Here is a 54,279-nt window from a genome sequence, read left to right as displayed (position 1 = left end):
GCAGGGCCTCGGGCCGCTGGTCGTCGCCGTCGTAGCCGGGCAGCACCGGAACGCCGGCCGCGGCCATGCGCTGCCGTGCGCGGGACTTGTCCGCCATCGCGCGCATCGCCGCGGGCGGCGGACCGACCCAGACCAGGCCGGCGTCGATCACGGCCTGGGCGAAGTCGGCGTTCTCGGACAGGAAGCCGTAGCCGGGGTGGACGGCTTCGGCGCCGCTCGCGCGCGCGGCGGCGAGCAGCCTGTCGATGCGCAGGTAGGAATCGGCGGGCCGTTCGCCGCGGATGTTCATCACCACGTCGCAGCCCTGGGTGTGCGGCGCGTGCCGGTCCGCCGCGGAGGCGACCGCGATCGTCTTCAGGCCCATCGCGCGTGCGGTCCGGGCGACTCGCGTGACGATCTCGCCGCGGTTGGCGATCAGCAGCGAATCGAAACGCGTCATCGGTTCCCCTCGTCCGGCGTCACGACCCACGCCGCAGGGCGCTTGACGGTCAGGGCCGCGAGGCCTTCGGCAGCGGTACCGCTGCGCAGCGCGTGCGCGAAGGCTCGAGCGGCGTGATCCAGCGTGACCGCCAGCGGTTCGCTGCGACGGCGCTGCAGGATCGCCTTCGTCGCGCGCAGGGCGGCGGGTTCGGCGCGCCCGAGTTCGGTGAGCAACGCGACGAGCCGCGCGTCGAGCGCGGCACCTTCATGCACTTCATCGGCGAGGCCGCAGGCCAGTGCCTGCGGCGCCGACAGGCGTCGGCCGGTGAGCAGCAGACGCAGCGCGGCATGGTGGCCGAGACGTGCGGCGATGAACGGCGCGATCTGCGCCGGCGGCAGGCCCAATGTGACCTCGGGCGTGCCGAACTGTGCGGTGGCGCTGGCGAGCACGACGTCGCAGGTCGCTGCCAGCCCGGCGCCGCCACCCATGGCCGCGCCCTCGACGACCGCGATCGTCGCGACCGGACTGGACTGCAAGCGTTCGAGCAGCGCGCCGAAGCTGCGGTTGAAGCCGACGATCGGATCGACGCCGTCACCGGGAATCGGCTGCGCCATCAGCGCGCGGAAGCCGCTGAAATCACCGCCGGCGCAGAACGTGCCGCCGGCGCCGCGGATCACCAGCGCGCGGGTGTCCGCGTGCGACTCGGCCAGCGCGAGCGCGTCGCCGAGGCCCGCGACCATCGCGTCGTTCAACGCGTTGCGCGTGGCCGGCGCGTCGAGCGTCGCGAACACGAACGCACCGCGTTGCTCGATCCGCAGCATGTCTATCGCTTCCCTGGGAGCGTGTGCATGAACTTGCTGATGATCCCGAGCATCACCTCGTCGGCGCCGCCGGCGATCGACGCGAGGCGGCCGTCGCGGTACATGCGCGAGACCCGGTTGTCCCAGGTGTAGCCCATGCCGCCCCAGTACTGCATGCAGCTGTCGGGCACGGTGCGCAGCAGGCGGCTGGACTTGAGCTTGGCCATCGACGCCCACTCGGTCACGTCCTTGCCGGCGATGTACTGCTCGGTGGCCATGTAGACCAGGCCGCGCAGGGATTCGATCTCGGTCTTGAGCTCGGCCAGCTTGTAGTGCACGACCTGGTTGTCGAGCACGCTCTTGCCGAAGATCTGGCGCTCGCGGGTGTACTCGATCGTCTCGTCGATGCAGTTGGTCAGGCCCTGGATCGCGTTCGCGGCGGCCCACAGGCGCTCTTCCTGGAACTGCATCATCTGGTAGGTGAAGCCCATGCCCTCCTGGCCGATGAGGTTGCGCTGCGGCACGCGCACGCCGTCGAAGTGGATCAGCCCGGTGTCGCTGGACATCATGCCGATCTTGCGGATCTTCTTCGCGCGCTCGACGCCGGGCGCGTTCATCGGCACCATGATCAGGCTCTTGTTCTTGTGCGCCGCGCCCTCCGACGTGTTCGCCAGCACGCACATCCAGTCGGCCTGCAGCGAGTTGGTGATCCACATCTTGCCGCCGTTGATCACGTAGTCGCCGCCGTCCTTCTTCGCGGTGGTCTTGATGCTCGCCACGTCGGAGCCGGCCCCGGGCTCGGACACGCCGATGCAGCCGACCGCCTCGCCGCTGATCGCCGGCGCGAGGAACTCGCGGCGCAGTTCGTCGGAGCCGAAGCGGGCGAGGGCGGGCGTGGCCATGTCGGTCTGCACGCCGACCGCCATCGGGATGCCGCCGCAGTCGCAATACCCGAGCGCCTCGGCCATCACGACCGAGTACGAGTAGTCGAGCCCCATGCCGCCGTAGTCGGTGGGCTTGGTCAGGCCGAGCAGGCCGAGGTCGCCGAGCTTCTTGAACACCTCGTGCGCGGGGAAGGCCTCGGCCGCCTCCCATTCGTCGACGTGCGGGTTGATCTCGTCCTCGATGAAGCGCTTCAGCGTGCGGCGGATCTCTTCGTGCTCGTGGGTCAGTTGCATGGGGGTCTCCTGGATGTTCAGGCGCGCGCGACGCCGAATTGCATCGGGTTCAGTGTGCGTCGTTGGGCCTCGTCGCACAGCGCCAGCGTCAAGGCGAGTACGCGGCGGGTGTCGCGGGGGTCGATGAGGCCGTCGTCGAGCAGCAGCCCCGAGGTGTAGAACGCGTGCATCTGGCGCTCGAAGGTCTCGACGATCTTCGCGCTCATCGCGGCGAGCTTTCCTTCGTCGACTGGCGCGCCCTTGCGGGCCGCGCCCTCGCGCATCACGATCTCCATCGTGCCGGCGGCCTGTTGCGGGCCCATCACGGCCGTGCGCGCGGTCGGCCAGCTGAAGACGAAGCGCGGGTGGAAGCCGCGGCCGCACATGCCGTAGTTGCCGGCGCCGAACGACGCGCCGCAGTGGATCGTGATCTGCGGCACCGTCGCGTTGGACAGCGCCTGGATCTGCTTGCTGCCGTGCTTGATCATGCCGGCGCGCTCGGCCTCGGTGCCGACGATGAAGCCGGTCGTGTTCTGCAGGTAGACGATCGCGGTGCCGGTCTGGCAGCAGCTCTGGATGAAGTGCGTGATCTTGGTGCTGCCGGCCGGGTCGAGCGGGCCGTTGTTGGTGACGATGCCGACGCGCGTGCCGGCGATGGCGGCGTAGCCGCAGACCGTCGCCGGCCCGTAGTCGGGCTTGAACTCGAGGAAGTCGGAGCCGTCGACGATGCGCGCGATCACGTGCCGCATCTCGACCGGCTTCTTCATGTCCGCCGCGAACAGGCCGAGCAGGTCGTCGGCATCGAATTTCGGCGGCGGACCGTCGGGCCACATCGCCTGCGGCTGCCAGCCCAGCGCGCCGACGAGTTCGCGCGCGAGGCCGAGCGCGTGCGCGTCGTCGTCGGCCACGTACTCGGCCAGGCCGGAGACGGTCGAGTGCATGTCGGCGCCGCCGAGCGCCTCGTCGGTCGCGATCTCGCCGGTCGCGGCCTTGAGCAGCGGCGGGCCGGCCAGGAAGGCGCGGGCGCGGCCGCGCACCATGATCACGTGGTCGGACAGGCCGGTCATGTACGCGCCGCCGGCGGTCGATGACCCATGCACGACCGCGATCACCGGCAAGCCGGCCGCCGACAGCCGCGCCAGCATGTAGAACGCGCTGCCGCCGTGGATAAACTGCTCGACCCGGTAGTTCATCAGGTTCGCGCCGGCCGATTCGACCAGGTGCACGAACGGCAGGCGGTTCTCGAGCGCGATCGCCTGCGCACGTTGCAGCTTCTCGAGTCCGCGCGGCTGGAGTGCGCCGGCATCGATGCCGGCGTCGTCGGCGACGAGCATCACGCGCGTTCCGCTGATCACGCCGATGCCGCAGACCGTGCCGCCGCCGGGGATCGACTTCTCGGGGTCGGGCACGTCTTGCAGCCAGCCGGCGAGCGTGGACAGCTCGAGGAACGGCACGCCCGGGTCGAGCAGGCGCGCAACCCGCTCGCGCGGCAGCAACTGGCCGCGCTTGTCGAACAGCGGTTGCGCGCGTGCGCTGGCCGCGCGGGTGCGGGCTTCGAGCGCGCGCCACTGTTCGATCAGGCCGAGCGCGTGGGCGCGGTTGGCGGCGAAGGCTTCGCTGCCGGTGTCGAGGCGAAGATCGAGCGTCGGCATGCTCAGCCTTGAAGAACCTTCGGCGTCGTCGCGAGGTGGAAACCGTCGAACGGCTCGGTGCTGCCGCCGGTGCCGACTTCGGGCCAGATGCGCTTGGCGTTCGGCGCGGCGCCGTCGACGCGCAGGCACGCGCCAGAGATGAACGACGCCGCCGGCGAGAGCAGGAACACGATCGCCGCCGACACCTCGCTCTCGGTGCCCAGGCGCTGCAGCGGCACGAGCTTCTTCATGCCGCGGATCGTGTCGCGCATCGCGGGCGGGTACTGGTCCATGCCGCTCGACGCGATCCAGCCGGGGGCCACGGCATTGACGCGGATCGGCGCCCATTCGAGCGCGGCCGTCTCGGTGAAGTTGAGCATGCCGGCGCGCGCTGCGCCGGAGTGACCCATGCCGGGCATACCGCCCCAGATGTCGGCGATGATGTTGACAATCGCGCCGCGGGCCGCGTCGCCCATCCATTGCGTCACGCACTCGCGCGCCATCAGGAAGCCGCCGGTCAGGTTGTTGCGCACGACCGCGTCCCAGCCCTTCGCGCTGATCGCCGCGAGCGGCGAGGGGAACTGGCCGCCGGCGTTGTTGACGAGCCCGTCGATGCGGCCGTGATGCGCGAGCACGTGCGTGACCGTGGCGCGCACGGCGTCTTCTTCGCGGATGTCGCAGACGTGCGTCGAGCACACGCCGCCCGCGGCCTCGATCTCGGCGCGTACTGCGTCGAGCTTCTCGGCCTTGCGCCCGACGATCGCGACCGCCGCGCCGAGCGCGGCGAGTTCGTGCGCGGTGCAGCGGCCGATGCCCGAGCCGCCGCCTGTCACGATCACGACGTTCCCGGCAAACAGGCCGGGCTGAAAAACCGATCGATAGGAACCCATCCGCGGCCTCGAAAACAATTCAACCAAGCACTTGCTTGGTAAGTTGCTGGGGAGTTTGCCTCTGGCCATAATGGACTGTCAATGGCCGCCGCCGGGCCGCCCCAACGCGGCCGCGCCTCCTCGGGGGGGCCGACGCCCAAGGCGTCAACGGGGCCAACACTGGAGACCTCACCATGCCAAACGCGATGATCTTCGACGCCGTGCGCACGCCGCGCGGCAAGGGCAAGAAAGACGGCAGCCTGCACGAGGTCAAGCCGGTCGACCTGCTTGCCGGCCTGCTGACCAAGCTTCAGAAGCGCCTGGACTTCGACCCGGCGCAGCTCGACGACGTGGTGATGGGAGTGGTCTCGCCGGTCGGCGAACAGGGCTCGGTGATCGCCAAGACGGCCGCGCTGAAGGCAGGCTGGGACTTCAAGGTCGCCGGCATGCAGATCAACCGCTTCTGCGCATCGGGGCTGGAGGCGGTGAACCTCGCGGCGCAGAAGGTCGCGAGCGGCTGGGAGGACATGGTCGTGGCCGGCGGCGTTGAGAGCATGTCGCGCGTGCCGATCGGCGCCGACGGCGGCGCCTGGGCGCAGGACCCGGCCACGAATTTCGCGACCGGCTTCGTGCCGCAGGGCATCGGCGCGGACCTGATCGCGACGCTCGCGGGCTGGGAGCGGGATGATGTCGACCGCTATGCGCTGACCTCGCAGCAGCGCGCCGCCGCGGCGCAGGCGGCCGGGCATTTCGACCGCTCGGTGCTGAGCGTCGACGACGAGATCGGCCTGGCGGTGCTGGAGCGCGACGAGTTCATCAAGCCGCGCACCACGCTGGAGGGCCTGGGGTCGCTGAAGCTCGCGTTCGATGCGCTCGGCGCGATGGGTTTCGACGCCGTTGCGCTGGCGCGCTACCCGCAGGTCGAGCGCATCCGCCACGTGCACACGGCCGGCAACTCGTCCGGCATCGTCGACGGCGCGGCCGCGGTGCTGATCGGCAGCGAGGCGAAGGGCCGCGAGATGGGCCTGACCCCGCGCGGGCGCATCGTCGCGACCGCGCTGTCCGGCGCCGACCCGACCATCATGCTGACCGGCCCGATGCCGGCCACCCGGAAGGCGCTCGAGAAGGCGGGGCTCACCATCGACGACATCGATTTGTTCGAGGTCAACGAGGCGTTCGCGGCCGTGCCGATGCGCTTCATGCTCGAGATGGGCGTGCCGCACGAGAAGGTCAACGTCAACGGCGGCGCGATCGCGCTGGGCCATCCGCTTGGCGCGACCGGCGCGATGCTGGTGGGCACGCTGCTCGACGAGCTGGAGCGGCGCCAGCTGAAGCGCGGCCTGGTCACGCTTTGCGTGGGCGGCGGCATGGGCATCGCGACCATCGTCGAGCGGGTGTGACCATGGAAACCTTGCGCTACGAACTGGCCGACGACGGCATCGCGACCCTCACCTTCGACGAGCTGGGCTCGCCGGTCAACACGATGAAGCTGCAGTGGCAGCACGATCTCGCAGAAGCGACCGACTGCCTGGTGCGCGACAAGGAGAAGGTCAGGGGCGTGTTGCTCGAGTCGGCCAAGAGCACGTTCTTCGCCGGCGCCGAGTTGAAAGGCGTGTTGAAGCTCAAGGCCGAGGACGCAGCCGGCGGATTTGCGCAGATCGAGGCCTTGAAGCGCAGCTTTCGCCGGATCGAGACGCTCGGTCGGCCGGTCGTCGCGCTGTTGAACGGCGCCGCGCTCGGCGGCGGCTGGGAGGTCGCGCTGGTCGCTCACGCACGTTTCGCGCTCGACGACCGCAAGATCCAGTTCGGCATGCCGGAGGTGTCGCTCGGCCTGATCCCGGGCGCGACCGGCATCACCAAGACCGTGCGCCTGCTCGGCCTGCAGGCCGCGAACCCGCTGCTGCTCGAGGGCAGGCTGTTCGGTCCGCGCGAGGCGCTCGAAATGGGCCTGGTCGACGGCCTCGGCGACAGCATCGAGAGCCTGCGCGCGCAGGCGCTCGCGTGGATCGCCGATCACCCGGACGCGACCCAACCCTGGGACCGCAAGGACTACAAGATGCCCGGCGGCACACCGAGCAACCCGAAGATCGCCGCCGGCCTGGTGGTGGCGCCGGCCATGCTGGCGCAGAAGACGCGCGGGCTGTATCCCGCGGCGCAGGCGATCCTGGAGGCGATGGTCGAGGGGGCGATGGTCGACTACGACACCGCCACCCGGATCGAGAGCCGCAAGCTCGCGAAGACGATGGTCACGCAGACCACGAAGAACATGGTGACCGCGTTCTTCTTCGACATGAACGCGGTGCGCTCGGGCAAGTCGCGCCCCAGGGACGTGCCGAAGTGGAAGCCGTCGAAGATCGGCGTGCTCGGCGCCGGCATGATGGGCGCGGGCATCGCGCACGCGGCGGCGTCGCGCGGCATCGCCTGTGTGCTGAAGGACGTGGACGCCGACAAGGCACGCGCCGGATACGAGGCGGTGCGCAAGGTGACCGCGCCGGCGGTCGCGAAAGGGCGGATGACCGAGGTGCAGCGGGCGCACCTGCTGAACCTGATCACGCCGACCGGTGATGCGGCGGACCTGGCGGGGTGCGACCTGATCATCGAGGCGGTGTTCGAGCAGCGCGCCCTGAAGGCCGCCGTGACGCGCGAGGCCGAGCCGATGCTCGCCCCGGACGGGGTGTTCGCGTCGAACACATCGACGCTGCCGATCTCCGGCCTGGCCACCGCGAGCGCGCGGCCGGACAAGTTCGTCGGGCTGCATTTCTTTTCGCCGGTGCACAAGATGAAGCTGGTCGAGATCATCCGCGGCGCGCAGACCGACGACGAGACCGTGGCGCGGGCGTTCGACGTCGTCACCGCCCTCGGCAAGCTGCCGATCGTGGTCAACGACTCGCGCGGCTTCTTCACCAGCCGGGTGTTCGGCACCTTCGTGATGGAGGGGGCCACGATGCTCGCGGAGGGCGTGCCGGCGCCGCTGATCGAGCACGCGGCGCTGGCGGCGGGGATGCCGGTCGGCCCGCTTGCGGTGCTGGACGAGACCTCGCTGGCGTTGTCGGTCCACGTGCTCGAGCAGACCCGCGCCGATCTGGCCGCCGAGGGAAAGCCGTACGAGGCCGGGGCCGGCGAACTGCTGGTAGAGCGCATGGTCAAGGAACTGAAGCGCCCCGGCCGTGCCGGGGGCGGCGGCTTCTACGACTACCCGAGCGGGTCGGCGAAGCGGCTGTGGCCGGAACTGCGCGCGCTGTTCGAGAGGCCGCAGGCCGTGCCGCCGTCGATCGACCAACTCCGCCAGCGCCTGCTCTATCGCCAGTCGATCGAGACGGCGCGCTGCCTCGTCGAGGGCGTGCTGACCAGCAGCTTCGAAGCCAACATCGGGTCGATCTTCGGCATCGGTTTCCCGGCCTGGACGGGCGGTGCGATGCAGTTCATCGTGTCCGAAGGGCGCGAGACCTTCATCGCCAATGCCGCTGCGCTGGCGGCGCAGCACGGCGCGCGGTTCGCGCTGTCGCCCGACGTGGTCGAGCGGATCCGGCAACTGCCCTGAGCGCATGAAAAAGGCCCCGCGTGCGGGGCCTTCTCGTGCAGCGCGCGGGGCGCTTACTTGAGCGTCAGGATCCAGCCGACCAGCTGCTTGGCTTCGGCTTCGCTGACCTGCGGGTTCGCCGGCATCGGGATGTTGCCCCAGACGCCGGTGCCACCCTTCATGACCTTGGCGGCCAGCTTGTCGGCGGCGTCCTTCTGACCGGCGTACTTCGCGGCCACGTCCTTGTAGGCCGGCCCCAGCACCTTCTTGTCGACCGCATGGCAGGCCATGCAGTTCTTCTTCTGGGCCAGATCGGCCTGGGCAAACACGGGTGCCGCGACGGCGGCGAGCAACAGAACTGCGAGTGATTTCATGTCTTGTTCCACCCCTGCGGGCGCCTCAATTGCACTACATTGCGCTCAACGCATTGTAGCGGTCGACGGTTGACGCACGGGCTGTGGCCGGTTGCCCTCGACGCGAAAGGATCGAGATGTTTTTTGTCGTTCTGGGATGTTTGCTGCTGGGCATGAAGTACTTCGAGCTCGGGCCCGTCACCGCTTGGCCGTGGTGGCTGGTGCTGGCCCCGTTCGGGCTGGCGGTGCTGTGGTGGTGGTACGCCGACGCGTCGGGTTACACCAAGCGCCGCGAGATGGACCGCATGGAGGATCGCAAGGCCGAGCGCCGGCGTACCTCGATGGAGCGGCTGGGCCTCAAGTACCGCAGCGCGGACAAGACCGACCGCCGGGCGCAAAAGGCGCTCGAAGCGCGCCGGCGCGAGATCGAGAAGATCGAAGGCAAGCGCACCGCCAAGCGGATGAAGGACCGTGACTCGATCCTCGGCAGCCGCTTCGACAGCCAGCAGGACGCCAGCCGTCCCGGCAAGACCGACTGAGCGCCGGGCCGCCGGGTCCGGGGATCAGCCGTCGCCGTCGAGCACCGCGCCGGTGCTGGCGCTCGATGCATTGCGCGCGAACTTCGCCAGAACGCCGCGGGTGTAGCGCGGCGCCGGCGCCTTCCAGGACTGGCGGCGCCTTGCGAGCTCGGCGTCGTCGACATTCAGCTGCAGCGTCAGCGTGTGGGCGTCGATCGTGATCGAGTCACCCTCGACGATCAACGCGATGTTGCCGCCCGCATAGGCCTCCGGCGCCACATGACCGACGACCATGCCCCAGGTGCCGCCCGAGAACCGCCCGTCGGTGATCAGCCCGACCGACTCGCCCAGCCCCTGGCCGATCAGCGCGCCCGTCGGCGCGAGCATCTCCGGCATGCCGGGCGCGCCCTTCGGGCCGAGGTAGCGCAGCACCATCACGTCGCCGGCGACGATCTTCTTCGCCATGATCGCGGCCAGCGCCGACTGCTCGTCGTCGAACACGCGCGCCGGGCCGGTGATCACCGGGTTCTTCAGGCCGGTGATCTTGGCCACGCAGCCTTCGGGCGACAGGTTGCCCTTCAGGATCGCGAGGTGGCCGTGTTCGTACATCGGCTTGTCGATGGTGCGGATCACGTCCTGGTCGGCACGCGGCACGTCGGGGATCGCGGCGAGGTTCTCGGCCACGGTCTTGCCGGTGATCGTGATGCAGTCGCCGTGCAGCAGGCCGGCCGCCAGCAGCGTCTTCATCACCTGCGGGATGCCGCCGGCGCGGTGCAGGTCGACCGCGAGGTACTGGCCCGACGGCTTCAGGTCGCACAGCACGGGCACCTTCTGGCGCACGCGCTCGAAGTCGTCGATGGTCCACTCGACGCCGGCCGCGTGCGCGATCGCCAGGAAGTGCAGCACCGCGTTGGTCGAGCCGCCGGTGGCCATGATCACCGCCACCGCGTTCTCGAGGCTCTTGCGGGTGACGATGTCGCGCGGCTTCAGGTTCTTCTTGACCGCCTCGACCAGCACCCGCGCGGCCTCGGTCGTGTGGGCGACGATCTCGTCGTGCACGTTGGCCATCGTGCTCGAGAACGGCAGGCTCATGCCGAGCGCCTCGAACGCCGAGCTCATCGTGTTGGCGGTGTACATGCCGCCGCAGGAGCCGGTGCCGGGGATCGCGCGGCGCTCGATCTGGCAGAAGTCCTCCTCGCTCATGTTGCCGGCGCTGAACTGGCCGACGGCCTCGAACACGCTGACGATGTTCAGGTCCTTGCCCTGGTAGCGGCCCGGCAGGATCGTGCCGCCGTAGACGTAGATCGCCGGCACGTTGGCGCGCAGCATCCCCATCATGCCGCCGGGCATGTTCTTGTCGCAGCCGCCGACGACGAGTACGCCGTCCATCCACTGGCCGCCCACGCAGGTCTCGATGCAGTCGGCGATCACCTCACGCGAGACCAGGCTGTACTTCATGCCCTCGGTGCCCATCGCCATGCCGTCGCTGATCGTCGGCGTGCCGAAGATCTGCGCGTTGCCGCCCGCGGCCTCGATGCCGGCCACGGCGGCGTCGGCGAGCTTCTGCAGCCCGGCGTTGCACGGCGTGATGGTCGAGTGGCCGTTGGCGACGCCGATCATCGGCTTCTTGAAGTCGCCTTCCTCGTAGCCCATCGCGTAGAACATCGAGCGATTCGGCGCGCGCGCGACGCCCTCGGTGATGTTGGCGGAACGGCGGTTGATCTTCTTGTCGGCGGCGTCGGTCATGGCGGGGTCTCCTTCGGAGTCGCAGAGTATCCGGCCCGGCCGGATCACTGTCCAATAGATATCAAAGGTTTTGTTGATATGCTGCGCGGATGACCGAACCGGAACCGACGATCGAGTTGCGCGTCTGGCGCCAGTTCCTCACGTTGGCGCAGACGCTGCACTTCGGCCGCGCGGCGCTGCAGCTGCACATCACCCAGCCGCCGCTGACGCAGGCCATCCAGCAACTCGAGCAGCGCCTGGGCGCGCTGCTGTTCGAGCGCACCCGGCGCAGCGTCGCGCTGACGCCGGCCGGGGCGGCCCTGGTCGACCCGGTGCGCCAACTGCTGCTGCAGGCGGCGGCGCTGCAGGCGCGGGCGCGCGACGCGGCCGCCGGCGACATCGGGCTGGTGCGGCTGGGGTTCATCTCGACCGTCGGCTTCGGCCCGTTGCCGCTGTGGCTGCGGGCCTTCCGCGCGCAGTGTCCGGGCATCGCGGTCGAACTGATCGAAGCCACCAGCGACGTGCAGGCGCGGGCCTTCGAACGCGGCGAGATCGATGCCGGGTTCATGCTGCACGCGCCGGGGCAATCGCCTGAACTGCCGTCGACGCCGGCACGCGCGCAGCGGCTTTCGCTCGGCGTGGAGACGCTGGTGCTCGCGCTGCCCGAGGGCGCGACCTGGGCAACCGGCCAACGCCTGCGGCCGCGCGACGTGCTCGACCAGCCGCTGGTGATCTTCCCGCGCAGCGCCACGCCGTCGCTCTACGACGCGGTGCTCGCGTTTTACCAGCGCCACGGCGTCACGCCGGCGATCGCGCAGCAGGCCACGCAGATGCAGACGATCGTCAACTTGGTGTCCGCCGGCCTGGGCATCGCGCTGGTCCCGCAGGCGGTGACGCAGTTGCAGCGCCCCGGCGTCGTGTACCGGCCGCTGCCGGCGTCGCTCGCCGCCGACGCGCCGCGTGCCGAGACCACGATGTTCTGGGCCGCGCAGCCGGCCCCGGCGGTCGAGCGCTTCGTGGCGTTCGTGCGCGACGTGCTGGCGCAGCCGCTGGGTTATCGTTCGCGCTGATTTCGCTGAACGACTTCTTCGATGCTTCATTACCCCCAGTTCAATCCGGTCGCGTTGCAGATCGGCCCGGTGGCGATCCACTGGTACGGCCTGACCTACCTGGTCGCGTTCGGCCTGTTCGCCTACCTCGGCGTGCAACGGGTCAAGCTCGCGCAGTTCGCGAGCCGGCACTGGTCGCGGCGCGACATCGAGGACCTGCTGTTCTTCGGCGTCCTGGGCGTCGTGCTCGGCGGGCGCCTGGGGTACGTGCTGTTCTACAAGCCGGGGTACTACGCGGCGCACCCGCTCGAGATCTTCATGGTGTGGAAGGGCGGCATGTCGTTCCACGGCGGCATGCTCGGCGTGCTGGCGGCGATGGCGTTGTTCGCGCGCACTCGCGGGCGCCAGTTCCTCGACGCCACGGACCTGATCGCGCCGTGCGTGCCGCTCGGGCTGGCGTCAGGGAGGATCGGCAATTTCATCAACGGCGAATTGCCGGGCCGGGTCGCCGACCCGAGCCTGCCGTGGGCGATGGTCTATCCGAACGCCGGTCCGCTGCCGCGCCACCCGTCGTCGCTCTACCAGTTCGCACTCGAAGGGGTGCTGCTGTTCGTCGTGCTCTGGTTCTATGCGCGGCAGCCGCGCGGCCTGGGCCAGGTCTCGGGGGCGTTCCTGTTCGGCTACGGGGTGCTGCGCTTCATCGCGGAATACTTCCGCGAGCCGGACGACTTTCTGGGCCTGCTCGCGCTGAACCTGAGCATGGGCCAGTGGTTGTGCGTGCCGATGATTCTGGCCGGCATCGCGATGTGGGTCTGGGGCCGCGGCCGCTAGCCGCGCTGAAGTGACGGGCTCCTAGAATCCATCGATGCGCCAGATCTTCCTCGACACCGAAACCACCGGCCTGAATCCCGAATCCGGCGACCGCATCATCGAGATCGGCTGCGTCGAGATGCTGAACCGGCGCCTGTCCGGCCGCAATCTGCACTTCTATGTCAACCCCGAGCGCCCGAACCACGAGGACGCGGTCAAGGTCCACGGCCTGACGGATGACTTCCTCGCCGACAAGCCGCGCTTCGCGGCGGTCGTCGACGAGTTCCTCGAGTACGTGGACGGCGCCGAGATCGTGATCCACAACGCCGCGTTCGACGTGGGCTTCCTGAACGAGGAGTTGCGGCGCCTGGGCCGGCCGAAGTTCCCGGGCTTCGTGCGCCAGGTCACCGACAGCCTGACGATGGCGCGCGAGTTGTTCCCGGGCAAGGCGAATTCGCTCGACGCGCTGTGCCGCCGGCTCGAAGTCGACAACTCCAACCGCTCGCTGCACGGCGCGCTGATCGACGCGGCGCTGCTCGCCGAGGTCTACATCCGCATGACGCGCGGGCAGAACTCGCTGGTGATCGACACCGGCGAGGGCAGGGCGAGCGGAAGCGTCATCGAGGCGATCGACTTCAGTGCGTTCGTGCTGCCGGTGCTCCTGGCCAGCGAGGTCGAACTCGAGGCACATGCCGCGGTGCTGGGCGAGCTCGACAAGGCCAGCGGGGGCAAGACGGTCTGGCGGCGCCTCGAAGCCGCTGTGGCATAATCCGAGGCTGTTCGGCGCGTGCCCCACACCACGCCGAACGCGCGATATCTTCGCGAACAGGGCGGTTAGCTCAGGGGTAGAGCACAACATTCACACTGTTGGGGTCGGGGGTTCGAAACCCTCACCGCCCACCAATCACAGACCGATCGTCAGCGCCTGAACGGCGCCACCAACTGCCGCCACATCGACGGCGGCGTCGGGCTGTCGATGCCGTAAGCCGCGGGCCACTCGCGTGGCAGGTGTAGCGTACCGAACAGCCGGTCGATCCACGGAAACATCGTCGCGTAGTTGCGGTCGATCGGGCCGTGGCGGGTGTGGTGCCAGTGATGGAAGGCCGGCGTCGTCACCAGGTGTTCCAGCACGCCGAAGCGCCAGCGCAGGTTGGCGTGGATCAGGAAGCCCCAGACGGTCGTCGCCAACGCGAACGCGATCGATTGCGCGTGGCCGTCCTGCACCTGCAGCAGGCCCGATGCATAGACCGGCACCAGCCCGCACAGGCGGACGAACACCATGTCGACCGGATGAGCGCGGGTGTTGCAGAGCCAATCCAGGTGTTCCGGTGCGTGGTGCGTGGCATGGAAGCGCCAGAGCAGCGGCCACGCGTGGCTCCAGCGGTGGCCCCAGTACATGCCGACCTCGGCGAGCACCAGCGCCAGCGTCCAGCGCGCGGGCGCGGGCAGGGCCGCAGCCCAGGTCGGCCAGGCCGCCGGCATCGCGTGGTGGAGGGCGGTGGCGAGCAGCGCCATCGGCGGCGCAATCAGCGCGGCCGGCAGCAGACTCGAAAGAAAGTAGTAGCCGATGTGTGTCGGCGTTTCCACGCGCCACCACCGTGCCGGCCGAACGGCGAACAGCCGCTCGAGCGGAATGAACACGGCGCACAGCAGCGCCAGCCAGACGCCGAGTCGGGCCACGTCGACGAGAAGGTGTTGGAGCGTTTGCATCGAGCAGGGCGGAAACGGGAACGCCGGGCGGCGCGCTGGCGCGGCCCGGCGTGAGCGTCGGAACTGGTCCGACGGGGTGGGGACTCAGTTGTTGCGCTTGCGGAGCATGAAGCCCATCGCGCCGACGCCGGCCAGCAGCATCGCCCACGACGACGGTTCCGGCACGGCCGGGACGGTGCTGTCGACCAGGGACACGCCGTCCAGCAGCGAGACCGGCGGCAGGCCTGTCGGCGTGCCGACGGCCAGGAACGACAGGATCTGGCTCGTGCTGCTCGCGGTGAAGGTCATCGACTGGCTGATCCAGTCGGTGAAGCCGTGCGTGGTGTTGGTGATGATCGTGGAATCCTGGGTCTGGTTGCCGAAGGTGACGCGCCAGCTGTCGGTCGTGTTGCCGAACTTGTCGTCTTCCTGCGCACCGGCCATCAGGAACGACAGCGTGTAGGTGTGGCCGATGGTCAGGCCGCTGATGGTCTGGCTCAGCACGGCGCTGAAGGTCGGGTCACCGTCGATGGCAATGAAGTGGCCGCCGTCGCTGCTGTCCTTGGCGTTGAGCGATGCCATGACCCAGTACGGGTCGGTGTCGTCGGTGCCGGTCGCGCCGAGCGTGCTGGCCTGCGCGGCCGAGTAGTAGACGGCCGCGAACTTGTAGGCGTGGCCATCGAGGTTGCCGGTGTAGTCGATCGACCAGCCCGGCAGGACGGTGTTGTTGATGACGGACGACGCGGTGATGCCGCTCGTGGTCTCGAAGCTGCCGTTGGTGACCAGATTCTGGGCCGAAGCGGACAGGCTGGTGATCAGCAGACCGGCGGCGATGCCGACGGCGGAAAGGACTTTGCTCATGGTTTCTCGGTTCAGGTGAAGTTGCAGTCGACCCGCAAGGCTGCTGCGGGACGTGACGGTTTGTAACTTAGGGGGGTCGGCCTGTCGCACGCGAATGTCCGTTCTGGGACAGTCCATGGATGAGTCGGTTTTGATGCGCAACTTCGTGGGGCCGCCGTCTCGGCGCAGAGACACAGCCCTGGGTTGGGGGGTTGCACGGGTCAGCCCACGTGTGCGACAGCGGTAATCTGTCGCTCGTCGGTAACACGTCAACGCATAGTCGTGATGTCCTACATGCAACTAGCGCTTGATTGGGCGATATTTCCCACAGTTCGCGTGCAGGGCAACGCGTCACCTTCAGGGATAAAGATGATGAACAACAGCTCGTTCCGCGCCTTGGCGCTCGTGCCGTTTCTGGGCTTGGCGGCGTGCGGTGGTGGAGGCGGTGGCGGAGGCTCGGGCATTGCCGACACCACGCCGATCGCGAACTTCGCACTGGCGTGCAGCGACCTCACCTGCACCTTCACCGACACCAGCTCCGATGCCGACGTCGGCGATGGCGTCGCTTCGTACAGCTGGGATTTCGGCGATGGCTCTGCCGCATCCGCCGTCGCCAGTCCGGTTCATGCTTACGCCGCAGCGAATACGTACAGCGTCTCGCTGACTGTCACCGACAAGTTCGGCCTGAAGTCGACGCTCACCCGGTCCGTCACCGTCACGGCAGCGCCCGCGCCGGCTGCGCCGCATGCCAACTTCACCGTCAGCTGCACGGCGCTCACCTGCGTGTTCAACGACACGAGCACGTTCGACGCCGGCAGCGTCTTCCAGTCCCGCAGCTGGGACTTCGGCGACAGCACCGCCACCGCGTCCGCGGCCACCACCACCCACGCTTACGTGACGACCGAACTGAAGACGTACACCGTGCGGCTGACGGTCACCGATGCGGCCGGCAAGGTCAGCACCAACACGCAGAGCATCCCGGTCTCGCCGCCCGCCACCTCGTTGAACTGCACCGGCGGGAATTGCTCGCTGTTGCTGGCGCAGGCCTCGAAGGTGACGGCGACCCTCGTCAGCTCATCCTGCTCGGCCCACGGCAACGTCGTGAACCTGACCGCGCCGGTGCAGCAGGCTCTGTTCAACGACGGCTGCTTCAACACGATCGGGACCGTCGTGGCCTTGAACGGCGGCGCCACCTTGCCGATCAACACCGAACTCCAGTTCGCGGTGCTGTCCGGCTTGTCCGGCACGTCCAAGCTGGCATATCCGCCGACGATCCGCGTCGCCGGCGACTTCGCCAGCGGCTGGACGCTGACCTTCGACGACGGCTTCGGCGGTCCCGGCGAACCCGACTTCAACGACGTGGTCGTGCTGATCAAGGCTACGCCCTGATCGACTCGGCGCGGCGGCACGCCGCGTAGACTTCGGTGCATGTTCATCAGGCCGGCCACGGCGGAAGGGAATGACCATGCACCAGGTCGCCGTCATCGTCGGGAGCCTGCGCCGGGAATCGATCAACCTGCGGCTCGCCCACGCCCTCGCCGGGCTGGCCGGCCCCGCGCTGCAGCTGAACCTGCTCGACCTGTCGGACCTGCCGCTCTACAACGACGACCTCTGGCAGGCGCCTCCCGACAGCGTGCTGCGCCTCAAGCGCGAACTCGGCGCTGCCGACGGCGTGCTGTTCGTGACGCCCGAGTACAACCGCGGCGTCCCGGCGGTCACCAAGAACGTGGTCGACTGGGGCTCGCGGCCGATGGGGCAAAGCGTCTGGCCCGGCAAGCCCACGGCCATCGTCGGCACCAGCCCGGGCGCGATCGGCACGGCGGTCGCGCAGTCGCAGCTGCGCGGGGTGCTGGCCAGCTGCGGCGTGCGGCTGCTCGGCCAGGCCGAGGTCTATCTCCAGAACAAGCCCGGCCTGATCGCCGACGATTTCAGCGTGACGGACGAGAAGACGCGCGGTTTCCTGCAGGGTTTTCTCGGCAAGTTCGCCGCGCACCTCGAGCCTGGCGCGGCGCGCTGATGGACCGCGTCGACGCGGTCGTCATCGGTGCGGGCGTGGTCGGGCTGGCGATCGGGCGGGCCCTGGCCCGGCGCGGGTTGGAGACGATCGTGCTCGAACGCGCCAACGCGATCGGCACCGGCACGAGCTCGCGCAACAGCGAGGTCATCCACGCCGGCATCTACTACCCGGCCGGCTCGCTGAAGGCGCGCCTGTGCGTCGGCGGTCGCGAGGCGCTGTACGGCTATTGCGAAACGCATGGCGTCGAACACCGGCGTTGCGGCAAGCTGCTGGTCGCGACGAACGAGGCGCAGCGCGGCAAGCTCGAGCAGATCCGGACGCAGGCCGCCGTCAATGGCGTGCACGACTTGCGTCCGCTGGACGCTTCGCAGGTGCGCGCGCTCGAGCCCGAACTGGCGGCGATCGCGGCACTGCACTCGCCGTCGACCGGCATCGTCGACAGCCACGGCCTGATGCTGGCGCTGCAAGGCGACCTGGAAGCCGCCGGTGGCGCGCTCGCGCTGCTGTCGCCCTTCGTTGCGCTGGAGCGCGACAGTGACGCGCACGTGGTCACGATCGGTGGCGACACGCCGATGCAACTGGCCGCGCGCTGCGTCGTCAATGCCGCGGGGTTGTGGGCGCCGGCGGTGGCCGCCCGCGTCGCCGGCCTCGCGCCGGCCCAGGTGCCGCTGGCGCGCTACGCGAAGGGCAACTACTTTTCGCTGGCCGGGCGGGCGCCGTTCACGCACCTGATCTACCCGATTCCCGAGGCCGCCGGCCTGGGCGTGCACCTGACGCTCGACCTGGCCGGACAGGCGCGCTTCGGCCCCGACGTGGAATGGATCGCGCCCGCGACGCCAGACGACATCGACTACCGCGTCGACCCGGACCGCGCGACAGGTTTCGAGGCCGCGATCCGCGCGTACTGGCCCGGCCTGCCGGGCGGCGCGCTGCAGCCGGCCTACAGCGGCGTGCGGCCCAAGCTGCAGTCGCCCGGCGAGGTTGCGCACGACTTCGTGCTGCAGGGCCCGGCGGAGCACGGCATCGGCGGGTTGATGAACCTGTACGGGATCGAATCGCCGGGCCTGACCTCGAGCCTGGCGCTGGCGGACGAGGTGGTCAGCCGGCTGACGGCGTAGCCGCGGCGGGCTCCGCCGCGGTGGCATCGCCGGCCTGCCATTGCCCGTTCACCAGCAGCTCGTGCGGGCGGAATTGCGCTTTGTACGCCATCTTGCCGCTCTGGCCGATCCAGTAGCCTAGGTAGACGTGGGGCAGCTTCAGCAGCCGCGTCTGCTCGATCTGCCAGATCACGCTGTAGGTGCCATAGCTGGTGTGCGGCTCGGGTTCGTAGAACGTGTAGACCGCCGAGAGTCCGTCGTTCAGGACGTCGAGGATCGAGACCATCTTCAGCACGCCCGGCCGACCGTCGACGCCCGGCTCGCGGAACTCGACCAGCCGTGAATTGACCCGGCTCTGCAGCAGGAACTGGGTGTACTGGTCGACGCTGTCGTGGTCCATGCCGCCACCTTCGTGGCGGCCGGCCTGGTAGCGCAGGTAGAGCTGGTAATGCTCGGGCACGAAGCACAGGCGCAGCACCCGCGCTTCGAGCCGTGCATGGGCCTTGACGGCGCGGCGCTGGCTGCGCGTGGGCACGAAGCGGGCCACCGGGATGCGCAGCGGCAGGCAGGCCTTGCAGCCATCGCAATACGGCCGGTAGGTGAACATCCCGCTGCGCCGGAAGCCGTTGGCGACGAGGCCGGAGTAGGCGTCGGCGTGGATCAGGTGGCTGGGCGTGGCCACCTGCGAGCGCGCCAGGCGGCCCTCGATGTAGCTGCAGGGGTAGGGGGCCGTCGCATAGAACTGCAGCGAGGCGAGCGGAAGTTCTTTCGGGTGGGTCACTGGCCGGGATCCTGGTCAGGGCGCTGGGCGGCGGCATCGTCGAGATGTCGCCACATCGACAAATCATAGGTCCAATCGAGGATCGGCGGTTCCCCCAGACTGCGGGACAGGCGGGCCTCGAACTCCGTGCGACGGAGCTCGCGCGCGCCCATCGAGGCGAGGTGGCTGGTGTGCTGCTGGCAGTCGATCATCGGCACCTGGTGCTCGCGGCAGAAACACACCAGCGCGGCGAACGCGATTTTCGAGGCGTCGGTCCGGTGCGCGAACATCGATTCGCCGAAGAACATCCGGCCGATTCCGATGCCGTAGAGGCCGCCGACCAGTTCGCTGTCGATCCAGGTCTCGACGCTATGCGCATGGCCGAGCGCGTGCCATTCGCAGTAGGCCTCGATCATCTCGGGCACGATCCAGGTGCCGTCTTGTCCCTCGCGGGGCGTCTGCGCGCAGGCGGTGATGACGCGACGGAAGGCGGTGTCGATGCGGAGCTCGCAGCGCGCGTCGGCGGCGAACCGCCGCACCGTCTTGCGCAGCGAGCGCGACAGGCGGAACTCCGGTGTCAGCAGCACCATGCGCGGGTCCGGTGACCACCACAAGACCGGCTGGCCTTCGCTGTACCAGGGGAAGATGCCGCGCGAATAGGCCTCGGCCAGGCGCTGCGGCGTCGGGTGGCCGCCGGCGGCCAGCAGGCCGGGCGCATCGCTGCCCAGCGGCAGCGCCAGGCCCGTCGCGGGCAGCGGATCGTCGGGGCCGCGCAGCCAGTGGATCACGGCAGCCCCCGATCGATCACTGCATGAACCAGCCGTGGCTCACCACCAGCGACTGGCCGGTCAATGCGTTGGTCTCGAAGCCGGCGAACAGCAACGCGACCTCGGCCACGTCCTGGACGGTCGTGAATTCACCGTCGACCGTGTCCTTCAGCATCACCTTCTTGACCACGTCCTCCTCGCTGATGCCCAGCGCCTTCGACTGCTCCGGGATCTGCTTCTCGACCAGCGGTGTGCGCACGAAGCCCGGGCAGATCACGTTGGCGCGGATCTTGTGCTTGCCGCCTTCCTTGGCGACCGTCTTGCACAGCCCCATCAGTCCGTGCTTGGCGGTCACGTAGGCCGACTTCAGCACCGACGCCTCCTTCGAGTGCACCGAGCCCATGTAGATGATCGAGCCGCCGTTTCCGGACTTCTGCATCAGCGGCACGACCGCCTTGGTGGTCAGGAACGCGCCGTCGAGGTGGATCGCGAGCATCTTCTTCCAGTCGGCGAACGGGAACTCCTCGACCGGGTGCACGATCTGGATGCCGGCATTGCTGACAAGCACGTCGACCGTGCCCCAGGCCGCGACGACCTCGGCCACCGCCGCATCGACCTGCTCCTCGCTGGTCACGTCCATCGCCACCGCCATCGCGGTGCCGCCGGACGCCCTGATCGCGTCGGCGGCAGCCTGCGCGGCGGCCTTGTTCAGGTCGGCGATCACGACCTTGCCGCCTTCGCGCGCGTAGGTCTGCGCGATGGCCTTGCCGATTCCGCTGGCCGCGCCGGTGACGATGCAGACCTTGTCCTTGAGCTTCATGAACGGTTCCCCTGTGCTGTGAGATGGTGGGCGATGGATGTCGATCGGGATTCTGCGGTCAGATCGAAGACGTGCACGCCGCCGTCGGCGCGCCGGTGCGCGATCCAGCGCGGGTCGTGCAGCGTGTGCGCCATGTCGGTGCGGCCCGCGTCCCAGTGCTCGCGCATCGACAGGCGCGAGAACTCGTAGTCCTTCGACTGGCTCTCGTAGTGCTTGCTGCGGTAGATCAGGTGCACCACGTCGACTGCGTACTCGGGGCGCAGTTGCGCCAGGGCGCGCACGTCCGGGTCGTCGCGCAGCGCGGGCGGCAGCTTGTCGATCAGGCGCCGCGCCGCCTGCGCGATCACCTGGCGATCGAGCTCGTTGGTGGTGTTCAGTCGGGTGCGGCTCGAGAAGCGGATGTCCTTCTCGCGCTCGGTGACTTCGGCGAGCGTGCGCGGCAGCGCGCCGGTGGCCGGGAACAGGTCGACCTGGAACACCACGCGGCGGCGTTGGCCGGGCTGGTCGAGCACGTACTGCAGAGGCGTGTTCGAGACCAGCCCGCCGTCCCAGTAGTGCTCGCCGTCGATCTCGACCGGCGGGAAGCCCGGCGGCAGCGCGCCGCTGGCCATGATGTGGCGGGCATCGATGGCCTGCTTCGTCGAGTCGAAGTACTCGAAATTGCCGTTGCGCACGTTGACCGCACCGATCGACAGCCGCAGCGGGCCGGCGTTGATGCGGTCGAAGTCGACGAGCCGTTCCAGCGTCGCTTTCAAGGGCGCGGTGTCGTACCAGCTGATCGACCCGACGGAGCCGGCGGGCTGGACGGGGGCGGGTGGCCATCTTGGAGAAAAGAAGCCCGGCACGCCGAACAGCATGGCCTGCGAGGCACTGAACTCGTTGATCCGCTCCCGGACCGGGGGCAGTGCCAGGTGCGACGGCGTGGTGACCGCGGAGCTGACCAGGTCCCAGAACTCGCGCAGGCGCTCGACCCGACGTTCGGGGGGGTTGCCGGCGATCAGCGCGGCGTTGATCGCGCCGATGGAGATGCCGGCCACCCAGGTGGGCTCGCTGTACACGCCGGCCAGCGACTCGAACACGCCGGCCTGGTAGGCGCCGAGGGCGCCCCCGCCTTGCAGCACGAGGATGCAGTCTTCGTCGGGACGGTGCAGGCGCACCGCGGGTGCAGAAGGGATCGGACGCGACGAGGACATGGGCTTGGCGACAGCGGAAAGCCGCCTCGGGCGGCGGCTGTGTTGCCAAGCATAGCGCGGGCCACCCGGTGGCCCGCGTCGACTAGATCTTGCCCATCACCAGCAGCACGATCACGATGATCAGCACGAGGCCGAGACCGCCGCTCGGGCCGTAGCCCCATGAACGGCTGTGCCCCCAGCTCGGGAGTGCGCCGATCAGCAGCAGGATCAGGACGATCAGAAGAATGGTGCCCAGGGTCATGTAGTTCTCTCCTTGTGGTTGTCGATGTCGAAACGTTATGCGAACGTATCCGTTCGTGACACGTGTGCACCCCGCGAGGCGCTGTGGGCGGCGGACGCGTCTCGCGGTGGGGGTCTGTCCTACACGACTGCTGCGCAGTGCCGCTTGACACCGACCCGGGAGCCCTCCAAAATGCTTCACAACTGAATGATTCATGACTCCATGAAAATCGTCTGCATCGGCGGCGGCCCGTCGGGTCTTTACTTCGCGCTGTTGATGAAGCAGCAGGACCCGGCGCACGACGTGACCGTCGTCGAGCGCAACCGGCCGTACGACACCTTCGGCTGGGGCGTCGTGTTCTCCGACCAGACGCTGGGCAACCTGCAGGCGGCCGACCCGACCAGCGCCGCGCAGATCCTCGATGCGTTCAATCACTGGGACGACATCGAGGTCAACATCCGCGGCCACAAGGTCCGCTCCGGCGGTCACGGTTTCTGCGGCATCGGCCGCAAGCGGCTGCTGAACATCCTCCAGGCGCGCTGCGAGCAGGTCGGCGTGAAGCTCGTGTTCGAAACCGACGTGCAGGGCGACGATGCCTATCCGGATGCCGACCTGATCATCGCCAGCGACGGCCTGAACAGCCGCATCCGCACTCAGCACGCCGCCACCTACCAGCCCGACATCGACACCCGCCTGTGCCGCTTCGTCTGGCTCGGCACGCACAAGCTGTTCGAGGCCTTCACGTTCGCGTTCGAGGAGACCGAGCACGGCTGGTTCCAGGCCCACGCGTACCGTTTCGACGACACGACCTCGACCTTCATCATCGAGACGCCTGAGAGCGTGTGGCTCAAGGCCGGGCTGGACAAGATGGAGAAGGAGGAGGCGATCGCGTTCTGCGAAAAGCTGTTCGCGAAGCACCTCGACGGCCACGCGCTGATCTCGAACGCCAGCCACCTGCGCGGCTCGGCGCAGTGGATCAAGTTCCCGCGCGTCGTCTGCAAGCACTGGGTGCACCACAACGGCAATGCGCCGGTGGTGCTGATGGGCGATGCCGCCCACACCGCGCATTTCTCGATCGGCTCCGGCACCAAGCTCGCGCTCGAGGATTCGATCGAACTCGCGCGCAGCATCGCGCAGCACCCGGGCGACCTGGCCGGTGCGCTGCAGCACTACGAGGACCTGCGCAGCATCGAGGTGCTGCGAATCCAGAACGCCGCGCGCAATTCGACCGAGTGGTTCGAGCACGTGGACCGCTACGTCAACCTGCCGCCCGAGCAGTTCGCGTATTCGCTGCTGACCCGCAGCCAGCGCATCAGCCACGAGAACCTGCGGGTGCGCGACAAGGCGTATGTGGAGAACTACGAGGACTGGATCGCGCAGCAGGCCGGCGCGCCGCGCGGCGCCGGCCACGGCCCGGTGCCGCCGATGTTCACGCCGTTCACCGCGCGCAGCGTCACGCTGAAGAACCGCATCGTCGTCTCGCCGATGGCGCAGTACTCGTGCGTCGACGGCCTGCCGGCCGACTACCACCTCGTGCACCTCGGCGCGCGCGCGATGGGCGGTGCCGGGCTGGTCGTGGCCGAGATGACCTGCACCTCGCCCGACGCGCGCATCACGCCCGGCTGCCCGGGCCTGTGGAACGCCGCGCAGCGCGACGGCTGGAAGCGCATCGTCGACTTCGTGCACGGCAACAGCGACGCGAAGATCGCGATCCAGCTCGGCCACGCCGGCGCCAAGGGCTCGACCCGGGTCGCCTGGGACGGCATCGACCGCCCGCTGGAGGCCGGCAACTGGCCGCTGCTCTCGGCCTCGCCGCAGCAGTATCTCGACGGCGTCAGCCAGTGGTCGCACGCGATGACGTGCGCCGACATGGACCGCGTGCGCGACGACTTCGTCCGCTCGACGCGGCTCGCGGCCGAGGCCGGCTTCGACTGGCTGGAGTTGCACTGCGCTCACGGCTATCTGCTGTCGTCCTTCATCTCGCCGCTGACGAATCAGCGCACCGACGAGTACGGCGGCACGCTTGCGAACCGGCTGCGCTTCCCGCTCGAGGTGTTCGCCGCGGTGCGCGCGGCGTGGCCACAGAACCTGCCGATGTCGGTGCGGATCTCGGCGCACGACTGGGTCGAGGGCGGCATCACGCCCGACGACGCGGTCGAGATCGCGCGGGCCTTCAAGGCCGCCGGCGCCGACCTGATCGATTGCTCGTCGGGCCAGGTCAGCAAGCAGGAGCAGCCGGTCTTCGGCCGCATGTTCCAGACGCCGTTTGCCGACCGCGTGCGCAACGAGGCCGGCATCGCGACGATCGCGGTCGGCGCGATCAGCGAGGCCGATCACGTCAACAGCATCATCGCCGCCGGCCGCGCCGACCTGTGCGCGATCGCGCGCCCGCACCTCGCCAACCCGGCGTGGACGCTGCTGGAGTCCGCCAAGATCGGCTACACCGAGATCGAGTGGCCCAAGCAGTACCGCGCGGCCAAGTCGCAGCTCGAGCGCAACCTCGAGCGCGAGCGGGCCGCGGCCGCGCAAGGCGCCGGCGGCTCCGCGATCGAACAGGCGAACCGGGCGCTCGGCGTCTGAACGGGGCCGCGATGAAGCACCACGACGCCTCCCATGCGCTGCTCAGCGAAGCGCACGAGCTCGGCCACGAGGGCCGCGCCGCCAGCGACGACCACGCCGCGCTGAAGCTGTGGCTGCGCATGCTCGCGACCACCACCCACATCGAGGCCGAGATCCGCACCCGGCTGCGCGAGCGCTTCGACATCTCGCTGGCGCGCTTCGACTACATGGCGCAGCTGTTCCGCCACCGCGAAGGCCTGAAGATGCGCACGCTGTCGCGCTACCTGATGGTGACCGGCGGCAACGTCACCGGCCTGACCGACGAGCTCGAACGCGACGGTCTGGTGGCGCGCGAGGCGAGCCCCGACGACCGGCGCGCCTGGATCGTGAGGCTGACGACCAAGGGGCGCCGCGCGTTCGAGGCGATGGCGCACGAGCACGAACAGTGGATCCTCGAGATGTTCGCCGGCCTCGATGCCCGGACCGTGCAGCAGCTCTACACCCACCTGGGCGCGCTGCGCGTGCAGCTCGTCCACCACGACCAACCTGCCGAGGAGAAGGCATGAACACCCTTGCGACGCAGGACCGCGTCGATCCGGCGCTGGCCGCCGGCAACCGCCGGCAGCTCGCCGGCTACCGTGCCAAGCACTTCGCCTGGACCGCCGCCGACGGCGTCGCGACCATCACGCTGAACCGGCCCGAACGCAAGAACCCGCTGACCTTCGAGTCGTACGCCGAGCTGCGCGACCTGTTCGGCGCACTGAAGTACGCAACCGACGTGCACGCCGTCGTGCTTGCCGGTGCCGGCGACAACTTCTGCTCCGGCGGCGACGTGCACGAGATCATCGGCCCGCTGGTGCGCCTGAAGGCACCCGAGCTGCTGATGTTCACCCGCATGACCGGCGACCTGGTCAAGGCGATGCGCGCGTGCCCGCAGCCGATCGTCGCGGCGATCGACGGCGTCTGCGCCGGCGCCGGCGCGATCATGGCGATGGCCTCCGACCTGCGGCTGGGCACCGCGCGCAGCAAGACCGCGTTCCTGTTCAACCGTGTCGGCCTGGCCGGTTGCGACATGGGCGCCTGCGCGATGCTGCCGCGCCTGATCGGCCAGGGCCGGGCGAGCGAACTGCTCTATACCGGGCGCGCGCTCGGCGGCGAGGAAGGCGAGCGCTGGGGCTTCTTCAACCGTCTCGTCGCACCCGAGGCGCTTCTGAACGAGGCCAACGCGCTGGCGCGCGATCTGGCCGCCGGTCCGACCTTCGCCAACGGCATCACCAAGACCATGCTGCATCAGGAATGGGCCATGACGATCGAGCAGGCGATCGAGGCCGAGGCGCAGGCGCAGGCGCTGTGCATGCTGACCGAGGACTTTGCGCGGGCCTACCACGCGTTCGTCGCCAAGACGAAGCCGACGTTCGAGGGCAACTGAGCATGGCCGACGTTCGCTACCTCGACTGGCCGTTCTTCGAGGACCGGCACCGCGCGCTGGCCCGTGCGCTCGACGCCTGGGCGGCGCATCACATCACCGACGCCCACGGCGATGTCGACGCGCAGTGCAAGGCGCTGGTGCGCGCGCTGGGGCAGGGCGGCTGGCTGCGTCACGCGGTCGGCGGGCTGGCGCACGGTGGTGCGTCCGACCAGATCGACACCCGCGCGATCTGCCTGATCCGCGAGACGCTGGCCCGGCATTCGGGGCTGGCCGATTTCGCGTTCGCGATGCAGGGCCTCGGCTCCGGTGCGATCAGCCTGGACGGCAGCGCGGCGCAGAAGGAGGCCTACCTCGGCCGCGTCGCGCGCGGCGAGGCGATCAGCGCGTTCGCGCTGTCGGAACCCGACGCGGGGTCCGATGTCGCGGCGATGGTCTGCGAAGCGCGCATCGATGGCGACCACGCGGTGCTGAACGGCGAGAAGACCTGGATCTCCAACGGCGGCATCGCCGACTTCTACGTCGTGTTCGTACGCACCGGCGAGGCGGCCGGTTCGCGCGGCATCTCGGCCTTCATCGTCGATGCCGATACGCCGGGCCTCGAGATCGCCGAGCGCATCGACGTGATCGCGCCCCACCCGCTGGCGCGGCTGCGTTTCACGGACTGCCGCGTGCCGCTCGCCCAGCGCGTCGGCGCGGCCGGCGAGGGCTTCAAGGTCGCGATGCGCTCGCTCGATGTGTTCCGCACCTCGGTCGCGGCTGCCGCGCTCGGCTTCGCGCGCCGCGCGCTCGACGAGGCGCTTGCACGCGCCACGACCCGCAAGATGTTCGGCGGCGTGCTCGCCGACTTCCAGCTGACCCAGGCCAAGCTCGCCCAGATGGCGCTGACGATCGACAGCGCCGCGCTGCTGACCTACCGCGCCGCCTGGCTACGCGACCAGGGCCGCAACGTGACCCGCGAGGCCGCGATGGCCAAGCTCGCCGCCACCGAAGGCGCGCAGCAGGTGATCGACGCGGCGGTGCAGATCTGGGGCGGCGCCGGCGTCGAGCACGGCCGGCCGGTCGAGAGCCTGTACCGCGAGATCCGCGCGCTGCGCATCTACGAAGGCGCGAGCGAGGTCCAGCAACTGATCATCGCCCGCGAGTTGCTGAAGGACGCGCGCGCCGCGTCCGTCACGTCCCTCAAGGATTAATGCCATGGAAGTTCTCCTCCCCCCCGGCTGGCCCCGCCCCAAGGGCTACGCCAACGGCGTCGCCGCGACCGGCCGCCAGGTCTTCATCGCCGGGATGATCGGCTGGGACGCGCAGGGCGTGTTCCACACCGACGACTTCGCCGCCCAGGTGCGGCAGGCGCTCGAGCACATCGTCGCGGTGCTGGCCGAGGCGGGCGGCCGGCCCGAGCACATCGTGCGCATGACCTGGTACGTGACCGACAAGCGCGAATACCTCGCCGCCGGGCGGGAGATCGGCCGCGCGTTTCGTGAAATCATCGGGTCCTACAACGCGGCGATGACCGCGGTGGAGGTCAAGGCCCTGATCGAAGACCGCGCCAAGGTCGAGATCGAGGCCACGGCCGTGATTCCGACCTGATTCAACGACCTGGAGAGCACCCCGATGGCCACGACCAAAGCATCCTTCCACTGGGACGACCCGCTGCTGCTCGACCAGCAGCTCACCGACGACGAACGCGCGGTGCGCGACGCCGCCGCAGCCTACTGCCAGGAGCGCCTGGCCCCGCGCGTGACGATGGCGTTCCGCGAGGGCACGACCGACCCGGCGATCTTCCGCGAGATGGGCGAGCTCGGCCTGCTCGGCGCCACCATCCCCGACGCCTACGGCGGCGCCGCGCTGAACTACGTCTGCTACGGCCTCGTGGCGCGCGAAGTCGAGCGGGTCGACTCCGGCTACCGCTCGATGATGAGCGTGCAGTCGTCGCTGGTGATGGTGCCGATCAACGAGTTCGGCACCGAGGCGCAGAAGCAGAAGTACCTGCCCAAGCTCGCCCGCGGCGAATGGATCGGCTGCTTCGGCCTGACCGAGCCCGACCATGGCTCGGACCCCGGCAGCATGGTCACCCGCGCGAAGAAGGTCGACGGCGGCTACGCGCTGACCGGCGCGAAGATGTGGATCACCAACAGCCCGATCGCCGACGTGTTCGTCGTCTGGGCCAAGGACGACGGCGGGCAGATCCGCGGCTTCATCCTCGAGAAGGGCGCCAAAGGCCTGAGCGCGCCGGCGATCCACAGCAAGGTCGGCCTGCGCGCGAGCATCACCGGCGAGATCGTGATGGACAACGTGTTCTGCCCCGAGGAGAACGCCTTCCCCGAGGTGCGCGGCCTGAAGGGCCCGTTCACCTGCCTGAACAGCGCCCGCTACGGCATCGCCTGGGGTGCGCTCGGCGCGGCCGAAGACTGCTTCCACCGCGCCCGCCAGTACACGCTGGACCGCAAGCAGTTCGGCAAGCCACTGGCCGCGAACCAGCTGATCCAGAAGAAGCTGGCCGACATGCAGACCGAGATCACGCTCGGCCTGCAGGGCTGCCTGCGGCTCGGCCGCATGAAGGACGAGGGCACGGCGTCGGTCGAGATCACCTCGATCATGAAGCGCAACTCCTGCGGCAAGAGCCTGGACATCGCCCGCGTCGCCCGCGACATGATGGGCGGCAACGGCATCTCCGACGAGTTCGGCGTGGCCCGCCACCTGGTCAACCTCGAGGTCGTCAACACCTACGAGGGAACGCACGACGTGCACGCGCTGATCCTCGGGCGCGCGATCACCGGCATCGCGGCGTTTTGACGGAGAAGGGCGGCCATGGCTGACAGCGCGCACGTCGACACCTTCGCACGCAATCACCTGCCGCCCGCGGACCAGCAGCCGGAGTTCATCTTCGAGCTGCCCGAACTGCAGTTTCCCGACACGCTGAACTGCGCTGCCGAGCTGCTCGACCGGCACGTCGCCGAGGGCCGCGGCGAGCGCCTCTGCCTGCGCGCGCCCGGCGACCTGGCGTGGACCTATGCCGATCTGCAGCGCCACGCCAACCGAATCGCCAACGTGCTGGTGCGCGACATGGGCCTGGTGCCCGGGAACCGGGTGCTGCTGCGCGCGGCGAACAAGCCGATGCTGGTGGCGTGCTGGTTCGCCGTGATGAAGGCCGGCGGCATTGCCGTCGCGACGATGCCGCTGCTGCGCGCGAAGGAGCTCGGCCAGATCATCGACAAGGGCCGGGTCACGCACGCGCTGTGCGACGTGGCGCTGCGGGCCGAGCTCGACGCGGCGGCGGCCGCGCACCCGCGACTGGCGCGCACGCTGTGCTTCGGCGACGCGGCCGCGGCCGATGGCCTCGAGGCGCACATGGCCGCGCAACCGGCGACGTTCGACAACGTGCCGACCGCCGCCGACGACACCTGCCTGCTCGCGTTCACCTCCGGCACCACCGGCCAGCCGAAGGGGACGATGCACTTCCATCGCGACGTGATGGCCAGTTGCGCCTGCTTCCCGCCGCACGTGCTGCGCGCGACCGCGGACGACGTGTTCATCGGCAGCCCGCCGCTCGCGTTCACCTTCGGCCTGGGCGGGCTGACGCTGTTCCCGATGAGCGTCGGCGCGTCGACCGTGCTGCTCGAGAAGGCCTCGCCACCCGACCTGCTGGACGCGATCGGCCGCTTCGGCGCGACCGTACTGTTCACCGCGCCGACCTCGTACCGCGCGATGGCGCCCGGCGCACGCGAGCGGCGCCTGTCCGCGCCGCTCGGCGGCCCGCTGCGCAAGTGCGTGGCCGCCGGCGAGGCGCTGCCCGCGGCGACGCGCCAGCTCTGGTTCGATGCGACCGGCCTGCAGATCATCGACGGCATCGGCGCGACCGAGATGCTGCATATCTTCATCTCCGCCGACGAGGACCACGCGCGCCCCGGCGCGACCGGCGTCGCGATTCCCGGCTACCGCGCCTGCGTGATGGACGAGCAGGGCGTCGAGGTGCCGCGCGGCACGATCGGCCGGCTCGCCGTGAAGGGCCCGACTGGCTGCCGTTACCTCGACGACCCGCGGCAGGCGAGCTACGTCAGCCAGGGCTGGAACTTCACCGGCGACGCCTACCTGCAGGACGCCGACGGGTACTTCCATTACCAGTCGCGCACCGACGACATGATCATCTCGTCGGGCTACAACATCGCCGCGCCGGAGATCGAGGAGGTGCTGCTCACGCACCCGGCAGTTGCCGAGTGCGCCGTGATCGGCGTGCCCGATGCCGAGCGCGGCCAGATCGTCAAGGCCTTCGTGGTGCTGCGTGAGCCGGGCTCCGCGGGCGAGTCGACCGTGCGCGCGTTGCAGGACTTCGTCAAGGCCGCCGTCGCGCCCTACAAGTACCCGCGCGCGATCGAGTTCCGCGACGCGCTGCCGCGCACCGGCACCGGCAAGCTTCAGCGCTTCCGGCTGCGCGACCCGGGCTGAGCGTTCCTCAGGCCGCCGGCACCCGCTCGGTCGGCCGCAACTGCAGGTAGAGCGGCTGCGGCGACAGCGTGCCGCGCAGCAGCTTCAACGCGCAATCGCGCTGGATGCGGCTCGCGTCGAGCGTCTGGTGCAGGCGGTCGACCGAGTCGATCGCCACGCCGTCGATGCCGACGATCACGTCGTCGACGCGCACGCCCGCCACATCGGCCGGGCTGCCTTTCTCGACCTGCAACACGCGCACGCCGCTCGCCTGGCTCAATCCGTGAGCCAGCACCACGCGCCGGTGCAGCGGGGTGGTGTTGCCGCCGACGCCGAGGTGGCCGCGCCGCACCCGGCCGTGCTGCAGCAGCTGCGGGATGACCCAGGTCGCGATGTCGATCGCGACTGCAAAGCAGATCGAATTCGCGCCACGAATGATCGCGGTGTTGACGCCGATCACCTCGCCGCGCGCATTCAGCAGCGGACCACCGGAGTTGCCCGGGTTGAGCGCCGCGTCGGTCTGGATCACGTTCGGGATCAGCCGGCCGGTGCTGGTGCGCATGCTGCGGCCGAGCGCACTGACGATGCCTGACGTCACGGTGTGCTCGAAACCCAGGGGGTTGCCGATCGCGATTGCGATCTCGCCGCGCTTCAGCCCGACCGAGGTGCCCAGCGGCGCGTGCTGCAGCGGGCCTTGCGACAGGCCGTCGATGTGCAGCACCGCGAGGTCGGTGTCTGGGTCGTCGCCGACCCAGCGCGCCCGGTACTCGCGCGCATCGGCCAGCGAGATGCGGTAGGCGGGCTTGGGCGCGCCGGCCGGCCACCCCGGCTTGCCCGCGCGCACGACGTGCGAGTTCGTCAGCAAATAGCCGTCGGGCGTGAACAGGAAGCCCGAGCCGCCGCCCGCATCCGCGGCACCCGCGTCCCCGACCTGCACTGCGGCCACGCTCGGCCCGAGCCGCTCGACGACCTCGCTGACGGTGTGCGAATAGGCATCGAGCAGGAAAGCATCCGTTGCACCCATGAGTCAACTCCCCCAATGCATCCGGAGTTCGGGGTGGCGCGCCGATTTGCAAGCACAATCCAGCCCTTCCTCCGCCCTACGTTCGCGTTCCATGTCCGACTCCACTCCGCTGCCCACGACCGAGCCCGTGACCTTGCCCGCGACCGAGGCGACGCCGGCATCGCAGGCCGCAGCCGATGCACCCGCGCCCGCGCCCGCGCCCGAGGTCGCGCCGGCGCCGGCACCCGCCGCCGCGCCCATGTCCCCGGCCGAGTGCGCGCAGCAGCTGAAGCAGCGCTTCCCGGCACTGTTCGGCGGGGCGGTCAAGCCGCTGAAGCTGCGGATCCAGGTCGACATCCAGGAGCGCGCGCCGGGCGTGTTCTCCAAGCAGGTGCTGTCGGCGTTCTTTCGCCGGCACACCGGCAGCACCTCGTACCTGATCGCGGTCACGAAGGCACCGACCCGCTTCGATCTGGACGGCCAGCCGGCCGGCGAGATCACCGACGAGCACCGCAAGGTTGCGCAGGACGAGCTCGCACGCCGCCGCGGCAACCAGGAGGAGCGCCGCCAGCTCGAGGAGCAGCAGCGGCGCAACCGCGCCGGGCTGCTGCACGACTTCCAGACCACCACGCTGACGAAGGCGAACTTCTGCGCGCTGAAGGGTGTGCCGATCGAGGAGCTCGACGGCCTGCTCGAGATCGCGCGCACCGAAGCGCAGGAGCGCGCGCGCCAGCTGCCGCCGGCCTTCGAGCAGCGCCAGCAGCGGCCGCCGCAACGACCGCGTGCCGACGGCCCCGACGCCGGCCCGCGCGGCCCGCAGCGCCGTCACGGGGGCGGCAATCCGCCGCCGCGCCGACCGCGCTGACCTGCTGGCGCGTCGCTAGGCCGCGGCGTCCACGCCGGCCTCGAGCGACTGGCGCCGCCGCCGCAGGCGGCTGAAGGTCAAGGCGACGGCCAGCACCCCTGCGGCGCCGAACGCGATCACCGGACCCGTTCCGATCCGTACCACGAGCGCGCCGGCGATCGCGACGCCGACAGCCTGCCCGAGGAAGAAGCTCGAGGCGAATGCTGACACCGCTGCACCGCGGCGCTCGGGCGCCATCTGCGTCGCGTTGATCTGCAGCGTGTTGTGCAGCATGTAGAAACCCAGCCCGGCGACGAAGCACGCCGGCATCGCCCACCACCAGGCGGGCGCCAGGCCGACCGCGGCCAGGGCCGCCGCGAGGATCACGCCGCCCACCCCCGTCAATCCGACCTCGCCGAGCCGCCGCACGAGCAGCGCCGAGGCCAGCGCGAACAGCAGGCCGCCGAAGCCGAACAGCATCACCATCGAGCCGGCGGTCGACAGCGCCACGCCGAAGTGTTCGTGCAGGTGGGTGGCGATGAAGGCGAACGATCCGTACAGGAAGCCGCCCTCCAGGAACACGGTGGCGAGCACAACACGCGCCCACGGCTGCCGCAGCACCTGCGCGAACTCGCCGGCCATCCGCGCGACGGCGTGGCCGTCGCCGCGGCGGGTCAGGCGGGCCGCGGCGGGCAACTGGCGGTTCATCGCGAACAGCGCCGCGCTGATCAGCGCGAAGCCGACGCCGATCGCGAAGAACGGCAGGCGCCAGCTCGCCTGCTCGGCCGCGACGCCGCCGACGAACACGCCGGCGGACAAGCCCAGGATCTGGCCGATCAGGAAGCGTGCGAGGACGGGTTGGCGGCGCTCGTAGGGCACGACGTCCCCGATCCAGGCCATCGCCAGCGGGATGATCGCAGCGGCCGTGGCGCCGGCCACGAGACGCGCCGCGACCAGCAGGGGGAAGTCGGGTGCGAGTCCGCAGGTCGAGGCAGTGAGTGCGCACGCGGCGCAGCCCCAGGCGATCACGCGGTACTTGCCGAAGCGGTCGCCGACCGGGCCGAAGAACAGCTGGGACAGGCCGTAGGCGATCGAGAAGGCCGTGATGACGGCGGCCGCCTGGCCGAGCCCGATGCCAAATTCGCGTGCGAACAGCGGCAGCATCGCGTCGGTCAATCGCAGCGATACGCCGCTGCCGAAGGCCGCGAGCGCCAGCGCGGGGACCGCGAGCGGCGGCAGGGTGGGTGAGGTCGGTGCGGCGTCGTCAGCGGTCAGGGCCATGCCGGATTCTCGCGGCTGCGCGCAAGACCGTGCGCCGCCGCCGGCGCGCTCACCGTGCTAGCGGGGTGCTAGCGCGCGAAGCTCAGCAGCGCGTCGTTGCACTGCTCGTCGGCCGGTTGCAGCGAGGCGATCTCGCGCTCGGTGGCCGACAACTCGTCGGCCAGCCGGTCGATCCGTCCGCTGTGCCAGGGCTGCGCGCGGTACGCGATCGACAGCTCCTGCTTCAGCCGAAAGTACCGCCCCATCAGTTGCTCGAGGTCCATGGAAAGCTCCTTTGCTGCGGTGCAGTATGGAGCAGCCCGCGAGGCCCGTGTGTAAGACAACGCCCACTGAAATCCCCGCGATCGCGGGGGAGCGACGCCCACAATGTCACGCTTGTGGTGACCGCATGTTTCCGCGGCCTCAGTAGATCATCCGGCCGTCCCCCAGCAGGTGGGAATGGCAGTCCTTCTTGGCGACCAGGCAGTGCTTGAACCAGGCCTCGCTGACGTCGTGCTTCCAGCCGTTGAACCAGTCGCCGTGGGCCGAGTAGCCGCCGGGCTTCTGCGCGTCGTACAGGTCGCTCGCCAGGCGCCAGTTCCTGGACGCGTCGAGTGTCTTGGCGGTGTAGATCACGTTGAAGGTGATCTGCGGCAGGATCACCGGGTGCGAGCGGGGGCACACGTGCATGAACCAGCCCTTCTTGCTCGACGGGTCGCGCACCTGCACGGTGTAGCTCATGTGGCTCTTGTGGTCCGGGCTGTCGAGGTTGACGCCGTCCCAGCATTGCGGAAAGAAGATCTCCTGCCAGATCGACGCGCCCAGATCGCAGTTCGGGATCTCGCTACCGTACTTGTCGTTCTCTTTGCGCGGGCCGCCGATGCACTTGTAGCGGTAGGCGAACGGGTCGCCGGGCTTCGGCGGGCCGCTGGACGCCGGGTTGCCGGCGATCATCCGCAGGCCTTCGGGGATGCCCTGGGTCAGCTTGTCCCCGGTCGTGAACCCGCTCTTGTAGTAGACGCCGATGTCGTCGGGCATCACCGGTTTGCCGGTGGCGGTGTCGATCATCGTCGGCACCCAGTACGCAGAGCGGTTCGCGGTACCGCCGCGGCAGGTGCTCGCGCCGGAATCGAGCAGGCTGCGGGTGGTCGAGTTCTCGTCGACCTTCACGTTGCCGAAGAAGGTGTGCAGGTGCGACTGGTCGACCTTGCCCGGGAACACGATCGGGTCGATGCGCGCCACCTTGGCCAGCGTGCACGATGTGCGGAAGGCGCCGCTGTCGCTGTCGGGCGCGACCTGGTCGGTGCGCTTGACGCGGAACTCGTTGCTGCCGGCGCCGCGCGGGACCAGCCCCGGCGGAATGCGGATGATCGGGCCCATGTTGTCGACCATGGCCGTGTGGTTGTCCGGGGCCGCGGTCGGCTCCGGTGCGGTTTGGGCGCAGGCGCCGGTGGCGAGCGTGGCCAGCAGCGCGAGCAGTGCAGAACGGGTCATGCGAGCGATCCTGTCTCGGTGTCGAGCCGGGCAAACCGGCGATCGGAGCCATTCTCGCCGCCTGCAATACCCCACCGGCGCGTGCTGCCAAGTGCCCTGGCGTGGTCGCCTACACGCGCCCGCGCGGGCCGCCTACAGCGCTGGCGCCTGCGCCGCGCGAGCATCTGCCCCGGCCATCGAGCCGCTTCGGTTTGCCCACGGCCGACCGTTCAACCACTCCCCCCGGGAACACTCATCATGAATAAAGCAATTGCCCTCCTTGCCGCGCTGTTCGTTGCCGGCGCTGCACACGCCCAGGCGGGTACCGCCGTCAAGGAAGCCGGCAAGGCCACCGCGGAGACCGCGAAGCAGGCCAAGGAGAACGTCGAAGGCGCCGTGACAGGCGAGCCGAAGAAGACGTTGCACAAGGCCAAGGCCAAGGTCCACAAGGCCAAGGCCAAGCAGCACGGCGAGAACGCCAAGGCCGCCGCCAAAGCGATGTAAGGCCGCCACATCGGCACGCTTATCATGGCTGCCGCTGAGATCGACAGGCGATCCAGAACATCAATCAGTACAAACGGAGTGACCCCATGAACAAGCTTCTCATCGCCCTGGCCATCGCCTTCGCCGGCACCGCCTCGTTCGCCCAGACCGGAACCGCCGTCAAGGAATCCGGCAAGGCCGTCGCCGAAAAGGCGAAGGAAGGCAAGGAGACCGTCCAGGCCGCCGTGACCAGCGAGCCGAAGAAGGCCGCGCACAAGGCCAAGGCCAAGGCGCACAAGGCCAAGGCTGCCAAGCACGACGCGAAGGCCAAGGCCGCCGGCGACCAGATCGCCAAGTAAGACCCATCGGCCCGGCGCTCGCCGGGCCGAACGCTATTTCTTGCGGGACTGCCGGGCTGCCCGGCGTTCCGCATCGAGCGCAAGCGCATGCGCGCTCCATTGGGCGAAATCCCCCGGCGATTCCAGCGTGATCCGGCCCCAGGCCCCTGCGCGGAAATCGTTGATCGCGATCTCCGCGGCCTTCTGCAGGTTGACCTGACACCCGGCGCGCAGCCCCCCGCGCTTGCGGCCGATCTCCGCGAGCAATGCGTCGTCGCTCAGGGTGGACACCTCGTCGAGTTGATAGCGTGCCCGCAACCGATCGCCGTGCCGACGCCGGACGTTCGACAGCAGCGCCATCGCCACCTCTTCTTCGTCGTACGCATTGCGACCGATGCCGCCGCTCGCCGCCAGGTGATAGCCGCTTTGCTCGACGACGATGCGCGGCCACAGCATGCCCGGCGTGTCGAACAGCTGGAAATCGCTGGCCAGCATGATCTTCTGCTCGACCTTCGTGATGCCCGGCTCGTCGCCGGTCTTGGCCGCGCGATGGCCCGCCAACGTGTTGATCAGGGTCGACTTGCCGACGTTCGGAATGCCGCAGATCAGCACCCGCAGCGGCTTGACCATGCCGCCGCGCAACGGCGCCAACGCGCGGCACGCGGCCACGAGCTGGCGCGCCGGTGCCGGCACGCTCGCGTGGAGCGCCAGCGCGTTGGTGCCGGGCAGTGCACGGTAGTGGGCCAGCCAGCGCTCGGTGAGCTCCGGTTCGGCGAGGTCCTGCTTGTTGAGCACCTTCAGCGCCGGCTTGCCACGCGTCAACTCCGCCAGCAGCGGATTCGCGCTCGAACCGGGCAGGCGCGCGTCGAGCAGTTCGATCACGACGTCGATGTCAGGCAATCGCTCGGCGATCGCCTTCTTCGTCGAGTGCATGTGGCCGGGGAACCATTGGATGGGCATGACTGAAGCTTAGGGGCAAACCGCCCCTGGTCGGCGTGCGAACGATTGCGGAAGTCGCACGTGCGATGGCCAGCGGAGCATCGGTTCGGGGACGCACTGCTGCCGGACCGCGTTGGCGACAAAAAAAGCCCCCAGGTCGTTCAACCTGAGGGCTTCGTTCATCTTCTATCTTGGCTCCCCGACCTGGGCTCGAACCAGGGACCTACGGATTAACAGTCCGGCGCTCTACCGACTGAGCTATCGAGGAACAGCCTCGCATTATAGCTGGCTTTTTCGGGCGGTCAGAGGTCGACCTGCATCGACAGGCGGAAGGTGCGGGGTGCGAGCGGGTACAGGTAGGCGTGGCTGAACTGGTACGGGGACTCGCGCCAGGCGCGCTTGTCGAACAGGTTGTCGACGCCGGCACGCCAGGTGGTGCGCACGCCGGCCACCTGGGTCTCGTAGCGCAGGGCCGCGTCGACTCGCGTCCAGCCGGGGATGCTGGCGCTGTTTTCGGGCAGGACCATGCGTGCGCTCTCGTGCACCAGGCCGCCCTGCAGGTTCAGGCCGGGCAGGGCGGCGACGTCGTAGGCGGCCTGCAGCTTCAGCGTGCGCTGCGGCACGTTTGTGGGCTGTTGGCCGTCGATCGTCGGATCGGCGCTGCCCTCGACCTTCGCGCGCAGCCACTGCGCGCCGCCGCGCAACGCCCAGGCGCCGCGGCGCCAGCCGGCGCTGGCTTCGATGCCGCGGTGGTGCGCGGTGCCGTCCAGGCGCGTGGTGCAGGTGCCGTCGGCATCGCAGCTGCCGAAGTCCTGGATGCGTGGGCGGCGGATGTCGAAGGCGGCGAGGTTCCAGTCGAACGCGTCGCTCGCGCCCTTCAGGCCGATCTCGGCCTGGCGGCTCTTGGTGGTGAAGACCTCGCCGGCGTTGCTGTAGCGCGGGCGGTTGGTCACGACGTTCGACTCGACGCCCTGGCCCCAGCTGGCATAGACCAGTTGATCCCTGGCAAACGCATAGCTGAGCGCGATCGACGGCGTGGTGAACGACTGTGCATAGTCGGTCGGGCGCGAGCCGTCGGTGCGCACGCTTTCGCGCTCGATGCGGCTGTGGCGCACGCCGAGCCATGCCGTGGCGGCGTCGGTCAGCGCCACCGCGTCGCGCAGGTAGAGCTCGGTCGAGCGTTCGTCGCGGTTGGTGTTCTCGTCGGTCAGCGACGGGTCTGCCGACGTGAAGAGCGTGCCCTCGACATTGCCGGTGCCGACGTAGTTGTAGGCCTGCTGCTGGAAGCGGTTGCGCACCCGCGACTGCAGCACGCCGGCCGTCAGCGTGTGGGCGATCGCCCCGGTCTGCAGCTTGCCCTGCAGCGACAGGTCCAGCGCGTCGGTGCGGCGGCGCTCGTTCTCGCTGCGGAAGTCGTAGAGGTCGTAGGTGCCGTTCGGGCAGTAGCGGTCGGCGTAGTAGGTGCCGTCCGGCGCCGGGTTCGGATCGAAGCAACCGAACGGGAACGCGAGCCGGTCGTCGGTGCGCAGCTGCTGCGTGGCGGCGTGCGCGACGAAGCGCCAATCGGTGGAGAGCCGCTGCTGCCAGCGCAGCGATGCGGTGGTCGCGTTCATCACCACGGGCAGCGACCAGGGCTGGTTGTTCAGGCTCAGGCGCGGATCGCCCGGCGGCGGCACCGTGTCGCCGAGCATGCTGAAACCCGGCTGGCTGGGCTGCGAGCGGTGGCTGGTCTCGATCTCGGCTTCGAGCAGCGTGTCGGGCGAGACGCGCCAGTCGGCCGCGAGCGCGAACAGGTGGCGTCGGCCTTCGCTGTCGCGCACCATCGGGTCGAGGTGCGCCGCGGCGGCATTCAGGCGCACGCCGAACGCGTTGTCGACGCCGAAGCGCCGGCTCAGGTCGAACGCAGCGGTCACGGTGCCGGGCTGGCGCCATTCGAGGCCGATCGAGCTCAGCGGCGTGTCGAGCGGACGCTTGACGACGTAGTTGACGAGCCCGCCCGGCGCGCTGGTGCCGGCCTGCATGCCGCTGGTGCCCTTGAGGATCTCGACGCGCGCCTTGTTGTCGAGCGGGATCGAAGTCTCGGCGTTGATCGGCAGCCCGTCGCGGCGGAAGTTGAAGCGGTTGTCGATGACATAGCCGCGCACGGTCAGGAAGTCCCAGTAGCCCTCGGCGTTGTAGGCATCGCTGACGGCGGGGTCCGCCGCCGTCAGGTCGGACAGGCGTTGCACGCCGCTGTCCTTCAGTTGGGCCGCGTCGAACACGCTGGCCTGCACCGGCGTCTTCGCGAGCGGGATTTCGCCCCAGCCGCTGACGCTCGCGGGCGGCGTCGCGCGGCCGGTGACGGTGACCGGCTGCAATTGCGCTGAGTCCGGCGCGGTCTGCGCCAGCGCGTGCGTCGCGAGCAGCCATGCGGCGGCGGCGATGGGAGAGAGGGTAGGGAATCGTGTGGTCAAGCGTGCCATCGTGGGTCCGTGGTCGATGGCAGGGCGGCGGGCCTGCGGCCACCACAGGACGTGATGCCGGTCTGGCCGAGCTTCCCTGCGCGAGGATTACCTCAATCAGGTTCAAAGGGACTGTCTCAGTCGAGCGGTTCGGGTGAACCGTTCAACACCCCTAGCGAATGCTGCGCAAACGAACCGCGCAGCGGGCGAATTATGACTCAGCCTTTGGGAGCGACGCCCAGCGCCTTGTGCAGGCGCGGGCTGGTGGTCGTGTATTCGAGGTGGATGGGCGTGTCCGGGAACACGATCGCCGCGGCGCCGAACGCGGCCAGCGCGGCCTCGTGGAAGCCGCACAGGATCAGCTTCTTCTTGCCCGGGTAGGTGTTGACGTCGCCGACCGCGAAGATGCCCGGCTCGCTGGTCTGGAAGCGCGCGGTGTCGACGACGAGTTGCTTGCGCTCGAGCGCGAGACCCCAGTCGGCGATCGGCCCGAGCTTGGGGCTCAGGCCGGTGAGCACGAGCAGCCTGTCCAGCGGCAGCGTTTGCGTCGTGCCATCGGCGGCGAGCACCTGCAATGCGGTCAATCGGCCGTCGGCGTGGACGATGCCGCTCGGTTGCGCCGCGACGAACTGCAGCTGCCCGTCGCCACGCATCCGACGCAGCGTCGAAATCGTCTCGGGGGCGGCCTTGAACTCATCGCGCCGGTGCATCAGCGTGACCTGGGCGAGCGGTGCCAGCGCGATCGCGCAATCGAGCGCCGCATCGTCGTCGCCGATCACGACGACGCGCTGGCCGCCCAGCGCCTGCAGGTCGTCGGGCGCGCCGTAGCGCAGCTGCGTGCCTTCGAACGCGGCAACCCCGTCGACCTTGAGCCGCCGCGGCTGGAACGAGCCGACGCCTCCGGCGATGAGCACCGTCTTCGCGAGCCACTGCGTGCCGCGCGAGCTGGCGATGCGAAACCGCCCGTCCGGCTGACGTTCGACGACGTCGACCTGTTGCCCCAGGTGGAAGACCGGCGCGAAGGGTTCGATCTGCTGCTGCAGCTTCGCGACCAGCTCGCGACCGGTGCAGACCGTCGTTGCCGGGATGTCGTAGATGGGCTTGTCGGGGTAGAGCTCGATGCACTGGCCGCCGGCCACCGGCAGCGAGTCGATCACATGGGCGCGGATGTTGAGCAGGCCGAGCTCGAAGACCTGGAACAGGCCGACCGGCCCGGCGCCGATGACGAGCGCATCGGTCTCGATCAACGGGACTTCGACGGCCGTGGTCACGGCTGGGCTTAGCGGATCAGCTCGCCGAGCTTGCCTGTGCGGTCTTTCCACTCGTCGGCGTCGGGCTGCGGGGCCTTGCGCTTGGTGATGCTGGGCCAGTTCTTCGCCAGGTCGGCGTTCAGCTGGATCATGTGCTGCTGGTCGCCGGGGACGTCCTCTTCCGGCACGATCGCGTTGACGGGGCACTCGGGAATGCAGACCGCGCAGTCGATGCACTCGTCCGGGTCGATCGTCAGGAAGTTCGGGCCTTCGCGGAAGCAGTCGACCGGGCACACGTCCACGCAATCGGTGTACTTGCAGCGGATGCAGGATTCGAGAACGACGTGGGTCATGGTGGTGGAACTCTTCTGTTGGAGGTGGCCGGCGAGCGCTGGCTCAACGGGGATTTTAGGGCTTGGCGCGCGCGCCACGCTTCGAGCGGACGATGCCCGCGTTGGCGGTGCCGGCAGCAGCAGCGGGCGCCGCCGCGAGCGGCGCGGCCCCGGCGCCGATCGTCACGACGCTGGGCCGGCCCGCATGCAGCATCGCGGCGCCCCCCAGGCTCGCGACGGTGTGGTCGCTGCGCAGCTGGTCCGGCCAGCCGGCGCGCGAGACGACTTGGGCCGGCGTGTCGTCCGGCCAGCCCGCCGCGCGCAAGCGGCGCGACAACGCGGCGAGCTGCTTGCCGGCCATGTAGAACACCTCGGTGTCGGCGCTGCGCGTGACCTGAAGCTGGCCTTCGCGCGTCATCGCGGTCGACAGGCTGACGCTGCGGCCGGTGCCGCGGCGCGTCAACGGGCGCTGCGTGGTGGCGGCCGCCGCGAGCGCGGCGGTGACGCCCGGCACGACCTCGCAGGCGATGCCGGCCGCGGCGAGTGCCTCCAGCTCCTCCTCGAGCCGGCCGAACACGCTCGGATCGCCGCCCTTCAGGCGGACCACGGTGGTCGCTTCAGCGGCATAGCGGACCAGCAGCGCGTTGATCGTCGCCTGGCCGGTGCTGTCGGCGAAGCCGCGCTTGCCGACGTCGATCCACTTGGCGTTCGGTGCGAGCGCGCGCAGCGCCGGGTCGGTGAGCGCATCGAACAGCACGACATCGGCCTGACCAAGCCGCGCGGCGCCGCGCATGGTGATCAGGTCGGCCGCGCCGGGGCCGGCGCCGATGAAGATCACCGTGCCCATGGTCAGGCTGCCTCTTTGACCAGCAGCGCGCCGCTGGTGCGGTTGCTCGCCGGGTCGACGATGATCAACGAGCCGCCGACCCGGTTCGACGCGTACGCCTCGACCGGCAGCGGCTGCTGGGTCTCGATCACGACGTGGCCGATCTCGTTGACCGCCAGCTCGTGGGCGTCGGTGGCCTGCAGCGAGTGGATGTCGAGGCGGCTCTCGATCGCGGTGATGCGCGCCGGCACCCAGCGGTTGCCGTGGCGGACCGAGTACCTGCGGCCGATCACCGCGGGCTCGGTGTCGAGCCAGGCGAGGGTGGCGGAGAAGCGGTTCGTCTCGTGGACGGTGTCGGGCGTCGCGATCCAGTCGCCACGCGAGACGTCCAGCTGGCGGTCCAGGCTCAGGCCGGCGGACTGGCCGGCCACGGCCGCATCGACCAGGTCACCGGCGACGCGCACCTCGGCGACGATCGCCTTCTGGCGGCTCGGGAACAGCTGCACCTCGTCGCCGACGCGCACGCTGCCGTGGGCGATGCGGCCCCATAGAGTGCGCGGCTGGTCGCCTCGACCGTCGCCGTCACGCGCCACGTACTGCACCGGGATCAGCAGGTCGCCGATGGTGCGCTCCTGCGCGGTCGGCAGGCTTTCCAGCAGCTGCAGCAGCGACGGGCCGCTGTACCACGGAGCGTTCAACGGCTGCGTCACGTTGTCGCCGCGCAGGGCCGAGACCGGGACGATGCCGGCGATGTCCATCTTCGCCTCCTCGGCGAAGTCGAGCAGCGCGGCGCGCACCGCTTCATAGGCCTGCGCCGGATCGTCGACCGCGTCGAGCTTGTTGATCGCGAACACGATGCTCGGCACGCGCAGCAATTGCGCGAGCAGCGAGTGGCGGCGTGTCTGCGCGAGCAGCTGGACGGGCACCGCATGCGTGTCCAGCTTCGTGATGTCGACCAGCACCACCGCGGCGTCGCTCCCGGCCGCAGCCGTCACCATGTTGCGGGTGTACTGCTCGTGCCCGGGCGCGTCGGCGATGATGAACTTGCGCTGCCTGGTCGCGAAATAGCGGTAGGCCACGTCGATCGTGATGCCCTGTTCGCGCTCGGCCTCGAGGCCGTCGGTCAGCAGCGACAGGTCGAAGCTTGGCCCGCCTGCGGCTTGGGGCGCACCCGCGGCGCGCTTCTCCAGCGTGTCGAGCTGGTCGGCGAGGATCGCGCGCGAGTCGTACAGCAGGCGGCCGATCAGCGTGCTCTTGCCGTCGTCGACGGAGCCGGCGGTGAGAAAGCGCAGGGCGCGGTGGTCGCTCATCAGAAATACCCTTCCTTCTTGCGCCGCTCCATCGAGGCCTCGGAGGTGCGGTCGTCCATGCGGGTCGCGCCGCGTTCGCTGACGGTCACCTGCAGCGTCTCGGCGACGATCTCGGCCGCGCTCGCGGCGGGGCTCTCGACCGGGCAGGTGCAGGTCATGTCGCCGACGGTGCGAAAGCGCACCTCGACCGTCTCGACCGTCTCGCCGGGCAGGGCCGGTGTCACCTCGGTCAGCGGCACCAGCAGCCCCTTGCGGCGGATCACTTCGCGGTCATGTGCGAAGTAGAGATCGGGCAGCGGGATGTTCTCGCGGGCGATGTAGAGCCACACGTCGAGCTCGGTCCAGTTGCTGATCGGGAACGCGCGCATGTGCTCGCCGGGCTTGATGCGGGTGTTGAACAGCGTCCAGAGTTCGGGGCGCTGCTCCTTCGGCTGCCACTGGCCGAAGCTGTCGCGGTGGCTGAAGATGCGCTCCTTGGCGCGCGCCTTCTCCTCGTCGCGTCGCGCGCCGCCCATCAGCACGTCGAAGCGGTGTTCCTCGATCGCCTCGAGCAGCGCGACGGTCTGGTGGCCGTTGCGCGATTCGAGCGGGTGGCTCAGCCGCACGGTGCCGCGCCGGATCGAATCCTCCAGGTCGCCCACGATCAGGCGCTCGCCCATCTCGGCAACGCGGCGGTCGCGGAACTCGATCACCTCGGGGAAGTTGTGACCGGTGTCCACGTGCAGCAGCGGAAACGGCAGCCGGCCTTCGTACTGGCCTTGGGCGTTCTTCTTCTTGAACGCCTTTTCCGCCAGCCGCAGCACCACGCAAGAGTCCTTGCCGCCGGAGAACAGCAGCGCCGGCCGCTCGAACGCAGCGACGGTCTCGCGCAGGATGAAGATGGCTTCTTCCTCGAGCCAGTCGAGGTGGGTGTGGTCGAGCTCGGGTAGCAACTGCTCGACCTTCAACGGGGCATTCATGCGTGAACTCCGATCGGGGAAATGGGTGACTGTTCGGCGGGAAGCTCGTCGTGGACGTGGAGTCCGCATTCCTTCGCGCCTTCGGCCTCCCACCACCAGCGGCCGGCGCGGAAGTCCTCGCCGACGGCGATCGCGCGGGTGCAGGGCGCGCAGCCGATGCTCGGGAAGAACTGGTCGTGCAGCGGGTTGTACGGCACGTCGTTCAGCGCGATGTACTGCCAGACGTCGGCCCAGCTCCAGTCGGCGAGCGGGTTGAACTTGGTGCGGCCCTTGTCGTCCTGCTCGGTGAACTCGACGGTGCCGCGGTTCGCCGACTGTTCGCGCCGCATGCCGGTGACCCACGCACCGCGGTCGGCGAGCATGCGTGCCAGGGGTTCGAGCTTGCGGATCGCGCAGCAGCCCTTGCGCCGGTCGATGCTCTCGTACATCGCGCGCTCGCCGTGGCGGGCGACGAAATGCACCACCGACTCCTGCACCGGCTCGTAGACCTCCACGTCGAGCGCATAGCGCGCCTCGATCGTGCCGATCAGTCCGACGGTCTCGGCATGCAGCATGCCGGTCTGCAGCGTGCCCACCGCGATCGGGAGGTCGTACCGGGCGATCAGGTCGGTGATCACCATGTCTTCGGCGCCGAGGCTGGTCGCCTGGACGATCCGGCCCGGGTGGTCGACCGCGGCGCGGCGCAGCAGCGCCAGCGCCTGCGCGATGCGGGTCTCGAAACCGGCCGACTGGCGGGCATAGAGCTGGATCGCGTTGCCGCCGCTCATATCGACGCTCCGGCATTGAGGAATTCTTCCTGTGCCCGCACCAGCGCGTCGGCGGTGCCGGGCGGCTTGGCGAACAGCGGCGTCGGATCGTCGACGCCGCCCTGGTAGAAGCCGGGGAAGAAGGTCAGCGCGCGGTGCGCCGCCTCGAGCGACTGATCGGCGCGCAGCACCACCGAGGTGAAGCCGCTGCGCGCCATCAGCAGCACCATGTCGACGAGCGCCTCGCCGGTCGCGCGCACCTCGCCGGTGAAGCGGTAGCGCATGCGCAGCGTGTGCGCCTGGCTGTAGGCGCGGCCGTCCACCCACTTCGGGAAATGCAGCTGCACCAGCGTCAGGCGCGGCAGGTCGTCCGCGATGTCCTTGACCTCGACGTCGTTGGCCAGCATCACGCCGACCGGCATGTCCTGCGGCCATTGCGCGCGGAACGCGTGCCACTGCTCGACGGTCAGCAGCAGGTGCGGGCGCGGGTCGATGTAGGCGGCGGGGCCGTCCTCGCCGCCGAGAGTGCGCCAGGGGTCTTTCTGCAGGTTGATGAATTTCATGGGCGGGCTCCTCAGACGGCGGGCACGGTCGCGGTGCTGCGGCGCACGGCGTTGGCCGAGGCCTTGAACGGCTCGAGGCCGACGCGCTTGACGGTGTCGATGAACAGTTCGTTCGGGCTGCGCTTCTCGCGGTAGGTCTCGATCACGGACTCGATCACGTCGGCCACCTCGTCGGCCGCGAACGACGGGCCGATCACCTTGCCCGGCACCGAGGCGCCGCTGATCGTCGAGCCGTCGGAGCCGCCGAGCGAGATCTGGTACCACTCCTTGCCGTCCTTGTCGACGCCCAGGATGCCAATGTGGCCGCTGTGGTGGTGGCCGCACGAGTTGATGCAGCCGCTGATGTGGAGGTCGATGTTGCCGATGTCGTAGAGCTCGTCGATCTCGTCGAAGCGCTGGGTCAGCTCCTCGGCGATCGGGATCGAGCGCGCGTTCGCGAGCGCGCAGAAGTCGCCGCCGGGGCAGGCGATCATGTCGGTCAGCAGGCCGATGTTCGGCGTCGCGAAGCTGGCGTCGCGCGCGGCCTGCCAGAGCGCGTGCAGCTCGGTCTCGCGCACCCACGGCAGCAGCAGGTTCTGGTCGTGCGTGACGCGCAGTTCGCCGTGGCTGAAGCGGTCGGCGATCGCGGCGGCGGCGTCCATCTGGTCGGCGGTCGCGTCGCCGGGCGCCTGGCCGGCGCGCTTCAGCGACAGCGTCACGGCGCGGTAGCCGCTCAGCTTGTGGGCGTGCACGTTGCGCTCGAGCCAGCGGCCGTAGGCCTGCGGCGCGTCGAAGGCAGCGAGCGGCGTTTCCGGCACGGCGGCGACGCCGGCGGGCAGCACGAAGCTCCTCGCGACACGCTCGAACTCGGCCTGTGGCAGCAGGTGCGCGGTGCCGGCAACGTCGTTCTCGAGGATGTCGGTGAACTCGGCGTTGACCGCGTCGATGAACTTCTGGCCCTCCGCCTTGACGAGGATCTTGATGCGCGCCTTGTACGCGTTGTCGCGCCGGCCGTAGCGGTTGTAGACGCGCACGATCGCCTCGATGAACACGAGGATCTGCTGCCACGGCAGGAACGCGCGGATCTCGGTGCCGATGACCGGCGTGCGGCCCATGCCGCCGCCGACCAGCACGCGGAAGCCGATCTCGCCGGCCGCGTTCTTCTTCAGTTGCAGGCCGATGTCGTGCCAGGCGATCGCGGCGCGGTCTTCCGTGGCGCCGGTGATCGCGATCTTGAACTTGCGCGGCAGGAACGCGAACTCGGGATGCAGCGTGCTCCACTGGCGCAGCAGCTCGGCGTAGGGGCGCGGGTCGACGACCTCGTCGGGCGCGATGCCGGCCAACGCGTCGCTGGTGATGTTGCGGATGCAGTTGCCGCTGGTCTGGATGCCGTGCATGTTCACGGCCGCCAGCGCGTCCATCACGTCGGCGGCCTGAACGAGCGGGATCCAGTTGTATTGCAGGTTCTGGCGCGTCGTGAAGTGGCCGTAGCCGCGGTCGTACTGGCGGGCGATGGTGCCGAGCGTGCGCAGTTGCGCGGCGCTCAGTTCGCCGTACGGCACCGCGACGCGCAGCATCGGCGCGTGACGCTGCACATACCAGCCGTTCTGAAGGCGCAGGGCCTTGAAGTCGTCTTCGGGGAGTTTGCCCGCGAGATGGCGCTCCAACTGGTCGCGGAACTGCGCGGCGCGCTGGTGGACGAATTGCTTGTCGAAGTCGGTGTATTGATACATCAGGTGATCACTTTCAATCCGGCGCTCACGAGGGCGACGCACAAGAGCGTTCGCACGAGCTTTTCGGGCAATTTGCGGGTCAGCTGCGCGCCGATCCAGATGCCGGGGATGGAGCCGATCAGCAAGGCGCCGAGCAGGTTCCAGTCGATGTGGCCGAGGGTCGCGTGGCCGATGCCGGCCACGAGGGTGAGCGGCACCGCGTGGGCGATGTCGGTGCCGACGATCTCGTGCGACTTCAGTCGCGGGTACAGCAGCAGGATCAGCGTCGCGCCGATCGCGCCGGCGCCGATCGAGCTCAGCGACACCAGCACGCCCAGCAGCACGCCGCACAGCACCGTCAACAAGGGCTTGCGATGCTCGGGAATCCAGCGCTCCAGCCGCAGGCCGACGCTCTGCCAGACGCGCTTGTAGGCGACAGTGACGGCGGTCAGCAGCAGCGCGACGCCGAGCGTCAGTGTCAGCGCGGCGGCCCAGCCCTTGGTCACGCCGGTGAAGTGCATCAGCGCCACGGTCCCGATCGACGCCGGGATGCTCCCGGCCAGCAGCAGCGCCGTGATGTGCCACCGCACGTGGCCGGCCTGGTGGTGCGAGAGCGAACCGGCCGTCTTGGTGACCGCGGCGAACCACAGGTCGGTGCCGATCGCCACGGCCGGGTTCAACTTGAACACCGACAGCAGCAGCGGCGTCATCAGCGAGCCGCCGCCCACGCCGGTCAACCCGACAATGGCGCCGACGCCGAAGCCGCTGACAATCGCGATCCAATCCATGCCGAACGCACACCCGAAGCAGCGCCTCGATGGCGCAGAAGTACGGGAATGTACGGAGCAGCCATATATTACGGAAGAACATTATCAAACTTTGCTTATGTCCTGAAGGCATATCGCGAGGCGAACCGAGCCGACGGCGCCTGCTGATCGCCGGCGGCGCTCTGGCGCTGGCCCTCGCCGGGTGCCAGACCGCCCCGCCGCCCGTTCCGATCGTCGTCGCGCCGCCGCCGTCACCGCCTGTCGATCCGGTGCCGCGCCCACCGCCGAAGCCGCCGCGGATCGGGCTCGCGCTGGGCGGCGGCGCGGCGCGCGGCTTCGCGCACATCGGCGTCATCCAGGTGCTGGAGGAAAACGGCATCAAGCCCGACCTGGTCGCCGGCACCTCGGCGGGCAGTCTGGTGGCAGCGCTCTACGCGTCCGGGCAGAGCGGCGCGCAACTCGCGGCACTGGCCGATTCGATGGACGAGACCGCGTTCACCGACTGGTCGTTTCCGGGCCGCGGTCTGATCCGCGGCGAGGGCCTGGCGAAGTACGTGCGTGACCACACGGGCGGGCTGCGGATCGAGCAGATGAAGGTGCCGCTCGGGATCGTCGCGACCGACCTGGACAGCGGCGACGCCGTGCTGTTCCAGCGCGGCGATCCGGGGGTGGCGGTGCGCGCCTCGAGCGCGGTGCCGGCGGTGTTCCAGCCGGTACGGATCGGCACGCGCGAGTACGTGGACGGCGGCCTGGTCGCGCCGGTCCCGGCGCGCTTCGCCCGCCAGATGGGCGCGGAGCTCGTGATCGCGGTCGACATTTCCGCGGCGCCGGACGGCAACCCGACCGGCGACGCGATGCGCATGCTGGTGCAGACCTTCGCGATCATGGGTCGCAGCATCAACACGCTCGAGCTGCGCGATGTGGACGTCCTGCTGCGGCCCAAGCTCGCGCAGGTCTCGGGTGCCGACTTCTCGGCCCGAAAGCGGGCGATCCAAGCCGGGCGCGAGGCCATGCTGGCCCAGCTCGGGCCGCTGCGCGAGCGCATCGCCGCCAAGACGCACTGAGAGGCCGCGCGCCAAAAACAAACGGCCCGACGCATTGCTGCATCGGGCCGAAAGGTAGCCGAGAGGAGGAAGAGGCTACCGAGGAGACAACCTTCAGGAGAGCCGCCAACCCGAAGGCTGGCGGTCATTCTCAGATGGGCGACTCCTCGACAAGTTCAAGCCGTCTACAAATGTTTACGGCAGGCTCCTCGTCGAGCTGAAGCCGAGATCAGGCGGCGCGCTTGGCCTTGGTGGCCTTGGTCGCGGTGGCGCTGATGGCCTGGAAGTTGGCTTCGGCGGTCTCGGTGGCTTGCTTGACAGCCTTCTGCACTCCTTCGAACGCGTTGTTCGCAGCGGCGACGGCCGACTTGACCAGCGCGACGGCGTTTTCGCTGCCAGCCGGGGCGTTCTTGACGGCGGTATCGACCACCGACATGAACTTCGTCTGCGCGTCGGCGGCGGTGGCTTCGGCGACCTTGGTCACTTCGGCGCCGGTGGCGGCAGCGATGTCGTACAGGTGGCGGCTGTAGGCAGCGGCCTTCTCGGCGGCCGGCTGCAGCAGGCTGGCTTGCAGGGCCATGAACTCTTGCGCGTCCTTGGCCGACAGCACGGCCTTGGTGTTCTCGGCGGCTTCGCCGATCGCGGCGCGGGCCACTTGCAGGTTCAGCTCGACGAGCTTCTCGACGCCTTCGAACGCCTTGTTGGTCAGGCCGAAGAGGACTTCGACGTTGGACTTGTGGGCGGCCATCAGTTGTTCAGCGGTCATCATGGTGAGAGTCTCCAGACAGGGTAGGTAGAGGGACAAGGAACGAATCGGAATCTGTTCTGCGTGCATTTGCTGCACTGCAACATGAACCGAAGTATAGCGACGCTGCCCCAGGGCGCAAGTGTTTTTTGCTGCATTGCAGCAGAAACGTCGGGTTTTGGTGTATCGGGGCGTTTCGGCAGGGTTTCCATCGCGTCGTCACAATCGCGCCCCATGCCGATGCAAGCCTTCTACGCCGACCAGTTCGTGCTGCCGCTGCCGGCGGGTCACACCTTCCCGATGTCCAAGTACCGGTTGCTGCGCGAGCAGCTGGACGGTCTGCCGGGCCTGGAGATGTGCCAGGCCTTGCCGGCCAGCGACGGCGAGCTGGCGCTGGCGCACACGCCGGCGTATCTCTCGGCCGTGGTCGAGGGCACGCTGAGCCCGGCATTGCAGCGCGAGATCGGTTTTCCGTGGAGCGAGGCGATGGTCGAACGCGCGCGCCGCTCGGTCGGCGCCACGATCGCCGCCGCGCGGGCCGCGCTGGCGACGGGTGTCGCCGCCAACCTGGCCGGCGGCACCCACCATGCCACGGCGGAGAAGGGCGGCGGCTACTGTGTCTTCAACGACGCTGCGGTCGCGGCGCGGCTGATGCAGGCCGAGTGGCACCGCACGCGGCGCCAGTTGCTGCGCGTCGCGATCGTCGATCTGGACGTCCACCAGGGCAACGGCAGCGCTTCAATCTTCGCCGACGACCCGACCGTGTTCACGCTGTCGATGCACGGCGCGAAGAACTTCCCGTTTCGCAAGGAACGCAGCGATCTGGACGTTGACCTGCCGGACGGCTGCGGCGACGCCGCCTATCTGGAGGCGCTCGACCATGCGCTGGCCGAACTGTGGCGCCGGCATGACGCCGCGCCGCCCGGGCTGATCTTCTACCTGGCCGGCGCCGATCCGCACGAGGGCGATCGCCTCGGCCGCCTCAAGCTCACGACCGCGGGCCTGGCCGAACGCGACCGGCGCGTGCTGGCCGCGGCCCGCGAGCGCCGCATCCCGGTCGCGCTGTCGATGGCCGGCGGCTACGGCCGGGTCGTCGACGACACGGTCCAGGTGCACCTCGGCACGATCCGCGCGGCGATCGACAGCTGGCGGCAATGGAACAATGCGCCCCCATGAGCGCTTCACCCCCCGCCACCACGCGCCCGGCGCCGCAGCCGCGCGACGCCTACCGCCATTTCAGCAGCATCTCGACCCGCTGGATGGACAACGACGCCTACGGCCACATCAACAATGTCGTCTACTACAGCTACTTCGACACGGTGGTGAACCGCTACCTGATCGAGGCCGGCGTGCTCGATGTCGAGCGCGGCGCGGTGATCGGCCTGGTCGTCGAGACGCACTGCAACTACTTCGCGCCGCTGTCGTTCCCGCAGGTCGTCGACGCCGGCCTGCGCGTCGCGCAGATCGGCAGCTCGAGCGTGCGCTACGAGATCGGGCTGTTCGGTGGCGGCGCGGCGCTGAGCGCGGCCTGCGGCCACTTCGTCCATGTCTACGTCGACCGCGCCACACGCCGGCCGGCGCCGCTGCCCACCCCGCTGATCCACACCTTGCAAGGACTGCTGTGACCGCCACGCCCGTGCCCACGCCCGAACAGACCGCCGCGGTCGACACCGCAATCATCACGCGCCGCTCGCTGCGTGCCTTCCTGCCCACGCCGGTGCCGCGCGAGACGATCGAGGCGATCCTGCAGGTCGCCGCACGCTCGCCGTCGGGCACCAACACCCAGCCGTGGAAGGTCTACGTGCTGACCGGCCACGCCAAGGAAGAACTCTCGCGCAAGGTCGCTGCGGCCTACGACGATCCCGAGCAGCGCGCGCAGCACAGCGAGGAGTACGCGTATTACCCGACCGAGTGGAAGTCGCCGTTCATCGACCGCCGCCGCAAGGTCGGCTGGGACCTGTACGGCCTGCTCGACATCGCCAAGACCGACAAGGCGCGCATGCACGCCCAGCACCGGCGCAACTACGAGTTCTTCGACGCGCCGGTCGGCCTGATCTTCACGATCGACCGGGTGATGCGCCAGGGCAGCTGGCTCGACTACGGCATGTTCCTGCAGAGCGTGATGGTCGCGGCGCGCGGCCGCGGGGTGGACACCTGTCCGCAGGCGGCGTTCACGCAGTTCCACCGGATCATCACCGCGCACGTCGGCGCGCCGGACGACGAACAGGTCGTGTGCGGCATGTCGCTCGGCTGGGCCGATCCGGACGCGATCGAGAACACGCTGGTGACCGAGCGCGAGCCGGTCAGCGGCTTTGCCCGCTTCCTGGAATGAGTGTTTCCGGCGCCGAGCTGGCGGCGTTCTGGGGCCTTCCGTTCGCGGGCATGCTGCTGTCGATCGCGCTGCTTCCGCTGCTCGCGCCGTCGTTCTGGCACCACCATGCCGGCAAGGTGGCGCTCGGTTGGTCGCTCGCGTTCCTGGGGCCGTTCGCGGCGCGCTTCGGCGTCGCCGAGGCCGGCCACGGCCTGGCGCACACGCTGCTGGCCGAGTACCTGCCGTTCATCATCCTGCTGACTGCGCTGTTCACCGCGGCCGGCGGCATCCACCTGCGTGGCAACCTGCGCGGCGGCCCCGGGCTCAACACCGGGCTGATGGCGATCGGCGCCGTGCTGGCGAGCGTGATGGGCACGACCGGCGCGGCGATGCTGATGATCCGCCCGTTGATTCGCGCCAACGACAACCGCCGGCACGCGGCTCACGTGATCGTGTTCTTCATCTTCATCGTCGCCAACGCGGCCGGCTCGCTGACGCCGCTCGGCGACCCGCCGCTGTTCCTCGGCTTCCTGCAGGGCGTGTCGTTCTTCTGGACCGTTTCGCACCTGCTGCCCGAGACGCTGTTCCTGGTCGGCGCGTTGCTGGCGATCTTCTACGCCATCGATGCGTGGCACTTCCGGCACGAGGGCGTGCTGCCGGCCGATCCGACGCCGTGCGACGCGCCGCCGCTGGGCATCGTCGGCGCGATCAACCTGCTGCCGCTGCTGCTGATCGTCGCGCTGGTGCTGTTGAGCGGCACCTGGAAGCCAGGGGCCGCGTTCGATGTCTTCGGCGTCGAGCTGGGCCTGCAGTCCCTGGTGCGGGACGCCGGCCTGATCGCGGTGACGCTGCTGTCGCTCGCGATCACGCCGCGCGGCGTGCGCGCCGCCAACGAGTTCTCGTGGGCGCCGATGAAGGAGGTGGCCGAGCTGTTCGTCGGCATCTTCGTCACGATGATGCCCGTGCTCGCGATGCTGAAGGCCGGCGAGGCCGGTGCCTTCGCCGGCGTGGCCCGGGCCGTGACCGGCACCGACGGCGCGCCGCTGCCCTGGGCCTACTTCTGGTTCAGCGGCGTGCTGAGCTCGTTCCTGGACAACGCGCCGACCTATCTGGTGTTCTTCAACCTCGCCGGCGGTGACGCGCAGGTGCTGATGACGAAGCTCGCGACCACGCTCGCGGCGATCTCGGCCGGCTCGGTCTTCATGGGCGCGAACACCTACATCGGCAACGCGCCGAACTTCATGGTCAAGGCCATCGCCGAGAGCCGCGGCATCCGCATGCCGAGCTTCTTCGGCTACATGGCCTGGTCGGGCGCGGTGCTGCTGCCGCTGTTCGTCCTGATCACCTTCATCTGGATGCGTTGAAAGGATTCATCGTGAGCAAACCCGCCGTACTCGTCTGCCGTGCCGTGTTCCCCGACATCGTCGATCGGCTGCGCGAGCACTTCGACGTGGAAGACAACCCGAGCGACGTGGTCTGGACGCCGGCCGAACTGATCCAGCGCCTGCAGGGCAAGGCCGGCGTGTTCATCACCGGCACGCAGCCGATCGACACCGCGCTGCTCGACGCCTGCCCGCAGCTCAAGGCCGTGTGCAGCATGGCGGTCGGCTACAACAACGTGGACGTGCCGGCCTGCACCGCACACGGCGTCGTCGTGAGCAACGCACCCGACGTGTTGACCGAGACCACCGCCGACTTCGGCTTCGCGCTGATGATGGCGGCCGCCCGCCGCATCGCCGAGAGCGAACATTTCCTGCGCAGCGGTGCGTGGAGCAAGTGGAGCGTCGATGCCTTCGCCGGCACCGACGTGCACGGCGCGACGCTCGGCGTGCTCGGCATGGGGCGGATCGGCCAGGCCGTCGCGCGGCGCGGCGCGCTCGGCTTCGGCATGAAGGTGATCTACCACAACCGCTCGCGGCTCGACGCCGCGATCGAGGCCGAGCTCGGTGCGCGCTGGGTCGACAAGGAAGCACTGCTGCGAGAAAGCGACCACCTCGTGATCGTGGTGCCGTACAGCGCCGCGTCGCACCACCTGGTCGGCGCCGCCGAGCTGGCGCTGATGAAGCCGACCGCCACGCTGACCAACATCGCGCGCGGCGGCATCGTCGACGACGCGGCGTTGGCGCAGGCGCTGCGCGACAAGCGGATCGCCGCTGCCGGGCTCGACGTGTTCGAAGGCGAGCCGAGCGTGCATCCCGATCTGCTGACCGTGCCGAACGTGGTGCTGACCCCGCACATCGCCAGCGCCAGCCTGCCGACGCGCCGTGCGATGGCCCACCTCGCGGTCGA

The 54,279-nt window shown here is 69.4% G+C and carries 55 protein-coding genes, 2 tRNA genes and 1 riboswitch (2 of these 58 cut by a window edge); of the genes, 26 read left to right on the top strand and 31 right to left on the bottom strand.

Annotated features, from left to right (window positions below; translation table 11 throughout):
* The 5 genes in view from ASC76_RS05065 to ASC76_RS05045 are tightly spaced (at most 17 nt apart) and all read right to left on the bottom strand, a layout consistent with a single transcriptional unit that may run on beyond the window.
* Nucleotides 1-439 carry the 5' portion of a biotin carboxylase N-terminal domain-containing protein gene (locus ASC76_RS05065; protein WP_056463494.1) on the bottom strand. 1,541 nt of this gene lie to the left of the window's left edge, so the window shows 439 of its 1,980 coding nt (coding positions 1-439); its start codon is at nucleotides 437-439; the stop codon falls past the left edge of the window.
* The gene (locus ASC76_RS05060) at nucleotides 436-1,242 is read right to left on the bottom strand and encodes an enoyl-CoA hydratase/isomerase family protein (RefSeq protein WP_056463491.1); all 807 of its coding nucleotides are present in this window, start codon (nucleotides 1,240-1,242) and stop codon (nucleotides 436-438) included. Before ASC76_RS05060 ends, ASC76_RS05065 begins: the two co-directional genes overlap by 4 nt.
* A gap of 2 nt (nucleotides 1,243-1,244) precedes the next feature.
* Nucleotides 1,245-2,399, bottom strand: a complete 1,155-nt coding sequence (locus tag ASC76_RS05055) for an acyl-CoA dehydrogenase family protein (protein ID WP_056463488.1) — start codon at nucleotides 2,397-2,399, stop codon at nucleotides 1,245-1,247.
* 17 nt (nucleotides 2,400-2,416) lie between these two features.
* Nucleotides 2,417-4,030 carry an acyl-CoA carboxylase subunit beta gene (locus ASC76_RS05050; protein ID WP_056463486.1) on the bottom strand — a complete coding sequence of 538 codons (1,614 nt, stop codon included), beginning with the start codon at nucleotides 4,028-4,030 and terminating at the stop codon, nucleotides 2,417-2,419.
* A gap of 2 nt (nucleotides 4,031-4,032) precedes the next feature.
* Complete coding sequence (locus ASC76_RS05045) at nucleotides 4,033-4,899, bottom strand: SDR family oxidoreductase (protein WP_056463483.1); 867 nt, start codon at nucleotides 4,897-4,899, stop codon at nucleotides 4,033-4,035.
* A gap of 173 nt (nucleotides 4,900-5,072) precedes the next feature.
* Here ASC76_RS05045 and ASC76_RS05040 point away from each other — a divergent pair, with 173 nt between their 5' ends.
* Together ASC76_RS05040 and ASC76_RS05035 are read left to right on the top strand one after the other, a co-directional pair.
* On the top strand, nucleotides 5,073-6,278 hold the full coding sequence (locus ASC76_RS05040) for an acetyl-CoA C-acetyltransferase (protein WP_056463480.1): 1,206 nt from the start codon (nucleotides 5,073-5,075) through the stop codon (nucleotides 6,276-6,278).
* A gap of 2 nt (nucleotides 6,279-6,280) precedes the next feature.
* Nucleotides 6,281-8,419, top strand: coding sequence for a 3-hydroxyacyl-CoA dehydrogenase NAD-binding domain-containing protein (locus tag ASC76_RS05035; protein WP_056463476.1), 2,139 nt, complete (start codon nucleotides 6,281-6,283; stop codon nucleotides 8,417-8,419).
* 53 nt (nucleotides 8,420-8,472) lie between these two features.
* Here ASC76_RS05035 and ASC76_RS05030 read toward each other — a convergent pair whose 3' ends face one another.
* The gene (locus ASC76_RS05030) at nucleotides 8,473-8,772 is read right to left on the bottom strand and encodes a c-type cytochrome (protein WP_082548792.1); all 300 of its coding nucleotides are present in this window, start codon (nucleotides 8,770-8,772) and stop codon (nucleotides 8,473-8,475) included.
* 116 nt (nucleotides 8,773-8,888) lie between these two features.
* On the opposite strand from ASC76_RS05030, the gene ASC76_RS26510 reads away from it, so the two are divergent.
* Entirely contained in the window at nucleotides 8,889-9,290 is a 402-nt protein-coding gene (locus ASC76_RS26510) for a TIGR04438 family Trp-rich protein (protein WP_082548790.1), read from the top strand.
* A 24-nt stretch (nucleotides 9,291-9,314) separates the two neighbouring features.
* Here the strand turns inward: ASC76_RS26510 and ilvD are convergent, their stop codons facing one another.
* Nucleotides 9,315-11,015: a dihydroxy-acid dehydratase gene (ilvD, locus tag ASC76_RS05020; protein WP_056463470.1), complete on the bottom strand. Its 1,701-nt coding sequence runs from the start codon at nucleotides 11,013-11,015 to the stop codon at nucleotides 9,315-9,317.
* A gap of 89 nt (nucleotides 11,016-11,104) precedes the next feature.
* On the opposite strand from ilvD, the gene ASC76_RS05015 reads away from it, so the two are divergent.
* The 4 genes from ASC76_RS05015 to ASC76_RS05000 all read left to right on the top strand — a co-directional run bounded on the left by ASC76_RS05015 (nucleotide 11,105) and on the right by ASC76_RS05000 (nucleotide 13,756).
* Entirely contained in the window at nucleotides 11,105-12,064 is a 960-nt protein-coding gene (locus ASC76_RS05015; protein ID WP_056463467.1) for a LysR family transcriptional regulator, read from the top strand.
* A 21-nt stretch (nucleotides 12,065-12,085) separates the two neighbouring features.
* A complete protein-coding gene (lgt, locus tag ASC76_RS05010) occupies nucleotides 12,086-12,874 on the top strand; it encodes a prolipoprotein diacylglyceryl transferase (protein WP_056463464.1) in 789 nt (262 codons plus the stop codon).
* A gap of 34 nt (nucleotides 12,875-12,908) precedes the next feature.
* Entirely contained in the window at nucleotides 12,909-13,622 is a 714-nt protein-coding gene (gene dnaQ, locus ASC76_RS05005) for a DNA polymerase III subunit epsilon (protein ID WP_056463461.1), read from the top strand.
* A gap of 59 nt (nucleotides 13,623-13,681) precedes the next feature.
* Nucleotides 13,682-13,756: transfer RNA gene (locus ASC76_RS05000), tRNA-Val, on the top strand.
* A 15-nt stretch (nucleotides 13,757-13,771) separates the two neighbouring features.
* Here ASC76_RS05000 and ASC76_RS04995 read toward each other — a convergent pair.
* Nucleotides 13,772-14,563, bottom strand: a complete 792-nt coding sequence (locus ASC76_RS04995) for a sterol desaturase family protein (RefSeq protein ID WP_056463458.1) — start codon at nucleotides 14,561-14,563, stop codon at nucleotides 13,772-13,774.
* Nucleotides 14,564-14,647: 84 nt separating this feature from the next.
* Nucleotides 14,648-15,403, bottom strand: coding sequence for a PEPxxWA-CTERM sorting domain-containing protein (locus ASC76_RS04990; RefSeq protein WP_056463455.1), 756 nt, complete (start codon nucleotides 15,401-15,403; stop codon nucleotides 14,648-14,650).
* Nucleotides 15,404-15,754: 351 nt separating this feature from the next.
* On the opposite strand from ASC76_RS04990, the gene ASC76_RS04985 reads away from it, so the two are divergent.
* The 3 genes from ASC76_RS04985 (at nucleotide 15,755) to ASC76_RS04975 (ending at nucleotide 18,517) form a co-directional block, all read left to right on the top strand.
* Nucleotides 15,755-16,771, top strand: coding sequence for a PKD domain-containing protein (locus ASC76_RS04985; protein WP_162247058.1), 1,017 nt, complete (start codon nucleotides 15,755-15,757; stop codon nucleotides 16,769-16,771).
* Nucleotides 16,772-16,841: 70 nt separating this feature from the next.
* Nucleotides 16,842-17,399 carry an NADPH-dependent FMN reductase gene (locus ASC76_RS04980; protein ID WP_056463448.1) on the top strand — a complete coding sequence of 186 codons (558 nt, stop codon included), beginning with the start codon at nucleotides 16,842-16,844 and terminating at the stop codon, nucleotides 17,397-17,399.
* Complete coding sequence (locus ASC76_RS04975) at nucleotides 17,399-18,517, top strand: NAD(P)/FAD-dependent oxidoreductase (RefSeq protein WP_056463445.1); 1,119 nt, start codon at nucleotides 17,399-17,401, stop codon at nucleotides 18,515-18,517. Before ASC76_RS04980 ends, ASC76_RS04975 begins: the two co-directional genes overlap by 1 nt.
* On the opposite strand, the gene ASC76_RS04970 is transcribed toward ASC76_RS04975, so the two are convergent.
* The 5 genes from ASC76_RS04970 to ASC76_RS24305 form a co-directional block, all read right to left on the bottom strand.
* A complete protein-coding gene (locus tag ASC76_RS04970; RefSeq protein WP_056463443.1) occupies nucleotides 18,498-19,277 on the bottom strand; it encodes an arginyltransferase in 780 nt (259 codons plus the stop codon). The two genes, ASC76_RS04975 and ASC76_RS04970, sit on opposite strands and share 20 nt — an antisense overlap.
* Entirely contained in the window at nucleotides 19,274-20,044 is a 771-nt protein-coding gene (gene aat, locus ASC76_RS04965) for a leucyl/phenylalanyl-tRNA--protein transferase (RefSeq protein WP_056463440.1), read from the bottom strand. Before aat ends, ASC76_RS04970 begins: the two co-directional genes overlap by 4 nt.
* Nucleotides 20,045-20,060: 16 nt before the next feature.
* Entirely contained in the window at nucleotides 20,061-20,843 is a 783-nt protein-coding gene (locus ASC76_RS04960) for a 3-hydroxybutyrate dehydrogenase (protein WP_056463437.1), read from the bottom strand.
* Complete coding sequence (locus ASC76_RS04955; RefSeq protein ID WP_082548786.1) at nucleotides 20,840-22,036, bottom strand: patatin-like phospholipase family protein; 1,197 nt, start codon at nucleotides 22,034-22,036, stop codon at nucleotides 20,840-20,842. Before ASC76_RS04955 ends, ASC76_RS04960 begins: the two co-directional genes overlap by 4 nt.
* Nucleotides 22,037-22,118: 82 nt before the next feature.
* Nucleotides 22,119-22,277, bottom strand: coding sequence for a DUF3309 family protein (locus ASC76_RS24305; RefSeq protein ID WP_082548784.1), 159 nt, complete (start codon nucleotides 22,275-22,277; stop codon nucleotides 22,119-22,121).
* A gap of 201 nt (nucleotides 22,278-22,478) precedes the next feature.
* Between ASC76_RS24305 and ASC76_RS04950 the strand changes: the two genes are divergently transcribed.
* Genes ASC76_RS04950 through ASC76_RS04920 form a run of 7 tightly spaced genes read left to right on the top strand, consistent with a single transcriptional unit; the run spans nucleotide 22,479 to nucleotide 30,687 of the window.
* Nucleotides 22,479-24,836 (top strand): bifunctional salicylyl-CoA 5-hydroxylase/oxidoreductase, encoded by a 2,358-nt coding sequence (locus ASC76_RS04950; RefSeq protein ID WP_056463434.1) that lies wholly within the window; start codon nucleotides 22,479-22,481, stop codon nucleotides 24,834-24,836.
* Between the two features lie 11 nt (nucleotides 24,837-24,847).
* The gene (locus ASC76_RS04945) at nucleotides 24,848-25,381 is read left to right on the top strand and encodes a MarR family winged helix-turn-helix transcriptional regulator (RefSeq protein WP_056463431.1); all 534 of its coding nucleotides are present in this window, start codon (nucleotides 24,848-24,850) and stop codon (nucleotides 25,379-25,381) included.
* A complete protein-coding gene (locus ASC76_RS04940) occupies nucleotides 25,378-26,244 on the top strand; it encodes an enoyl-CoA hydratase family protein (RefSeq protein WP_056463428.1) in 867 nt (288 codons plus the stop codon). Before ASC76_RS04945 ends, ASC76_RS04940 begins: the two co-directional genes overlap by 4 nt.
* Nucleotides 26,245-26,246: 2 nt before the next feature.
* A complete protein-coding gene (locus tag ASC76_RS04935) occupies nucleotides 26,247-27,434 on the top strand; it encodes an acyl-CoA dehydrogenase family protein (protein WP_056463426.1) in 1,188 nt (395 codons plus the stop codon).
* A 4-nt stretch (nucleotides 27,435-27,438) separates the two neighbouring features.
* On the top strand, nucleotides 27,439-27,831 hold the full coding sequence (locus ASC76_RS04930) for a RidA family protein (RefSeq protein WP_056463424.1): 393 nt from the start codon (nucleotides 27,439-27,441) through the stop codon (nucleotides 27,829-27,831).
* Nucleotides 27,832-27,855: 24 nt separating this feature from the next.
* Nucleotides 27,856-29,037, top strand: coding sequence for an acyl-CoA dehydrogenase (locus ASC76_RS04925; protein WP_056463421.1), 1,182 nt, complete (start codon nucleotides 27,856-27,858; stop codon nucleotides 29,035-29,037).
* Nucleotides 29,038-29,052: 15 nt separating this feature from the next.
* Nucleotides 29,053-30,687 (top strand): AMP-binding protein, encoded by a 1,635-nt coding sequence (locus ASC76_RS04920; RefSeq protein ID WP_056463418.1) that lies wholly within the window; start codon nucleotides 29,053-29,055, stop codon nucleotides 30,685-30,687.
* 7 nt (nucleotides 30,688-30,694) lie between these two features.
* On the opposite strand, the gene ASC76_RS04915 is transcribed toward ASC76_RS04920, so the two are convergent.
* Nucleotides 30,695-31,690, bottom strand: a complete 996-nt coding sequence (locus ASC76_RS04915; protein WP_056463415.1) for a S1C family serine protease — start codon at nucleotides 31,688-31,690, stop codon at nucleotides 30,695-30,697.
* Between the two features lie 91 nt (nucleotides 31,691-31,781).
* Here ASC76_RS04915 and ASC76_RS04910 point away from each other — a divergent pair, with 91 nt between their 5' ends.
* A complete protein-coding gene (locus tag ASC76_RS04910; RefSeq protein WP_056463413.1) occupies nucleotides 31,782-32,534 on the top strand; it encodes a ProQ/FINO family protein in 753 nt (250 codons plus the stop codon).
* A 15-nt stretch (nucleotides 32,535-32,549) separates the two neighbouring features.
* Here the strand turns inward: ASC76_RS04910 and ASC76_RS04905 are convergent, their stop codons facing one another.
* The 3 genes from ASC76_RS04905 to ASC76_RS04895 all read right to left on the bottom strand — a co-directional run bounded on the left by ASC76_RS04905 (nucleotide 32,550) and on the right by ASC76_RS04895 (nucleotide 35,267).
* Nucleotides 32,550-33,794 carry an MFS transporter gene (locus tag ASC76_RS04905; protein ID WP_082548783.1) on the bottom strand — a complete coding sequence of 415 codons (1,245 nt, stop codon included), beginning with the start codon at nucleotides 33,792-33,794 and terminating at the stop codon, nucleotides 32,550-32,552.
* A 68-nt stretch (nucleotides 33,795-33,862) separates the two neighbouring features.
* A complete protein-coding gene (locus tag ASC76_RS04900) occupies nucleotides 33,863-34,057 on the bottom strand; it encodes a hypothetical protein (RefSeq protein ID WP_056463409.1) in 195 nt (64 codons plus the stop codon).
* 139 nt (nucleotides 34,058-34,196) lie between these two features.
* On the bottom strand, nucleotides 34,197-35,267 hold the full coding sequence (locus ASC76_RS04895) for a DUF1996 domain-containing protein (protein ID WP_056463406.1): 1,071 nt from the start codon (nucleotides 35,265-35,267) through the stop codon (nucleotides 34,197-34,199).
* Nucleotides 35,268-35,504: 237 nt separating this feature from the next.
* On the opposite strand from ASC76_RS04895, the gene ASC76_RS04890 reads away from it, so the two are divergent.
* Nucleotides 35,505-35,750, top strand: a complete 246-nt coding sequence (locus ASC76_RS04890; protein WP_056463403.1) for a hypothetical protein — start codon at nucleotides 35,505-35,507, stop codon at nucleotides 35,748-35,750.
* Between the two features lie 86 nt (nucleotides 35,751-35,836).
* Nucleotides 35,837-36,088: a hypothetical protein gene (locus ASC76_RS04885; protein WP_056463400.1), complete on the top strand. Its 252-nt coding sequence runs from the start codon at nucleotides 35,837-35,839 to the stop codon at nucleotides 36,086-36,088.
* Nucleotides 36,089-36,121: 33 nt separating this feature from the next.
* Here the strand turns inward: ASC76_RS04885 and ylqF are convergent, their stop codons facing one another.
* From ylqF to ASC76_RS04825, 12 genes are all read right to left on the bottom strand, one after another.
* The gene (ylqF, locus tag ASC76_RS04880) at nucleotides 36,122-37,027 is read right to left on the bottom strand and encodes a ribosome biogenesis GTPase YlqF (RefSeq protein WP_056463398.1); all 906 of its coding nucleotides are present in this window, start codon (nucleotides 37,025-37,027) and stop codon (nucleotides 36,122-36,124) included.
* A gap of 171 nt (nucleotides 37,028-37,198) precedes the next feature.
* Nucleotides 37,199-37,274, bottom strand: a tRNA-Asn gene (locus ASC76_RS04875).
* A gap of 34 nt (nucleotides 37,275-37,308) precedes the next feature.
* Entirely contained in the window at nucleotides 37,309-39,459 is a 2,151-nt protein-coding gene (locus tag ASC76_RS04870; protein ID WP_235580359.1) for a TonB-dependent siderophore receptor, read from the bottom strand.
* 65 nt (nucleotides 39,460-39,524) lie between these two features.
* A riboswitch (TPP riboswitch) is annotated at nucleotides 39,525-39,631 on the bottom strand.
* A 34-nt stretch (nucleotides 39,632-39,665) separates the two neighbouring features.
* Entirely contained in the window at nucleotides 39,666-40,718 is a 1,053-nt protein-coding gene (locus ASC76_RS04865) for an NAD(P)/FAD-dependent oxidoreductase (protein ID WP_056463391.1), read from the bottom strand.
* A gap of 8 nt (nucleotides 40,719-40,726) precedes the next feature.
* Entirely contained in the window at nucleotides 40,727-41,050 is a 324-nt protein-coding gene (gene fdxA / locus ASC76_RS04860) for a ferredoxin FdxA (RefSeq protein WP_056463388.1), read from the bottom strand.
* 55 nt (nucleotides 41,051-41,105) lie between these two features.
* Entirely contained in the window at nucleotides 41,106-41,876 is a 771-nt protein-coding gene (gene cobA / locus ASC76_RS04855; protein WP_056463385.1) for a uroporphyrinogen-III C-methyltransferase, read from the bottom strand.
* Between the two features lie 2 nt (nucleotides 41,877-41,878).
* Nucleotides 41,879-43,165 (bottom strand): sulfate adenylyltransferase subunit 1, encoded by a 1,287-nt coding sequence (locus ASC76_RS04850; RefSeq protein ID WP_056463382.1) that lies wholly within the window; start codon nucleotides 43,163-43,165, stop codon nucleotides 41,879-41,881.
* Nucleotides 43,165-44,124 carry a sulfate adenylyltransferase subunit CysD gene (gene cysD, locus ASC76_RS04845; protein WP_056463379.1) on the bottom strand — a complete coding sequence of 320 codons (960 nt, stop codon included), beginning with the start codon at nucleotides 44,122-44,124 and terminating at the stop codon, nucleotides 43,165-43,167. Before cysD ends, ASC76_RS04850 begins: the two co-directional genes overlap by 1 nt.
* A complete protein-coding gene (locus ASC76_RS04840) occupies nucleotides 44,121-44,891 on the bottom strand; it encodes a phosphoadenylyl-sulfate reductase (RefSeq protein WP_056463376.1) in 771 nt (256 codons plus the stop codon). Before ASC76_RS04840 ends, cysD begins: the two co-directional genes overlap by 4 nt.
* A complete protein-coding gene (locus tag ASC76_RS04835) occupies nucleotides 44,888-45,433 on the bottom strand; it encodes a DUF934 domain-containing protein (RefSeq protein ID WP_056463375.1) in 546 nt (181 codons plus the stop codon). The genes ASC76_RS04840 and ASC76_RS04835 overlap by 4 nt, the downstream gene beginning before the upstream one ends.
* 11 nt (nucleotides 45,434-45,444) lie before the next feature.
* Nucleotides 45,445-47,145 carry a nitrite/sulfite reductase gene (locus ASC76_RS04830; protein ID WP_056463372.1) on the bottom strand — a complete coding sequence of 567 codons (1,701 nt, stop codon included), beginning with the start codon at nucleotides 47,143-47,145 and terminating at the stop codon, nucleotides 45,445-45,447.
* Nucleotides 47,145-47,912 carry a sulfite exporter TauE/SafE family protein gene (locus tag ASC76_RS04825; protein ID WP_056463367.1) on the bottom strand — a complete coding sequence of 256 codons (768 nt, stop codon included), beginning with the start codon at nucleotides 47,910-47,912 and terminating at the stop codon, nucleotides 47,145-47,147. Before ASC76_RS04825 ends, ASC76_RS04830 begins: the two co-directional genes overlap by 1 nt.
* 146 nt (nucleotides 47,913-48,058) lie before the next feature.
* Between ASC76_RS04825 and ASC76_RS04820 the strand changes: the two genes are divergently transcribed.
* Entirely contained in the window at nucleotides 48,059-48,955 is an 897-nt protein-coding gene (locus tag ASC76_RS04820) for a patatin-like phospholipase family protein (protein ID WP_056466877.1), read from the top strand.
* A gap of 208 nt (nucleotides 48,956-49,163) precedes the next feature.
* Here ASC76_RS04820 and phaP read toward each other — a convergent pair whose 3' ends face one another.
* Nucleotides 49,164-49,703, bottom strand: a complete 540-nt coding sequence (gene phaP / locus ASC76_RS04815) for a TIGR01841 family phasin (RefSeq protein ID WP_056463364.1) — start codon at nucleotides 49,701-49,703, stop codon at nucleotides 49,164-49,166.
* Between the two features lie 216 nt (nucleotides 49,704-49,919).
* On the opposite strand from phaP, the gene ASC76_RS04810 reads away from it, so the two are divergent.
* The 5 genes in view from ASC76_RS04810 to ASC76_RS04790 are tightly spaced (at most 11 nt apart) and all read left to right on the top strand, a layout consistent with a single transcriptional unit that may run on beyond the window.
* On the top strand, nucleotides 49,920-50,855 hold the full coding sequence (locus ASC76_RS04810) for a histone deacetylase (protein WP_056466875.1): 936 nt from the start codon (nucleotides 49,920-49,922) through the stop codon (nucleotides 50,853-50,855).
* Nucleotides 50,852-51,304 (top strand): thioesterase family protein, encoded by a 453-nt coding sequence (locus ASC76_RS04805; RefSeq protein ID WP_157615314.1) that lies wholly within the window; start codon nucleotides 50,852-50,854, stop codon nucleotides 51,302-51,304. Before ASC76_RS04810 ends, ASC76_RS04805 begins: the two co-directional genes overlap by 4 nt.
* Before the next feature lie 11 nt (nucleotides 51,305-51,315).
* Nucleotides 51,316-52,011 (top strand): nitroreductase, encoded by a 696-nt coding sequence (locus ASC76_RS04800; RefSeq protein ID WP_056466872.1) that lies wholly within the window; start codon nucleotides 51,316-51,318, stop codon nucleotides 52,009-52,011.
* The gene (locus ASC76_RS04795; protein ID WP_056463360.1) at nucleotides 52,008-53,354 is read left to right on the top strand and encodes a sodium:proton antiporter; all 1,347 of its coding nucleotides are present in this window, start codon (nucleotides 52,008-52,010) and stop codon (nucleotides 53,352-53,354) included. The genes ASC76_RS04800 and ASC76_RS04795 overlap by 4 nt, the downstream gene beginning before the upstream one ends.
* Before the next feature lie 11 nt (nucleotides 53,355-53,365).
* Nucleotides 53,366-54,279, top strand: partial view of a D-glycerate dehydrogenase gene (locus ASC76_RS04790; RefSeq protein WP_056466868.1) — the 5' portion only. The gene runs 76 nt beyond the window's last position; 914 of the gene's 990 nt are visible here — the first part of the coding sequence; it begins with the start codon at nucleotides 53,366-53,368; its stop codon lies off the right edge, out of view.

It is taken from the genome of Rhizobacter sp. Root404 (assembly GCF_001425865.1).
Taxonomy (GTDB): domain Bacteria; phylum Pseudomonadota; class Gammaproteobacteria; order Burkholderiales; family Burkholderiaceae_C; genus LMDS01.
This window is presented reverse-complemented; position numbering and strand designations above follow the sequence as displayed.

Excerpts from the sequence above, each read along its gene's own strand:
- ASC76_RS04975 (WP_056463445.1), top strand. The coding sequence starts at position 17,399 with ATGGACCGCGTCGACGCGGTCGTCATCGGTGCGGGCGTGGTCGGGCTG.
- ASC76_RS04925 (WP_056463421.1), top strand. The coding sequence starts at position 27,856 with ATGGCCACGACCAAAGCATCCTTCCACTGGGACGACCCGCTGCTGCTC.
- ASC76_RS04985 (WP_162247058.1), top strand. The coding sequence starts at position 15,755 with ATGAACAACAGCTCGTTCCGCGCCTTGGCGCTCGTGCCGTTTCTGGGC.
- ASC76_RS04850 (WP_056463382.1), bottom strand. The coding sequence starts at position 43,165 with ATGAGCGACCACCGCGCCCTGCGCTTTCTCACCGCCGGCTCCGTCGAC.
- ASC76_RS05040 (WP_056463480.1), top strand. The coding sequence starts at position 5,073 with ATGCCAAACGCGATGATCTTCGACGCCGTGCGCACGCCGCGCGGCAAG.
- ASC76_RS05015 (WP_056463467.1), top strand. The coding sequence starts at position 11,105 with ATGACCGAACCGGAACCGACGATCGAGTTGCGCGTCTGGCGCCAGTTC.
- ASC76_RS04930 (WP_056463424.1), top strand. The coding sequence starts at position 27,439 with ATGGAAGTTCTCCTCCCCCCCGGCTGGCCCCGCCCCAAGGGCTACGCC.
- cysD (WP_056463379.1), bottom strand. The coding sequence starts at position 44,124 with ATGAATGCCCCGTTGAAGGTCGAGCAGTTGCTACCCGAGCTCGACCAC.
- ASC76_RS04945 (WP_056463431.1), top strand. The coding sequence starts at position 24,848 with ATGAAGCACCACGACGCCTCCCATGCGCTGCTCAGCGAAGCGCACGAG.
- ASC76_RS05055 (WP_056463488.1), bottom strand. The coding sequence starts at position 2,399 with ATGCAACTGACCCACGAGCACGAAGAGATCCGCCGCACGCTGAAGCGC.
- ASC76_RS05030 (WP_082548792.1), bottom strand. The coding sequence starts at position 8,772 with ATGAAATCACTCGCAGTTCTGTTGCTCGCCGCCGTCGCGGCACCCGTG.
- ilvD (WP_056463470.1), bottom strand. The coding sequence starts at position 11,015 with ATGACCGACGCCGCCGACAAGAAGATCAACCGCCGTTCCGCCAACATC.
- ASC76_RS05045 (WP_056463483.1), bottom strand. The coding sequence starts at position 4,899 with ATGGGTTCCTATCGATCGGTTTTTCAGCCCGGCCTGTTTGCCGGGAAC.
- ASC76_RS04885 (WP_056463400.1), top strand. The coding sequence starts at position 35,837 with ATGAACAAGCTTCTCATCGCCCTGGCCATCGCCTTCGCCGGCACCGCC.
- ASC76_RS04990 (WP_056463455.1), bottom strand. The coding sequence starts at position 15,403 with ATGAGCAAAGTCCTTTCCGCCGTCGGCATCGCCGCCGGTCTGCTGATC.
- ASC76_RS04935 (WP_056463426.1), top strand. The coding sequence starts at position 26,247 with ATGGCCGACGTTCGCTACCTCGACTGGCCGTTCTTCGAGGACCGGCAC.
- ASC76_RS04960 (WP_056463437.1), bottom strand. The coding sequence starts at position 20,843 with ATGAAGCTCAAGGACAAGGTCTGCATCGTCACCGGCGCGGCCAGCGGA.
- ASC76_RS04940 (WP_056463428.1), top strand. The coding sequence starts at position 25,378 with ATGAACACCCTTGCGACGCAGGACCGCGTCGATCCGGCGCTGGCCGCC.
- cobA (WP_056463385.1), bottom strand. The coding sequence starts at position 41,876 with ATGGGCACGGTGATCTTCATCGGCGCCGGCCCCGGCGCGGCCGACCTG.
- ASC76_RS04810 (WP_056466875.1), top strand. The coding sequence starts at position 49,920 with ATGCAAGCCTTCTACGCCGACCAGTTCGTGCTGCCGCTGCCGGCGGGT.
- ASC76_RS04890 (WP_056463403.1), top strand. The coding sequence starts at position 35,505 with ATGAATAAAGCAATTGCCCTCCTTGCCGCGCTGTTCGTTGCCGGCGCT.
- ASC76_RS04825 (WP_056463367.1), bottom strand. The coding sequence starts at position 47,912 with ATGGATTGGATCGCGATTGTCAGCGGCTTCGGCGTCGGCGCCATTGTC.
- ASC76_RS04905 (WP_082548783.1), bottom strand. The coding sequence starts at position 33,794 with ATGGCCCTGACCGCTGACGACGCCGCACCGACCTCACCCACCCTGCCG.
- dnaQ (WP_056463461.1), top strand. The coding sequence starts at position 12,909 with ATGCGCCAGATCTTCCTCGACACCGAAACCACCGGCCTGAATCCCGAA.
- lgt (WP_056463464.1), top strand. The coding sequence starts at position 12,086 with ATGCTTCATTACCCCCAGTTCAATCCGGTCGCGTTGCAGATCGGCCCG.
- ylqF (WP_056463398.1), bottom strand. The coding sequence starts at position 37,027 with ATGCCCATCCAATGGTTCCCCGGCCACATGCACTCGACGAAGAAGGCG.
- ASC76_RS26510 (WP_082548790.1), top strand. The coding sequence starts at position 8,889 with ATGTTTTTTGTCGTTCTGGGATGTTTGCTGCTGGGCATGAAGTACTTC.
- ASC76_RS04995 (WP_056463458.1), bottom strand. The coding sequence starts at position 14,563 with ATGCAAACGCTCCAACACCTTCTCGTCGACGTGGCCCGACTCGGCGTC.
- ASC76_RS24305 (WP_082548784.1), bottom strand. The coding sequence starts at position 22,277 with ATGACCCTGGGCACCATTCTTCTGATCGTCCTGATCCTGCTGCTGATC.
- ASC76_RS04895 (WP_056463406.1), bottom strand. The coding sequence starts at position 35,267 with ATGACCCGTTCTGCACTGCTCGCGCTGCTGGCCACGCTCGCCACCGGC.
- ASC76_RS04915 (WP_056463415.1), bottom strand. The coding sequence starts at position 31,690 with ATGGGTGCAACGGATGCTTTCCTGCTCGATGCCTATTCGCACACCGTC.
- ASC76_RS04805 (WP_157615314.1), top strand. The coding sequence starts at position 50,852 with ATGAGCGCTTCACCCCCCGCCACCACGCGCCCGGCGCCGCAGCCGCGC.
- ASC76_RS04835 (WP_056463375.1), bottom strand. The coding sequence starts at position 45,433 with ATGAAATTCATCAACCTGCAGAAAGACCCCTGGCGCACTCTCGGCGGC.
- ASC76_RS04980 (WP_056463448.1), top strand. The coding sequence starts at position 16,842 with ATGACCATGCACCAGGTCGCCGTCATCGTCGGGAGCCTGCGCCGGGAA.
- ASC76_RS04950 (WP_056463434.1), top strand. The coding sequence starts at position 22,479 with ATGAAAATCGTCTGCATCGGCGGCGGCCCGTCGGGTCTTTACTTCGCG.
- fdxA (WP_056463388.1), bottom strand. The coding sequence starts at position 41,050 with ATGACCCACGTCGTTCTCGAATCCTGCATCCGCTGCAAGTACACCGAT.
- ASC76_RS04830 (WP_056463372.1), bottom strand. The coding sequence starts at position 47,145 with ATGTATCAATACACCGACTTCGACAAGCAATTCGTCCACCAGCGCGCC.
- ASC76_RS04920 (WP_056463418.1), top strand. The coding sequence starts at position 29,053 with ATGGCTGACAGCGCGCACGTCGACACCTTCGCACGCAATCACCTGCCG.
- phaP (WP_056463364.1), bottom strand. The coding sequence starts at position 49,703 with ATGATGACCGCTGAACAACTGATGGCCGCCCACAAGTCCAACGTCGAA.
- ASC76_RS04795 (WP_056463360.1), top strand. The coding sequence starts at position 52,008 with ATGAGTGTTTCCGGCGCCGAGCTGGCGGCGTTCTGGGGCCTTCCGTTC.
- ASC76_RS05035 (WP_056463476.1), top strand. The coding sequence starts at position 6,281 with ATGGAAACCTTGCGCTACGAACTGGCCGACGACGGCATCGCGACCCTC.
- ASC76_RS04900 (WP_056463409.1), bottom strand. The coding sequence starts at position 34,057 with ATGGACCTCGAGCAACTGATGGGGCGGTACTTTCGGCTGAAGCAGGAG.
- ASC76_RS05050 (WP_056463486.1), bottom strand. The coding sequence starts at position 4,030 with ATGCCGACGCTCGATCTTCGCCTCGACACCGGCAGCGAAGCCTTCGCC.
- ASC76_RS05060 (WP_056463491.1), bottom strand. The coding sequence starts at position 1,242 with ATGCTGCGGATCGAGCAACGCGGTGCGTTCGTGTTCGCGACGCTCGAC.
- ASC76_RS04955 (WP_082548786.1), bottom strand. The coding sequence starts at position 22,036 with ATGTCCTCGTCGCGTCCGATCCCTTCTGCACCCGCGGTGCGCCTGCAC.
- ASC76_RS04910 (WP_056463413.1), top strand. The coding sequence starts at position 31,782 with ATGTCCGACTCCACTCCGCTGCCCACGACCGAGCCCGTGACCTTGCCC.
- ASC76_RS04840 (WP_056463376.1), bottom strand. The coding sequence starts at position 44,891 with ATGAGCGGCGGCAACGCGATCCAGCTCTATGCCCGCCAGTCGGCCGGT.